The 57,489-nt window shown below is 73.0% G+C and carries 45 protein-coding genes; 30 read left to right on the forward strand and 15 right to left on the reverse strand.

The window, feature by feature from the left end; genetic code table 11:
* Positions 1 to 36 precede the first annotated feature (36 nt).
* The 3 genes from ACH4E8_RS18295 (at position 37) to ACH4E8_RS18305 (ending at position 4,327) form a co-directional block, all read left to right on the forward strand.
* Entirely contained in the window at positions 37 to 1,638 is a 1,602-nt protein-coding gene (locus ACH4E8_RS18295; RefSeq protein WP_398449319.1) for an FAD-dependent monooxygenase, read from the forward strand.
* The gene (locus tag ACH4E8_RS18300; protein ID WP_398449321.1) at positions 1,635 to 2,564 is read left to right on the forward strand and encodes an LLM class flavin-dependent oxidoreductase; all 930 of its coding nucleotides are present in this window, start codon (positions 1,635 to 1,637) and stop codon (positions 2,562 to 2,564) included. Before ACH4E8_RS18295 ends, ACH4E8_RS18300 begins: the two co-directional genes overlap by 4 nt.
* A 134-nt stretch (positions 2,565 to 2,698) precedes the next feature.
* Positions 2,699 to 4,327 carry a carboxylesterase family protein gene (locus tag ACH4E8_RS18305; protein WP_398449323.1) on the forward strand — a complete coding sequence of 543 codons (1,629 nt, stop codon included), beginning with the start codon at positions 2,699 to 2,701 and terminating at the stop codon, positions 4,325 to 4,327.
* 83 nt (positions 4,328 to 4,410) lie between these two features.
* On the opposite strand, the gene ACH4E8_RS18310 is transcribed toward ACH4E8_RS18305, so the two are convergent.
* The 5 genes from ACH4E8_RS18310 to ACH4E8_RS18330 form a co-directional block, all read right to left on the reverse strand.
* The gene (locus tag ACH4E8_RS18310) at positions 4,411 to 5,181 is read right to left on the reverse strand and encodes a 2,3-dihydro-2,3-dihydroxybenzoate dehydrogenase (protein ID WP_398449325.1); all 771 of its coding nucleotides are present in this window, start codon (positions 5,179 to 5,181) and stop codon (positions 4,411 to 4,413) included.
* Positions 5,182 to 5,236: 55 nt separating this feature from the next.
* Positions 5,237 to 6,418 carry a 3-deoxy-7-phosphoheptulonate synthase gene (locus ACH4E8_RS18315; RefSeq protein WP_398449327.1) on the reverse strand — a complete coding sequence of 394 codons (1,182 nt, stop codon included), beginning with the start codon at positions 6,416 to 6,418 and terminating at the stop codon, positions 5,237 to 5,239.
* Between the two features lie 345 nt (positions 6,419 to 6,763).
* Positions 6,764 to 8,677, reverse strand: coding sequence for a helix-turn-helix domain-containing protein (locus tag ACH4E8_RS18320; protein WP_398449329.1), 1,914 nt, complete (start codon positions 8,675 to 8,677; stop codon positions 6,764 to 6,766).
* Between the two features lie 87 nt (positions 8,678 to 8,764).
* A complete protein-coding gene (locus ACH4E8_RS18325; RefSeq protein ID WP_398449331.1) occupies positions 8,765 to 9,583 on the reverse strand; it encodes a BTAD domain-containing putative transcriptional regulator in 819 nt (272 codons plus the stop codon).
* 347 nt (positions 9,584 to 9,930) lie between these two features.
* The gene (locus ACH4E8_RS18330; protein WP_398449333.1) at positions 9,931 to 10,593 is read right to left on the reverse strand and encodes a ScbR family autoregulator-binding transcription factor; all 663 of its coding nucleotides are present in this window, start codon (positions 10,591 to 10,593) and stop codon (positions 9,931 to 9,933) included.
* A 109-nt stretch (positions 10,594 to 10,702) separates the two neighbouring features.
* On the opposite strand from ACH4E8_RS18330, the gene ACH4E8_RS18335 reads away from it, so the two are divergent.
* The 3 genes from ACH4E8_RS18335 (at position 10,703) to ACH4E8_RS18345 (ending at position 13,336) form a co-directional block, all read left to right on the forward strand.
* Positions 10,703 to 11,662 carry a ScbA/BarX family gamma-butyrolactone biosynthesis protein gene (locus ACH4E8_RS18335; RefSeq protein WP_398449335.1) on the forward strand — a complete coding sequence of 320 codons (960 nt, stop codon included), beginning with the start codon at positions 10,703 to 10,705 and terminating at the stop codon, positions 11,660 to 11,662.
* A gap of 187 nt (positions 11,663 to 11,849) precedes the next feature.
* On the forward strand, positions 11,850 to 12,548 hold the full coding sequence (locus ACH4E8_RS18340) for an HAD family phosphatase (protein ID WP_398449337.1): 699 nt from the start codon (positions 11,850 to 11,852) through the stop codon (positions 12,546 to 12,548).
* Positions 12,530 to 13,336, forward strand: coding sequence for an SDR family NAD(P)-dependent oxidoreductase (locus ACH4E8_RS18345; protein WP_398449339.1), 807 nt, complete (start codon positions 12,530 to 12,532; stop codon positions 13,334 to 13,336). The genes ACH4E8_RS18340 and ACH4E8_RS18345 overlap by 19 nt, the downstream gene beginning before the upstream one ends.
* A gap of 172 nt (positions 13,337 to 13,508) precedes the next feature.
* Here ACH4E8_RS18345 and ACH4E8_RS18350 read toward each other — a convergent pair whose 3' ends face one another.
* On the reverse strand, positions 13,509 to 14,117 hold the full coding sequence (locus ACH4E8_RS18350; protein ID WP_398449341.1) for a TetR family transcriptional regulator: 609 nt from the start codon (positions 14,115 to 14,117) through the stop codon (positions 13,509 to 13,511).
* Between the two features lie 364 nt (positions 14,118 to 14,481).
* On the opposite strand from ACH4E8_RS18350, the gene ACH4E8_RS18355 reads away from it, so the two are divergent.
* Entirely contained in the window at positions 14,482 to 15,546 is a 1,065-nt protein-coding gene (locus tag ACH4E8_RS18355; protein WP_398449343.1) for an IS701 family transposase, read from the forward strand.
* Between the two features lie 154 nt (positions 15,547 to 15,700).
* Positions 15,701 to 16,726 carry a Gfo/Idh/MocA family protein gene (locus ACH4E8_RS18360; protein WP_398449345.1) on the forward strand — a complete coding sequence of 342 codons (1,026 nt, stop codon included), beginning with the start codon at positions 15,701 to 15,703 and terminating at the stop codon, positions 16,724 to 16,726.
* Positions 16,727 to 16,954: 228 nt separating this feature from the next.
* On the opposite strand, the gene ACH4E8_RS18365 is transcribed toward ACH4E8_RS18360, so the two are convergent.
* From ACH4E8_RS18365 to ACH4E8_RS18375, 3 genes are all read right to left on the reverse strand, one after another.
* Positions 16,955 to 17,500: an SRPBCC family protein gene (locus tag ACH4E8_RS18365; protein WP_398449346.1), complete on the reverse strand. Its 546-nt coding sequence runs from the start codon at positions 17,498 to 17,500 to the stop codon at positions 16,955 to 16,957.
* Between the two features lie 64 nt (positions 17,501 to 17,564).
* The gene (locus ACH4E8_RS18370; protein WP_398449347.1) at positions 17,565 to 18,770 is read right to left on the reverse strand and encodes an FAD-dependent oxidoreductase; all 1,206 of its coding nucleotides are present in this window, start codon (positions 18,768 to 18,770) and stop codon (positions 17,565 to 17,567) included.
* 10 nt (positions 18,771 to 18,780) lie between these two features.
* Entirely contained in the window at positions 18,781 to 19,767 is a 987-nt protein-coding gene (locus ACH4E8_RS18375) for an NADPH:quinone reductase (RefSeq protein WP_398449348.1), read from the reverse strand.
* A 237-nt stretch (positions 19,768 to 20,004) separates the two neighbouring features.
* On the opposite strand from ACH4E8_RS18375, the gene ACH4E8_RS18380 reads away from it, so the two are divergent.
* The 6 genes from ACH4E8_RS18380 to ACH4E8_RS18405 all read left to right on the forward strand — a co-directional run bounded on the left by ACH4E8_RS18380 (position 20,005) and on the right by ACH4E8_RS18405 (position 28,758).
* A complete protein-coding gene (locus ACH4E8_RS18380; RefSeq protein WP_398449350.1) occupies positions 20,005 to 21,990 on the forward strand; it encodes an FAD/NAD(P)-binding protein in 1,986 nt (661 codons plus the stop codon).
* Entirely contained in the window at positions 21,987 to 23,384 is a 1,398-nt protein-coding gene (locus ACH4E8_RS18385) for an adenylosuccinate lyase family protein (protein ID WP_398449352.1), read from the forward strand. Before ACH4E8_RS18380 ends, ACH4E8_RS18385 begins: the two co-directional genes overlap by 4 nt.
* Before the next feature lie 75 nt (positions 23,385 to 23,459).
* Positions 23,460 to 24,101, forward strand: coding sequence for an isochorismatase family protein (locus tag ACH4E8_RS18390; protein ID WP_398449354.1), 642 nt, complete (start codon positions 23,460 to 23,462; stop codon positions 24,099 to 24,101).
* The gene (locus ACH4E8_RS18395) at positions 24,098 to 26,104 is read left to right on the forward strand and encodes an anthranilate synthase family protein (RefSeq protein ID WP_398449356.1); all 2,007 of its coding nucleotides are present in this window, start codon (positions 24,098 to 24,100) and stop codon (positions 26,102 to 26,104) included. The genes ACH4E8_RS18390 and ACH4E8_RS18395 overlap by 4 nt, the downstream gene beginning before the upstream one ends.
* 98 nt (positions 26,105 to 26,202) lie before the next feature.
* The gene (gene miaB / locus ACH4E8_RS18400) at positions 26,203 to 27,735 is read left to right on the forward strand and encodes a tRNA (N6-isopentenyl adenosine(37)-C2)-methylthiotransferase MiaB (protein ID WP_398449358.1); all 1,533 of its coding nucleotides are present in this window, start codon (positions 26,203 to 26,205) and stop codon (positions 27,733 to 27,735) included.
* 306 nt (positions 27,736 to 28,041) lie between these two features.
* Positions 28,042 to 28,758, forward strand: a complete 717-nt coding sequence (locus ACH4E8_RS18405) for a class III extradiol dioxygenase subunit B-like domain-containing protein (RefSeq protein WP_398449360.1) — start codon at positions 28,042 to 28,044, stop codon at positions 28,756 to 28,758.
* Between the two features lie 90 nt (positions 28,759 to 28,848).
* Here ACH4E8_RS18405 and ACH4E8_RS18410 read toward each other — a convergent pair whose 3' ends face one another.
* A complete protein-coding gene (locus ACH4E8_RS18410; RefSeq protein WP_398449362.1) occupies positions 28,849 to 29,112 on the reverse strand; it encodes an antitoxin in 264 nt (87 codons plus the stop codon).
* Positions 29,113 to 29,194: 82 nt separating this feature from the next.
* A complete protein-coding gene (locus ACH4E8_RS18415; protein WP_398449364.1) occupies positions 29,195 to 29,485 on the reverse strand; it encodes a hypothetical protein in 291 nt (96 codons plus the stop codon).
* A gap of 210 nt (positions 29,486 to 29,695) precedes the next feature.
* Between ACH4E8_RS18415 and miaA the strand changes: the two genes are divergently transcribed.
* The 6 genes from miaA (at position 29,696) to hflX (ending at position 37,828) form a co-directional block, all read left to right on the forward strand.
* Complete coding sequence (miaA, locus tag ACH4E8_RS18420; RefSeq protein WP_398449366.1) at positions 29,696 to 30,634, forward strand: tRNA (adenosine(37)-N6)-dimethylallyltransferase MiaA; 939 nt, start codon at positions 29,696 to 29,698, stop codon at positions 30,632 to 30,634.
* A 105-nt stretch (positions 30,635 to 30,739) separates the two neighbouring features.
* The gene (locus ACH4E8_RS18425; protein WP_398449750.1) at positions 30,740 to 31,183 is read left to right on the forward strand and encodes a hypothetical protein; all 444 of its coding nucleotides are present in this window, start codon (positions 30,740 to 30,742) and stop codon (positions 31,181 to 31,183) included.
* A gap of 60 nt (positions 31,184 to 31,243) precedes the next feature.
* The gene (gene dapF / locus ACH4E8_RS18430) at positions 31,244 to 32,215 is read left to right on the forward strand and encodes a diaminopimelate epimerase (protein WP_398449368.1); all 972 of its coding nucleotides are present in this window, start codon (positions 31,244 to 31,246) and stop codon (positions 32,213 to 32,215) included.
* 195 nt (positions 32,216 to 32,410) lie between these two features.
* Positions 32,411 to 34,594, forward strand: a complete 2,184-nt coding sequence (locus tag ACH4E8_RS18435; RefSeq protein WP_398449370.1) for a RelA/SpoT family protein — start codon at positions 32,411 to 32,413, stop codon at positions 34,592 to 34,594.
* A 65-nt stretch (positions 34,595 to 34,659) separates the two neighbouring features.
* A complete protein-coding gene (locus ACH4E8_RS18440) occupies positions 34,660 to 36,135 on the forward strand; it encodes a M1 family metallopeptidase (protein WP_398449372.1) in 1,476 nt (491 codons plus the stop codon).
* Positions 36,136 to 36,328: 193 nt separating this feature from the next.
* Positions 36,329 to 37,828 carry a GTPase HflX gene (gene hflX, locus ACH4E8_RS18445; RefSeq protein WP_398449374.1) on the forward strand — a complete coding sequence of 500 codons (1,500 nt, stop codon included), beginning with the start codon at positions 36,329 to 36,331 and terminating at the stop codon, positions 37,826 to 37,828.
* A gap of 95 nt (positions 37,829 to 37,923) precedes the next feature.
* Here the strand turns inward: hflX and ACH4E8_RS18450 are convergent, their stop codons facing one another.
* Both ACH4E8_RS18450 and ACH4E8_RS18455 read right to left on the reverse strand, forming a co-directional pair.
* Positions 37,924 to 39,219 (reverse strand): trypsin-like serine peptidase, encoded by a 1,296-nt coding sequence (locus tag ACH4E8_RS18450; RefSeq protein ID WP_398449376.1) that lies wholly within the window; start codon positions 39,217 to 39,219, stop codon positions 37,924 to 37,926.
* Between the two features lie 175 nt (positions 39,220 to 39,394).
* Positions 39,395 to 40,567 (reverse strand): trypsin-like serine peptidase, encoded by a 1,173-nt coding sequence (locus ACH4E8_RS18455; protein ID WP_398449378.1) that lies wholly within the window; start codon positions 40,565 to 40,567, stop codon positions 39,395 to 39,397.
* 362 nt (positions 40,568 to 40,929) lie between these two features.
* On the opposite strand from ACH4E8_RS18455, the gene ACH4E8_RS18460 reads away from it, so the two are divergent.
* The 4 genes from ACH4E8_RS18460 to ACH4E8_RS18475 all read left to right on the forward strand — a co-directional run bounded on the left by ACH4E8_RS18460 (position 40,930) and on the right by ACH4E8_RS18475 (position 47,208).
* Positions 40,930 to 42,339, forward strand: coding sequence for a diaminobutyrate--2-oxoglutarate transaminase family protein (locus ACH4E8_RS18460; protein ID WP_398449380.1), 1,410 nt, complete (start codon positions 40,930 to 40,932; stop codon positions 42,337 to 42,339).
* 91 nt (positions 42,340 to 42,430) lie between these two features.
* Positions 42,431 to 44,296, forward strand: a complete 1,866-nt coding sequence (locus ACH4E8_RS18465) for an IucA/IucC family protein (RefSeq protein WP_398449382.1) — start codon at positions 42,431 to 42,433, stop codon at positions 44,294 to 44,296.
* A 78-nt stretch (positions 44,297 to 44,374) separates the two neighbouring features.
* Positions 44,375 to 45,109, forward strand: a complete 735-nt coding sequence (locus tag ACH4E8_RS18470) for a GNAT family N-acetyltransferase (RefSeq protein ID WP_398449384.1) — start codon at positions 44,375 to 44,377, stop codon at positions 45,107 to 45,109.
* 131 nt (positions 45,110 to 45,240) lie between these two features.
* Positions 45,241 to 47,208 (forward strand): ATP-dependent DNA helicase, encoded by a 1,968-nt coding sequence (locus ACH4E8_RS18475; RefSeq protein ID WP_398449386.1) that lies wholly within the window; start codon positions 45,241 to 45,243, stop codon positions 47,206 to 47,208.
* Between the two features lie 88 nt (positions 47,209 to 47,296).
* Here ACH4E8_RS18475 and lexA read toward each other — a convergent pair whose 3' ends face one another.
* Positions 47,297 to 48,100: a transcriptional repressor LexA gene (lexA, locus tag ACH4E8_RS18480; RefSeq protein ID WP_398449388.1), complete on the reverse strand. Its 804-nt coding sequence runs from the start codon at positions 48,098 to 48,100 to the stop codon at positions 47,297 to 47,299.
* A 647-nt stretch (positions 48,101 to 48,747) separates the two neighbouring features.
* Between lexA and nrdR the strand changes: the two genes are divergently transcribed.
* Positions 48,748 to 49,260: a transcriptional regulator NrdR gene (gene nrdR, locus ACH4E8_RS18485; protein ID WP_398449391.1), complete on the forward strand. Its 513-nt coding sequence runs from the start codon at positions 48,748 to 48,750 to the stop codon at positions 49,258 to 49,260.
* 170 nt (positions 49,261 to 49,430) lie between these two features.
* Positions 49,431 to 52,319, forward strand: coding sequence for a vitamin B12-dependent ribonucleotide reductase (locus tag ACH4E8_RS18490; RefSeq protein WP_398449393.1), 2,889 nt, complete (start codon positions 49,431 to 49,433; stop codon positions 52,317 to 52,319).
* Between the two features lie 173 nt (positions 52,320 to 52,492).
* Here the strand turns inward: ACH4E8_RS18490 and ACH4E8_RS18495 are convergent, their stop codons facing one another.
* On the reverse strand, positions 52,493 to 53,122 hold the full coding sequence (locus ACH4E8_RS18495; protein ID WP_398449395.1) for a TerD family protein: 630 nt from the start codon (positions 53,120 to 53,122) through the stop codon (positions 52,493 to 52,495).
* A 74-nt stretch (positions 53,123 to 53,196) separates the two neighbouring features.
* Here ACH4E8_RS18495 and ACH4E8_RS18500 point away from each other — a divergent pair, with 74 nt between their 5' ends.
* The 4 genes from ACH4E8_RS18500 to ACH4E8_RS18515 all read left to right on the forward strand — a co-directional run bounded on the left by ACH4E8_RS18500 (position 53,197) and on the right by ACH4E8_RS18515 (position 57,310).
* Entirely contained in the window at positions 53,197 to 53,808 is a 612-nt protein-coding gene (locus ACH4E8_RS18500) for a YdbC family protein (protein ID WP_398449397.1), read from the forward strand.
* Between the two features lie 45 nt (positions 53,809 to 53,853).
* A complete protein-coding gene (locus ACH4E8_RS18505) occupies positions 53,854 to 54,513 on the forward strand; it encodes a histidine phosphatase family protein (RefSeq protein ID WP_398449399.1) in 660 nt (219 codons plus the stop codon).
* Between the two features lie 40 nt (positions 54,514 to 54,553).
* Entirely contained in the window at positions 54,554 to 55,462 is a 909-nt protein-coding gene (locus ACH4E8_RS18510; RefSeq protein WP_398449401.1) for an ADP-ribosylglycohydrolase family protein, read from the forward strand.
* Between the two features lie 114 nt (positions 55,463 to 55,576).
* Positions 55,577 to 57,310 carry a DUF4173 domain-containing protein gene (locus ACH4E8_RS18515; protein ID WP_398449403.1) on the forward strand — a complete coding sequence of 578 codons (1,734 nt, stop codon included), beginning with the start codon at positions 55,577 to 55,579 and terminating at the stop codon, positions 57,308 to 57,310.
* Positions 57,311 to 57,489: the final 179 nt, after the last annotated feature.

Consider the following 57,489-nt stretch of genomic DNA (forward strand, 5'->3'; position numbering starts at 1 on the left):
GAACCCCGTGAGCCCCCCAGCAGAAAGCGGAAGGCGATGAAGAGCGGCACACACTCCGAAACGGCAGTCGACGTCCTCGTGGTCGGGGCCGGGCCCTCCGGTCTGCTGCTCGCCTGCGAGCTGTTGAGCCGCAAGGTCCGGGTCCGGATCGTCGACCGGGCGCCCCGGCCCGCGGACGTCCCCAAGGCGCTGTCCATCTACCCGCGGGCCCTGGACATCATGACGGACCAGGGGATGCGGGACGCGGTCTTCGACGTGTCGAGCACCATACGCACCCTCAGCTACTTCTCGGACCGCAACCACCTCGCGTCCATCCACATCCCCGACGAGCACGCCGCCCGGGTCCTGCCCCAGTACGAGACCGAGCGGATCCTCACCGAACGGCTGGAGACCCTCGGCGGCAAGGTCGAGCGCGGCGTGCGACTGCTGTGCCTGGAGAACGTCGACCACAGCGGCCGGATCGACGCGACCGCCGACGTCACCGCCTTGCTGGAGGGACCCGACGGCACCGTCGAACGGGCCACCGCCTCCTACGTCGTCGGCGCGGACGGCGCCGGCAGCGCGGTGCGCGGACAACTCGGCATCGGATTCCAGGGCTCCACCTACGGGCTGGAGTTCGCCCTCGTCGACGCCAAGGTGGACGGCGCGCTGTCCCCGGAGGAGATCCTCTACTACCAGGACCCGAACGGCACCCTGGCCATCGTCCCCCAGCCGAACGACGTCTACCGCTTCCTCTCCGTGCTGCCGCCCGGCGGCTCCCGCGCCCCGGGCGTCGAACTGATGCAGGACATCCTGGACTCGCGCGGCCCCCGGGGCGTGCGCATCGCCGAACCGGTGTGGGTCACCGTCTTCAAGGTGCACGCCCGACTGGCGTCCGACTTCCAACTCGGCCGGGTCTTCCTGATCGGCGACGCCGCCCACGTCCACAGCCCGGCCGGCGGCCAAGGCATGAACAACGGCCTCCAGGACGCGCACAACCTCGGTTGGAAGCTGGCCTCGGTCATCCACGGCGTCTCGCCCCTGTCCCTGCTGTCCACCTACGGAACCGAGCGGGCCGAGGCCACCCGGCGCAGCGTCCGCGACACCGACCTGCACACCAAGGCGTGGATGGTCCGCGGGCGGGCGAAGACCTGGGCCCGCGACGCCGGCTTCCGGCTCGCCGACCGCACCGGCGCCGGGGCCCGCCTCTACGCCCCCGTGCTCGCCGGCCGCCGCCAGACCTACACCCCGCAACGGGACTCCCAACTGCCGTCCGGCTGGTCGCCGTGCCGGGCGCTGGGCAAGCTGCCGGAGGGCATCGGCGTGGGCGGGCTCTTCCCGCGCGAACAGGCCGTCGCCCACGAACTCGCCGGCCCCGGCGTCGACCGGATGGCGTGGACGCTGGCGCTCACCGACGCGCCCCGCGGAACGGCGCGCTGGCGCACCGAGGTCGGCCACGTCGTCGCCCGGTGGCCGCAGGTGCGGGTCGTCACCCTGCCCCAGGGCGCCGCGGCATCGGCCACCGGCTGCCGCCGCCTCGGCTACCACCTGCTGCGCCCCGACGGGCACATCGCCGCCCACGGCCACGAGGGCGACCTCAACCGGCTGGAGCGGGAGCTCGACACCGTCCTGGTGCGGGGCGCGGGGAGCGCGGCATGACCGTCCACGTGGGCGCCCAGCTCCCGGTGAACTCCACCCCTGGCTACCGCGACGGGCTCGACCTGGCCCAAGTGGCCCGGCACGCCGAGGCGCTGGGGCTGGACTCGGTCTGGGTCGGCGACCGACTGAGCGCGCGCTTCCCCGTACTGGACTCCTCCCTGGTGCTCGCGACCGCAGCGGCCGGCACCGAGCGCATCACCGTCGGCTACGGCGTGCTGCTGCTCGGGCTGCGCCCCGCCGTGTGGGCCGCCAAGCAGATCGCGACCCTGCAACACCTCTCCCGGGGCCGGCTCGCCCTCGGCGTGGGCGTCGGCTCGGGCGATCCGCAGGAGTGGGCCGCCGTCGGCGCATCCCCGGGCGACCGGGGACGGCGCACCGAGGAGGCGCTGCGCCTGCTGCCCGGTCTGCTGGCCGGGGAGCCCACGGAGTTGACCGAGCTGCCGGACCGGCCGTTGGTGACGCTGAGCCCGGCCGCACCGATGCCGGAGGTCTGGATCGGCGGGGGCGCCGATGCGGCCCTGCGCCGCGCGGTCGCCCACGGCCAGGGCTGGCAGGCGGCCATGAAGACCCCGGAGCAACTGGCCTCGGCCGGCGCCCGGCTGGCGGACCTCGCCGCCGAACGGGGCGTTCCCACCCCGCGCATCGGGGTCAACGTGCTGCTGCGGATGACCGGGCACCCCGACGAAGCGACCGCGGCGGCCGAGGTCGTGGCCGCGCGGATGAACGCCACGTACGGAGTGGACCGCACCGCCGCGCTGGAGATCGGCGTCGCGGGAAGCCCGGCGCAGGTGGCCGAGCGCCTGCGGGCCTACGCCGACGCGGGCGCCGAGAAGTTCGTCCTGGTGCCCTGCGGTGCCGAGGACGACGACCCCTTCCGGCAGTACGAACTCTTCGCCCAGGTGCGCGAATTGCTCTCGGCCGAGTGAGACGCGGCCCCCGGCCGACGACGGACGGCGCGGGCCCCGGTGACCACCGGGGCCCGCGCCGTCCGCGGCTGGTCGCACCCCCTTTTCCTTCCGTTCCGTCCGTTCCTTCCTCCGACCCGAAGGAGTGCTCGACCATGACCGCCGGACCCCCTTCCCAGACGGCAGCGCCACGGACCCCCGACGCGACGGACTCCGCGGCCGCGAGCCGGCCCGGACCCGTGGTGCGGGTCCGGGCCGGACGCATCCGCGGCACCGAGGAGACGCACCGACAGCGACCGCTGTACGTGTTCCGGGGCATCCCCTACGCCGAACCGTGCGTCGGCCCGCTGCGCTTCGCCTCGCCCCGACCCGTGCGTCCCTGGTCCGACGTCCGGGACGCCACCACCTTCGCTCCGGCGTTCCTCCAGTCCGGCGCCCCCGACAGCAGCGAGGACGCGCTGTACGCCAACGTGTGGACCCCGGACCCCGGCGGGCGCCGGCCGGTGCTGGTGTACGTCCACGGCGGCGGCTGGCAGGTCGGCGCCGGCAGCGTGCCCACCTTCGACGGGGCCAAGCCGGCCGCCGTCGGCGGACTCGTCGTCGTCACCTTCAACTACCGGCTCGGCGCCTTCGGCTGGGGTCTGCACCCGGACCTCGCCGACCCCGACACCGGACGCGCGGCCAACTGGGGCCTCCAGGACCAGGCCGCACTGCTGGCGTGGGTACGGGACAACGCACCGGTCTTCGGCGGCGACCCCGACAACATCACCCTCTGCGGCACCTCCGCCGGAGCCGTCACCGCCCGGCTGCTGACCGCCGCCGAGCCGACCCGGGGCATCGCCCGCAGGCTCATCGCCATCAGCGCCAGCCGCCCCTGGGCGCCCGCCCTGTCCCTGACCCCCGAGGACGCCGCCGCCGCGTACGAACGGCTCGCCGCGGAGTTGGGCACCACGGTGCCGGGGCTGCGGACCGTACCGGCCCGGGCCCTGCACGATGCGTGGCTCCGGCTGTTCGACGGGCCCCCGGCCCGACGCCTCCTCGGCAGCGGCCGGGAGTACCGCGGCCCGGTGCCGGACGCCGCCACTTGGGTGGGGGAGGAGCCGGTGCTGCCGGACGTCCCCGTGATGTCGATCCACAACCGCACCGAGGGCTCCTTCTTCACCGATCCGCACAGCGTTTCGCTGCCCGCGGCGCCGCCCGCGCCCGGCGACCTCACGGAGTTGCGCGCGGCGGTCCGCGACGTACTGCTCAAGTGCACGGCGGAGGTCGGCGACGACGTGGTGGACGGCGCCCTGGACGCGTACCGGAAGTCCGCGGCGGCCGACGGCCGGCCCGTCGACCCGTACTCCCTGTGGACCGAGGTGTGGGGCGACGTCGTCTTCCGGTACCAGATCGTGCGGTTGGCGGAGCGGCACGCGCTGCGGGGCGGCACGCCCCAGTACGTGATGGAGTTCGCCCACCCGGTCCGGCCGCCGCACGCGGGGACCCCGCACGACGCCACGTCGAAGTTCCTCTTCGGCTCGCACGCCCTGCCCGCCTTCGTCGACCAGTTCGGCGACGGGCCCGTGGAGCGGCGGATCTCGGACGTCTTCGTCGACCTCGTGGCCTCCTTCGCCCGGGACGGGGTGCCGAGCAGTCCGGACGCACCCGCGTGGCCCGAGTACCGGCCCGACGGCCCCAGCGCCCTGGTCCTGGGCGGCCCCGGCGTGGCCCGGGTCGACTTCCCCGCCAAGCTCGACCAACTGCGGTACTGGGACGCCTTCGACTGGCTCCCCGGCGCCTGAGGCGGACGCCCGGAAGCCGGCGGCCGAATCGGCCGCCGGCTTCCGGGCGCTCGCGCGACCTGGAGGGGCTGTTGTCAAACGCCCTAGGCGCCCAACGAGGCTCCGCCGTCCACGGTCAGGGAGTGCAGCGTGATCTGCCGTGCCGCGTCGGACAGCAGGAAGACCACGGCCTCGGCCACGTCGTCGGGCTGGGCGACCCGGCCGAGCGGGATGCCGACGCGGAAGGCGTCGGGGTCGCCCTCCACGGTGGCCCGGGCCGAGCCGTCGTCTCCCCACATCGCGCGCAGCATCGGGGTGTCGGTGGAGCCCGGCATCAGTACGTTGCAGCGGATGTTGTGCCGCGCCACCTCCAGCCCCAACGACTTGGTGAACATGGTCGCGGCGGCCTTGGAGGCGGCGTAAGCGGCCATCCCGGCGCGCGGCGTCGCGGCGGCGTTCGACGCCACGGTGACGAGGGCGCCCGAGGCCCGGGGCACCATGCGCGCCACCACGGCGCGGGACACGTGGAAGACCCCGTCGACGTTGACCGCGAAGGTCTTGTGCCAGTCCGTGTCGGGGTAGCCGTACGCGGTGCCGAGCCGCAGCACGCCCGCCGCGTTGACCAGGTACTGGATCGGGCCTATCTGGCGCTCGATCCGGTCCACCGCCGCCTCCACCGCGCGGGCTTCGGTGACGTCCACCGCCACCGGCGTGGCGACGAGTCCGTCGGCGGCCAACTTCTCCACCTGCTCCTGCAGTCCTCGGGCGTTCTGGTCGACCGCGGCGACCGCGACGCCCTGTACGGCGAGCGCGCGGACCGTGGCGGCGCCGATGCCCCCCGCGGCACCGGTGACGAGTGCGACCTTGCCGTGCATGGTTCGACCTCCTGGGATACGGCCCCGACAGGGGCGGTGGACGGGGCGGGCGCGCTCAGCGCTGCCAGGCGGTGACGACCGAGACGGCCTGGCTCGGATTGAGCCGGGGGTCGCAGAACGTGGTGTACGACTCGCCGATCCGGTGCGCGCTCTCCACGGACCTGGTGCACTCGGTGACGTCGTCCGGGGTGGTCTCCAGGTGCAGTCCACCGGCGACGCCGCCGGACTCGGCCACCGCGAACCGGAAGGCCCGCACCTCCTGTTCGACCGTCTCCAGGTACCGGGTCTTGTGGCCCGTCGGCGCCTTGACGGTGTTGCCGTGCATCGGGTCGCACAGCCAGATCACCGGGTGCCCGGCGTCCCGGACCGCGGTCACCAGCGCCGGCAGCCGCTCGCTCACGGCCCGGGCGCCCATCCGGGAGATCAGCGTGAGCCGGCCGGGCTCCCGCGCCGGGTCGAGCCGCCGGCACAGCTCCAGCAACTCCCCGGGCGACATCGAGGGCCCCACCTTGCACGCGACGGGGTTCGCCACCTCGGCGAGCAGCGCCACGTGGGCGCCGTCCACCTGACGGGTGCGTTCGCCGATCCACGGGAAGTGGGTGGAGGTCAGCAGCGGACGTCCGTCGTAGCTCCGGCGCACCATGGGCAGTTCGTAGTCCAGCAGCAGCGCCTCGTGGCTGGTCCACACCTCGGGCTCGGCGCGCCGCGGGCAGTCCGGCGCCCAGCCGAGGTGCCGGGTGATCTCGCTGGCCGCCATGTAGCCGGTGAGCAGGCGCAGCGGGTCGGGCCGGCGCAGCTCCGGGTCGGGCTCGGGCGCGTTGACCATGTGCCCGCGGAAGACCGGGAGTTCCCGCCCGTCCACCACCTCGGTGTCCTGGGAGCGCGGCTTGCCGTACTGGCCCGCGATGCGCCCCACCCGGACCACCGGCTTGTGGGTGATCAGCTTCAGTGCGCCGGCCAGCAGGTCCAGCACCGCGGCCTTGCGGTGCACGTGGCCCGCGGTGCTCTCGTCCGGGTCCTCGGCGCAGTCGCCGGACTGGACGACGTGGGCCTCTCCCCGGGCCACCCGGGCCAGGTGCCCGCGCAAGGTGTGCACGTCCGCGGCGCTCACCAGCGCGGGGCGGCCGGCCAGTTCCTTGCGCACCAGTTGGATCGCCTCGCTGTCGTTCCAGCGCGGCTGCTGAAGTGCGGTTTCGTGGTCGAGTTCGAAGTCGAGGTCGAGTTGCGTGTTGTCCACTGAAGTCTCCCTGGCTGACGTCGCCGGCGCGCTGTCGCCGGGTTGGCCGGGCCCATGACGGTTCCGATGCGTCCCCGAGGGGGGAAGAGGGGGCGGCCCCGCCGCCTGCCTGGAGCGGGGCCGCCCGGGGACGGCGGCGGCGGACCCACCGCGTCGCCGCGATCCCGTGTGACGGTTCGATCGTCGACCGCACCGGCACCTTCACCAACGGCCGGATCGTGTTTGCGTCAAGTCGAACCCGTGTGCGTCAAGTCCGGCGGGGGCCGCGGCGCACCGGCCCGCGGGCAGGGCGCAGCCGCACTCCGGGCCGCGCGACCGGTCGGACTCGAAGGGGCAGCCGGAGCGTCAGCGCACCGGCCCGGTCTGTCGGACCAGGGCGGTACGGGCGCGGTGCAGCAGCAGCGCCAACTGGATCTGGAGGGCCTCGGCGGGCCGCTGCCAGTCGCCGCCGAGTAGTTGGGTCACCCGCTCCAGGCGCCTGGCCACGGTGTTCGGATGCACGTGCAGCATGTCGGCGGCCAGCCGTTGGTTGTTGCCGGAGTCGAAGTAGGCCCGCAAGGTCTTCAGCAACTCGCCCGAGCCGTCGGAGTCGTAGTCGATGATCCGGCCGATCGTGGAGGTCACGAAGCCTTCGACGTCGTGGTCGTCGGAGAGCAGCAGACCGAGGAAGCCCAGGTCGGCGGTGGCGGCGGAGGCCCCCGGGCCGTGCAGCAGGATCAGCGCCTCCAGGGTCCGCATGGCCTCCCGGTGCAGGCTGCGGATGCCGACCGTGCCCTCGCCCGGGCCGGCCGCCGACACCGACACCGGGCGGCCGAGCAGCGGCGACAGCTCCCGGGACACCTTGCGGGCGGCGCCCGACGGGTCGCCGCCGGGCAGCAGGAGCACCACGCAGCCGTCCCGCCGCGTGTGCAGCCCCGACAGCCGGTTGGCGTAGGAGGAGGCCCAGGCGGCGGCCCGCGCCATGTCCCCGTACTCCGGGCGGGCCACCACCAGCACGTGCGGGGCGCTGGGGTCCAGCGCGAGTCTGCGGGCCCGCTCCACGAACGCGTTCAGCCGTACCGGCTCGGACAGCACGTCGTTGAGCAGGTCGTCGCGCATCGGCCGGTCCACCGCGCCCCGTTGCAGCAACAGCGCGGCGGTCGTGGTCTGGGCCACCAGCCGCAGCAGCACGGCGTCCCCGTCCGCCAGGGGCAGTTCCGGCCGCACCAACAGGACGCCCAGGTTCTCCCCGGCGGCCAGCAGCGGCACCGCCCACGTGCCGTCGAGCCGGTGCACCGGCTCGCCCCGGGTGTGCGCCTCCAGCGCCGCCGCGTCCACGGCGGCCGGGAGGAGGTCGACGCCTTCACCGCTGGAGGCCATGGGGCGCCCTCCGGGGTCGCGCAGCACGACGGCGCCGTCGAGCGCGTGGGAGACGGCCGTCATCAGGGCCTGGAGGTCGCCCCCGTCGAGGGCCAGGTCGAAGGCGCGCTGGTGGACGTCGAGCATGTGGTGCACCGAGGTGAGCGCCGCGTTGAAGCGTGAGCGGTCCCGCTCCAGGTGCGTGACGTCGGCCCGGGCCCTGGCGAGTTGACCGGTCCGCTCGATGGGGCCGGCGGCCAGGTCGGCGAGCGAGAGCAGCAGGCTCACTTCCGTGGGGGTGAAGTGACGCACCCGGCGGTCCGCGCCGAACAGGACGCCGAAGACGGTGGAGCCGCGGCGCAGCGGCACCCCCAGCACGGCCCGCAGCCCCTCGGCGCGCACGAAGTCGTCGATGCCCTCGTCCCGGGCGAGGCGGTGGTCCTCCAGGTAGTCGGGGCTCCACATCGCCGTTTCCTTCTCGTAGATCTCGCCCGCGATGCCCAGGAAGTCCGGGGTCCGCCGCCCGACGTTGCGGGTGGTGGTCTCCCCGTCCGACGCGTGCACCGCCGAGACCCCGTCGTCCTCGCGCAGGCTCACGTAGGTGATGCTCAGCCCCAGCAGGATGCGGGCCTTCTTGGTGACGACGGCTAGCAGGCCGGCGAGGTCGTTCTGGATGGAGAGTTCGCGGGCGGCGTCGACCAGCGCCGTGAGGTCGGCCTCCCGCCGGCGCTGGTCTCCGATCAGTGACCTGACCCGGAGCGCGAGGTCTCCGAGCCGGTCGAGGTACCCCTCCCACGGCTGGACCGGGCCCTCCTGGCGGGCCCGTTGGAGCAGCTCCTCGAAGCGGGCGGGGGCCGCCTCTTCGGCCAGCAGGGCCAGGAGGCCGAGAACGTGGTCTGGTGTCCGAGCGCCGTCGCGCACTGAGCCCTCCCCCGATGAGGCCGAACCGTCTGGGTGTTCCGCGTCCGTGCCGTCCGTGCCGTCCGTGCTCGCCGTCCCCGCAGGTCGTCAGTTGGGCGGCACCGGTCCGGCCGGGCCCGAGGGCGCCAGCGCGTCGACGAAGTGGGCGGCCGGCCAGGCGGCAGTGGGCCCCCCGCCCGGCCGTTCGAAGACGTCGGCCGCCCCGGAGCCGGGGGCGGCCCGCACCGGACCGCCCGGGGCGCAGCGCAACTCCGCCTCCAACCAGTGCTCCGCGGCCTTCGCCCGGGCCGTCGACAACTGCTCGACCTCGCGGCGCAGCCGGGGGCCCAGCGGGACGTCCGAGAGGGCGTCGTCGGTCCACAGGCGCAGGGCGATGCCCAGCCGCCGCGCGGCGCAGTCCACGTCGTCCGCGGTCATGGCGCGGAAGCCGGCGCCGCAGTGCCGCCAGAACTGCCGTACGTCCACCGTCGCCTGCGAGCAGTCGAGCCGGTACCCCCCGGGCAGGGCCACCAGTCGCTCACCGGCGCCGCCGTGCCGCCCGGACGCGCCCTCCTCGTCGGGCGCGAGTTCACCGGCCCTGGCCAGTCGGGACTTCAGGTCCGCGATCCGCCGGTGCAACTCGGACAGGGCGCCGGGCGGGGTGACGCCGGGCCACAGCTCCTCCATCATCACGTGCAGGGGTACGACGTGGTCGGCGAAGACGGCGAACAGCGCGAGCAGTTGACGGGTCCGGACGTCCGGGGGGTCGACCACCACGCCGTGGACGCTGACCCGCAGCGGGCCGAGGAGCTTGATGTCCAGGGGGGAACGGGCCGTCGGCGTCCCGTCGGCGTTCACCGCGTACGGCGGGTAGGGCGCCCCCTTGGTGCCCGCACACTCCGTCCGTGCCCTCCCGGCTCGCCCCATCCCGGTCGTCCCGGTCGACGCGGGCCGTGCCGCTGCGTCCACCGGCGGGGGTGATCCCGTTCTGAGCAGAGACGTCTGACTGACCGCCATGGAACTCCCTCACCTGTCTGTGAACGCGAGTGACTGGATGGTCCGGGTCGTCGACGGCCGCTCCGTTGCACCGAGGAGCGGCCCGCTGGAGTCGGCGGCAGGCCGGGCAGCGCTGACCGAGACTCCCATGGCGAGAAGAATACAGAACGATCGATTTTTTTTCTTGAGTCGCGCTAGACCAGGGGTCTCTTCAAACCTCCCCCGGGGGGCGTTCCTCGCGGGTGAGCTGGGGGGAACTCCCGTCCCGGGGGAGTGCGCTACTCGTCCGGGCGCTCTCCGGGGGGCAGGCCGCCGTCGGCGAACGCGGCGGCCCGCTGCGGACTGATGTCGATCGCCCGGTGCGAGCCCTTGGCGCACAGGGCCGGCAGCAGGTGGCGCCACATGGCCACGGCCCGGTCCGTCAGGTCCCGGCGCCCGCAGACGATCTGGGAGTGCATCTGCATGCCGGTGCAGGCGCTCACCACGAAGTCCGCCAGGGACTCGATCTCGACGTGCTCGGCCAACTCGCCGGCCTCCCGCGCCTCGCGCAGGCACTCCGCCAGCACCTCGGTCCACTCCTCGTACGGAGTGGAGTCCTGGACGTCGAAGCTGTGCTGCTCGCCCGTCAGGCGCACGCCCGCGCGCAGCAGTACGTCCTGGCGCAGACGGTGGGACCAGACGAAGGTGACGTCGACCAGTCGTTGCAATCCCGTGGTGATGGTGTGCGGGACGACGGTGGTCGGCTGAGCCGTCATCACCGCGCGCGCCAGGGCCTCCTTCGACTTGAAATGGAAGTACATCGCGCCCTGGGTGATGCCGGCACGCTGGGTGATCTCCCGAATGTTGGCTCCCTTGAAGCCGAGTTCGTCGAAGGCTTCAGCCGCCGCCCTGAGGATGATCGCCCGGGTTCTGACGGCTCGTTCCTGCTTGGGTTCGCGCATCGTTCATCGTTTCCTTATCGACAAAAAAAAGGCCATCCTTTATATTTTCATATCCGCAGCTCAGAACGCCAGTGATCGTCAAACGTTGCCTTCCTCACCGGGGAGAGACATGAGCGTGACAGCTGTACGACGCCCTGATGTGACCGGCGCGACCAAGCTCACCACCACGGTGGCCAAGGAACACGTCCACCGGGCGGCGCTGGCCGAGGTGTTCCTCACCGGGGTGCTCCCGAACGGTCAGGACCGCTTCACCGTCACCGCCCAATGGCCGCGCGGACACAGCTTCTTCGTGACCGAGCACGGCCGCCACGACCCGTTGCTGCTGGCCGAGACCGTACGCCAGACGGTGCCGCTGCTGCTGCACAGCGAGTATGGCGTGCCGTACGGCCACCAGTTCGGCTGGGTCTCCTTCCAACTCCGGATGCGCCCCGACGCCATGCGGATCACCAGCGCACCCGCCGAGTTGGAACTGCACGTCACCTGCCGGGACGTCCGCCGCCGCGGGGGGTTACCCGTCGCCATGACGCAACGCACCGACGTGTGGCGCGGCCAGGAGTTCCTCGGCTGGGCCGAGACCCGCTTCTGGTGCCACTCCCCGTCGCTCTACCGACGGCTGCGCGGCAGGTTCGCCGACCGGGACGCGGTCTTCGCCGCCGTGCCGGAGCCGCCGCCCCCGGTGCCGGGGGAACTCGTCGGCCGGGACCGGGTCCAGGACGTCGTCCTGTGCCCCGGTGACGCACCGGACCGGTGGCGGCTCAGAGTGGACACCGCCCACCCCACCCTCTTCGACCACCCGCTGGACCACGTACCCGGAATGTTGAGTCTGGAGGCCGTTCGGCAGGCCGCGGTGGCGGCGCGGGCCGACGAGCCGGCCGCATTCCTGGCCGGTCTCGACATATCGTTTGACCGATACATCGAATTCGAGGCGCCGTGTTGGCTCGACGTGCGCCGCGTGCCGGCGTCCGGAGTGGACGCCGCCGACGGCACGGCCGTCGAGGTGCGCGCCGTCCAGAGCGGCCAGAGCGCTTTTCTGGCCACCGCCTTCTTTCAGGGGCTGGGCTCCGTCTGACCGCGGTCCGAGGGTTTCGGAATTGATCCCTCCACGCCAATTCGCAGGGTGAATCCTGCTGGAATGAATTCCTCCGCATGACCGCCGTCGGCGCCGTGCTTTCCGATCCCAGTCGCCCCCACTTCGCCGGCGCCCCACCGCCTCGCGATTCCTTCCTCGTCCCCGTCGACCCCAACCCGGGAGAACCATGGCAGAGAGATTCCGGCAGCTGCGCCTGGTGGCCGTGAACATCGATGGCGTACTGCTCAACGACACCTTCAGCCCCGTCATCCACGACTTCATCACCAGTCGCGGCGGCGCCTACACGGCCGAGATCGAGCGGCGCATCTTCTCCCAGCCGCGCGACGTCGCCGGCGTCGAGTTAGCGGCCGCGGCCGGCGTCGCGATGTCCGGGGCCGAGATCCTGCGGAGCTACTTCGAGGCCCGTGAGCAGTACCTGGAGAAGCATCCGGTCGAACTGGAGTGCGGCGCGGTGGAGTTGCTGGCGCGGCTGGTTGACCTCGGGGCGCGCGTAATCTGCTACGGGGGGCTGGACGAGGAGCACTTCGACGCCCATCTCGGCCCGCACGTCGAGTACTTCACCCCGCCGCACTACGTGTGCACCGACTCCTTCCGGCCGGGGATCGAAGAGATCACCACCGAGGTCTTCGGCCTCGCGCACGACCAGGTGCTGTTCATCGACGACGTGGCGCGCGTGGCCGAGGAGGCCAAGCGGCTGGACACCCCCTTCATCGGACGGCCCAGCCCCTTCCCCGGCTCGTTCCAGCGGCAGTTGATGCAAGAGGCGGGGGTGCGGCACGTCGTTGACTCGCTGTCCGCCGTCGACGGGGAACTGCTGGTGCGCATCGACGAGGAAGCTGCTGCGGGATGCTGCTGGAGGGCGTAGCCGCCACGGCGGACGACGGGGCGGCAGCGGCCTCCGGGCTGCTGCGCGGGAAGGTCATCATGATCACCGGTGCCTCCAGCGGCATCGGAGCCGCCGCGGCCAGGCTGTTCGCCGCCGAGGGCGCCGCCGTCGTGCTGGTGGCGCGGCGCCGCGCGCGACTGGTCGACATCGCCGACGACATCCGGGCGCGGGGCGGGCGGGCCTGGGCGGTGCCGTGCGACGTGGTGGCCGGCGCGGAGGTGGAGCGGGCGGTCCGCTTGACGCTGGACCACTGCGGGCGGCTGGACGGCGTCTTCAACAACGCCGGCTGGACCCCCGCCGGCACACGGGTGCACGAGACGGACGACGCGGTCTTCGACGAGGTCGTCAACGTCAACCTGCGGGGCATCTGGAACTGTCTCAAGCACCAGATCCCGGCCATGTTGGAGTCCGGGGGCTCGATCGTGAACACGGCCAGCACCGCCGGGGTCATCGCGACCAGCGCGATCGCCCCGTACGTCGCGGCCAAGCACGCGGTCATCGGGCTCACCAAGTCGGTGGCGAAGGAGTACGCGGACCGCGGCATCCGGGCCAACGCCCTGGTGGTGGGCGCCACCCGGACGGAGTTGCTGGACGCGGCCGTGGCGCTGGACCCCCGGGCGGAGGCGGCGTTCGTGGGCCGTTCGCCCCAGCGGCGGATCGCCGACCCCTGGGAGGTCGCGGAGGCGGCGGCCTGGCTGTGCAGCGAGCGCTCGTCCTTCGTCACGGGCGCTGCGGTACCGGTCGACGGGGGCCGGACGGCCGTCTGAGCGGGGCCGTGCGACGACGTGTGTCGGCCATGTCAACGGGTGCTGACTGACGTCCGCGCGTGCTGACTGACGTCCGCGCGTGCGGGCGGACGGCAGGGCGGGTGCGGCGGTTTGCGGGGCGTGCCGGGCGGTGACGCCGGCGTCGAGCCGGCCGCCGCAGCCGCGCGGCGCCTCACGGCAGCCCGGCGAGGTCCCCGTCCTGCCGCAGCCCGGCGAGGACCAGCCGCCAGAGCCGGGTCAACTCGCCCACGGCGTCGACGCGGGCGACGGGGGACGCTCCGCTGCGGCGCAGCGCCGCGTCCATGCCGTCGACCAGACAGGACGCCAGGGCCGTCATCAGGTCCGGCGGCGCCGTGGCGGGCAGCCCGCCCTCCTTGTCGAGCCGGTTCAAGATGCGCCGCAACTCCGGGAGCCAGGCCGAGGACCACTCGGGGCGCCCCGGCCGCTCCCGGGTCAGCCGCGCCGCCGCGCGCACCACCTCCTGCTCCTGGAGGAGCCGGGTCAGCTCCAAGGTCAGCTCCATGGCCAGGCCCAGACTCGGGGGGTGTCGGGCGCCGATCCGTTCCACCGCGTCGAGCACCATCGCCCGGCCGGCCTCCTCGACGGCGTCGGCCAGGTCGGCCTTGGTCGAGAAGTGGAACGTCAGCGCCCCCATCGAGATCTGCGCGGCCTCGCTGATGCGCGCCAGGGACGCTCCGTTGTAGCCGTCGCGGTCGAACTGCGTTGCGGCCGACCGGAGGAGACCCTCACGTGTCTTCTGTGCCCTCTCCTGCTTCGCCATGTTCCTCTCCAGAGCGTGACAGGGTGCGACTTGGTGACATCCGGCCCGCTGGAATCGCGGTGAGGTGATCAACCGCGTCTCGCCACCGTGTCGCGCTACGCATCCGTTTCGCAACAAGGAGTTGTGAAAGTGGTGTCGAGGATCGGGGCGTCGGGCGACGGCTCGGAGGTCCGCCCGGTGGCGGCAATGAGACGTTTCTCGACGCTCGGGGAGCAAACATAGCGGTCGCCCTTTATTCTTCCGCGCAATGGCGGGTCCGACAACACCGCCGCACCGCACCGCCCGCCACGCCGCTCACGGCGCCGCTCGACGCCGTCGCCCCGAGATCACCGCCCCAGCGGGGCCGCTCCGGAAGGAATGTCCCATGCCGCTCCCCGTCCTCGACATCGGCGCGCAGGAGTCCCTGACCCGCTTCGCCGAGCGGATCTTCAGCTCCATGCCCCGTTCCGACCAACGGCGGCGGGCCGGCGCCTACCTCCACGGGCTGCTCGCCACCCCCGGCCGCAAGTCGGTGAACAAGATCGCGGCCCAGACGGCGGACGGACCCGTCGCGCCGCACTCCATGCGGCAGTTCGTCAACGACAGCTCCTGGGAGTGGAGCCCGGTCCGCCGCGAGCTCGCCCACTGGGTCGCGGAGCGGACGGCCGCCCGGGCCTGGACCCTGGGCATCGCGGTGCTGGCCAAACGCGGCGTGCACTCCGCGGGCGTGCACCGGCGCTTCGTGCCCTCCGTCGGCCGCTCGGTCAACTGTCAGGTGGCCGTCGGCCTCTTCCTCACCGGCGACACGGACGCGGTGCCCGTCGACTGGAGCCTGCTGCTGCCGGACAGTTGGGCCAGCGATCCGCACCGCCGCTCACGGGCCCGGATACCCCCGGAAGCCGTCCGCCCCCTGGAGCACGAAGCCGTCGCCCTCCTCGACGCCCAGCCCGACGCCTGGGGCTTCAACTCGCTGCCCGTGGTGGCGGACCTGAGCGCCTGCGGCCACGCGCTCCACCTCGTACGGGGCCTGGTGCGACGGCGGCGCGAGTACGTGGTGGGGCTCGCACACCCGCCCGCCGCCCCGCCCGACGGGCCGCGGCCGCCCGGCGCCGCGGCCGAGGGCCACCTCCCGGACGTGCTGCCCGGCCGCCAACGGCACTTCACCGCCCCGGAGACGGCGCGCTCCCTCTCCGCGCCGACCTGGACGTCCAACATGACCCGGCTGCGCACCGCTGACCTGCGCGCCCTCGCCGGCCTTGACCGGCACACCAGGCGCGCCGTGCGACGGCTGGAGGAGGGTTTCGGGCTGCTCGACTTCGAGGGTCGCTCCTACCCCGGCTGGCACCACCACATGACGATGGTCTCCGCCGCCTTCGCCTTCAGCCGGCTCGGACTGCGGGCGGGCCGGCCGCCGACCGCGGTCCGCGACGGCTGTACCGCCGGTACTTGACGCACTGTGGCGCCCGGCCTTCCCGGGCGCGGTGCGATCCCCGACGTTGGGAGCGACGGACCGGAGGACGACGCCCCCGCGGGCTGCGCGACCCCTCGCCCCGGTACGTCCTGTGGCGGTCTACGGGCCCTTGGGGCCGGAAGGGATCACGGACATGAGGAAGGTGCGCTGGGGGCTGTTGGTCACCGGTGGGTACGCCGACGTGGCCATGAAGGCGAAGGCGACCTCCCGCACGACCGAGTTCGTCGCGGTCGCGCAGGACGACGCGGCGGCGGCCGCGGCCTACGCCGAGACGTTCGACGTCCCGCGGTCCTACGGGAGCCGTGCGGAACTGCTCGCCGACGAGGAGGTGGAGGCGGTCTTCGTCGCCCTCGACCCCGTCGACCACGCCGAGTGGGCCGTGCGGGCGCTGGAGGCCGGCAAGCACGTGCTGGTCGAGAAGCCGTTGGCGCTCAGCGCCGCGGACACCGAGCGGGTCTTCGACGCCGCCGAAGCGGCCGGCCGGATCTGCGCCGAAGGCGTGATGTTCCGCCACCACCCGCAGCACCTCATGGCGAAGCGGCTCGTCGACGAAGGGCTGATCGGTGAACTGCGGTACGTCTACGCCGCCTGCACCGCCACCCTCCCGGACGACTACTTCCGCCGCTTCCCGGAGCGCGGCGGCGGCGGCATGCTGGACCTCGGCGTCTTCACCCTGGCCGCGATCCGGATGTACGCCGGGACCCCCGAGCGGGTGTACGCCGAGGAAGTGCGCAGGGCCGGAGCGGCCGACCACAACTTCGCCGCCTCGCTGCGGCTGCCCGGAGACGTCCTCGCCCAGTTCGAGGTGGGGCAGGAGGTGTGCCGGGGTGACGCGCTGCACCTGGTGGGGACCACCGGCCGGCTGGTCCTGGACGACCCGTGGTTCTGCCGCGACGTCAAGAGCGTCGAACTCCAGCGGCAGGGGCCGCCGCCGCACGCGGACCCGGTGAGCGAGTACCTTCCGGTGGACGAGGAGGGGGCGTACCGCTGCGACGAGCCCTACGCCGTCTCCCGCCTCCAGTTCGACGCGGTGTCGACCGCGATCGCCACCGGGCAGGCCCCGCCGTACGGACGCCGCGACGCGGTGGAGCAGGCCCGCGTCATCGAGGCGCTGTTCGAGTCCGGGGCCAAGTCCGTTCCGGTGCACCCCCTGTCGTGACCCCGTCCCAGACGCCCGGCCGGACCTCCCCGGCCGGGCGTTTCGCCGTACCCCGGTCGACGGAGGGCCGGTGAGGCCGTGCACGGTCGAGCGCCGCGGCGACGGCCGCATCGACGGACCGTGTGCCGGAACGCGTCGAACCGCCCTCCGCGCCGGGCGGGGAGGGCGGTTCGACGCGGTGGCGCCGCCGTGCGGCGGGCCCGGAGGAGTGCGGCCGGTGCCGGGTCGTCACCCCTGCTCGATGACGACCTTGATGCGCCGCACGGTCTGCTCCACGTCCTTCTGCAGCTTCGCGTTCCACTCCTGCACGAACCGGGCGCGCCCCGCTTCGTCCAGGCCGGACCGGAAGATCTTCGCCAGGCCCTCGGTCAGCTTCCCGAGCCGGTAGTGGTGCACCAGCACGCTTCCGCCGTCGGCCGGCTCGATCTCGAAGGACCAAGTGCTCTCCTGCCGGTCGCCCGCACCGGTGAGGATCACCCAGCGAAAGGCCCGGCCCGGCACCGCGTCGACGACCTCCGCCCGGGTGGTCCACTCGCCGCGGATCACCGGCGCCCACGCCACCGCCTCCGGGCCGCGCAGGTTCTTCCCCTCGAAGACGGCGCCCACGGCGGACGGCTCCCCGCTGATCCAGGTGCCGCCGCGGCATTCGACGCTCCATTCGCCGCTGCGCGCCAGATCGCTCACCGTCTCGTACACCGCTGCCGGTGCAGCCGCGACGAAGGTCTTGGCGCGTACCTCGAACGTGGTGACGCCGTCCCTTTCGTAGTCGACCATCGCACTTCCTCGATTCCCCCACGGCTCGAAGTCCGCGGGACGCAGTTTCCAAAAGGCCACCGAGTCACGCCGCACGACGAAACCCCCGGTCCCCGTGGAGCCATTCGACCTTCTCGTGCAGTTCGTCGGCGGACAGCGCGGAGAGCGCCGCATTGCGTTCCTTCGCCGCGACCCCGGAAGGGTGGTAGACCTGCCGGCCCATTTCCCGGGCCACCAGTTGGGCCCGGGCGGCCCGGGTGCGCCGCAGCGCGCCGTACGCGGCCAGCCGCAGCGGTATCGGGTCCCCGGCCGCCCCGTTCGCGCCGTCCGCCCGGCCGATCAGCTCGCCGAGCAGCACCGCGTCCTCCAGCGCCTGACAGGCGCCCTGGGCGGCGTACTGCAACATGGGGTGGGCGGCGTCGCCGAGCAGCGCCACCCGGCCGTCGACCCAGGTGTCCACCGGGTCCCGGTCGCACAGCACCCAGCGCCGCCAGCGGTCCCCGAGCGCCAACAGCCGACCGGCGACGTCCCCCAGATCGGGGAACTCGCCGAGCACCGCCGCACTGGACACGGGCTCGCCGGAGACCGCCTCGACGGCGCCGTCGTCCTTGGTGGCGGCGAGGTTGAGGTGCCGGCCGCCGCTGATCGGATAGTGGACGAAGTGCCAGCGCGGACCCGCCCACAGGCTCACGGCGTTCGCCCGCAACTCCTCGGGCACCACCTCCATCGGCACCACCGACCGGTAGATCGTGTGCCCCGACACCCTCGGCTCCCCGTCGCCCACCAGTTGGCCGCGGATCGCGGAACGGATGCCGTCCGCGCCGATCAGGGCGTCCCCGCGCACCCGCGAGCCGTCGGCCAGCAGCGCCACCGCGGCCGCCGTCTCCTGCGCGTATCCGGTCACCGGCGCCCCGGTCACCAACTCGACCTCGGGCTGTGCGCGAGCGGCCGCCAGCAGCGGCTGGTAGAGGTCGGTGCGGTGCACCACCGCGTACGGATTGCCGAAGCGCCTGCGGTAGTGCTCGGTCAGCGGCATGGAGCTGATCAGCTCGTCCGTGGTGCCGTCGTACAACCGCAGCGCGTCCACGAACACCGAGCGGGCCCGCACCGCGTCACCCACCCCGATCCGGTCCAGGGCGTGGTACGCGTTCGGGGCGAGTTGGATGCCGGCGCCCAGCTCCGTCAGCTCCGGGCGCTGCTCCAGCACCGTGACGCGGTGCCCTTGCCGGGCGAGGCTCACCGCGGTGGCCAGCCCGCCGATGCCACCGCCGACAACCACGAAGTCAGCCATGTGCGCTCTCCTAACGATCCAGGTCGGGACGGACGACGAGGCGGCTGCCGTGCAGTTCGCCCTTCTCCATGCGCAGATGCGCGTCGGCCAGCCAGCTCAGCGGGATCCGCTCGGTGCGGCGCGGGGCGAGCCTGCCGGCGGCCAGCAGCCGGTTGACGGTCCCTGCCGCCGCGGCGAGCTGGTCGGTGGTGGCGTGCGAGATGACGAAGCCGAGGATCGACGCGTCCTTCATGTAGAAGGGGCCGACGGGCAGTTGGGGGCGGGCCGCGACCCCGGCGAGCAGCACGATCCGCCCCCGGGGCGCCAGCAGCTCCACGGCCTGCGTCAGGTCGTTGGTGCCGAAGGAGTCCACGTGCACGTCGACGCCGCGGGGGCAGGCCGCACGCAGCGCCGCGTCCAGGTCCGGGTCCCGGTAGTCGAGGACCCGGGCGGCCCCCAGCCCCGTGACGTACTCCGCGTCGGCGGCGGACGCCGTGGCCACCACGTGCGCGCCCGCTTCGACGGCCAGGGTCACCAGGGCGCTGCCGACGTTGCCCGCGCCACCGGCCACGAGCACGGTCTCGCCGGGCCGCACCCGGGCGTGGGCGAACAGCGCCAGATGGGCGGTGGCCGCGGGGTGGAACACGGCGACCGCCCGCTCCGGGTCGACCCCGGGCGGCAGGTGGTAGAGCCGGTCCACGGGCACGACCGCGTACTCGGCGGCGGCGCCCTGCCGTCCGCCGTGCCCGATGCTGTTGCACCACACGCGGTCGCCGGGGCGGAACCCGGGGGCGCCCGGGCCGGCCTCCAGGACCGTGCCGACGAGGTCGCGGCTGACGATCAGCGGAAGCGGCATCGGGGTGCGGAACACCCCCGAACGGACGAACGTGTCCACCGGGTTGACGGTGGTGCACTCGACCTCGACCAACACGTCGGTCGGCCCCGGGCGCGGCCGGGGCAGCTCGCCGTAGCGGATCTCCTCCGCCGGTCCGAGTTCTGTGATGTAGGCGGCACGCATGGATGCAGCCTCGCCCCGGGCGCCCGCAACGGGCAGGCCCTGCCGTGAAATGCGTCAAGTCACCGCCCGCCCATTCCCGGCCGGAATCCGAAAGCGGAGCTCCACCTCCCGGAGTTCGGGCCCGAACTTGAGTGGTGTCCCGCGCTGACTTGACATAACGCGGCGCCCGGCGTTGACCCTCCCGGCCGATCCCCGGAGATTCTCTGGGGAATTCGTGGTCTGTTGAGGAGATTCGACATGAGCAGAAGGTGCGTGGAAATCTGCGTCGTCGGCGCGGGTCCGCGGGGACTTTCCGTATTGGAGCGCCTGTGCGCCAACGAGAGGCGCTCGCCGTCTGGCTCCGAGGTGGTGGTCCACCTCGTCGATCCGCAGCCGCCCGGCGCGGGCAACGTCTGGCGCACGGGACAGTCCCGCCACCTCTTGATGAACACCGTCGCATCGCAGGTGACCGTCTTCACGGACGACAGCGTGCGCATCGACGGCCCCATCGAACCGGGCCCCAGCCTGCACGAGTGGGCCCGCCAACTGGCGCTGCTGGGCGTGGAGGGCCACGACTACGACGAGGAGACGCTGGCGGAGGCCCGCCGGATGGGCCCCGACACGTACCCCAGTCGGGCCTTCTACGGGCACTACCTCCGCGACTGCTACCAGCGGATCCTCGCGAAGGCCCCCGCACACGTGAAGGTGCACGTCCACCGCTCCGCGGCCGTCGTCATGTCCGACGTGCACGGCGTCCCCGGCGGCCCGCAGGGCGTACGGCTGGCCGACGGCACCCGGCTGAACGACCTGGACGCGGTGGTGCTCGCCCAGGGGCACGTGCCCGCCCGGCTCACCCCGCGACAGGAGCGGACCGCGGCGCTCGCCCGCATCCACTACCTCACCTACGTCACCCCGACCAACCCCGCCGACGCCGACCTGAGCAGCATCCGGCCCGGCGAGCCGGTGCTGCTGCGCGGTCTCGGGCTCAACTTCTTCGACCACATGGCTCTGCTCACGCTCGGCCGCGGCGGCGCGTTCGTCCGCGGCGACGACGGGCAGCTCACCTACCGGCCCAGCGGCCGGGAGCCCCTGATGTACGCCAGTTCCCGCCGCGGGGTGCCGTACCACGCCCGCGGCGCGAACCAGAAGGGCGCCCACGGCCGCTACTTCCCGCGGCTGCTGACGGTCGAGCACATCGAACGGCTGCGCACGGAGGCCGCCGAGGGCAAGCGGGACCGGCCCTACTTCGGCGAGGACCTCTGGCCGCTGATCCGCCGCGAGGTGGAGAGCGTCTACTACGCCGCCCTGCTCACCGCCCGGGGGCAGGACGCGGACGCCTTCACCGACGCCTATCTGGCGCTCGGCGTCGACGGCGACCCCACCGAACTGCTGGACCGGGCCGGAATCGAGTCGGCGGACCGCTTCGACTGGGAGCGCCTGACCTCGCCGCTGGGCGCCCGGGAGTTCGCCGACCGCGCCGAGTTCCAGGGCTGGCTGCGCGAGTACCTGGTGCGGGACGTCCGAGAAGGACTGGCGGGGAACGTCGACGGGCCGCTGAAGGCCGCCCTCGACGTCCTGCGGGACCTGCGCAACGAGATCCGGCTCGCGGTCGACCACGGCGGCATCGACGGCAACTCCTACCGGGACGACGTCGAGGGCTGGTACACCCCGCTGAACGCGTTCCTCTCCATCGGCCCGCCGGTCTCCCGCATCGAGGAGATGATCGCCCTGATGGACGCCGGTCTGCTCACCCTGACCGGCCCCGGCACCCAGATCCGCTTCGACGCGGCCAACCCGTCGTTCGTCGCGCACTCCTCGGTCGTCCCCGGCCCGCCGATCCGGGCCCGCGCCCTGATCGAGGCCCGGCTGCCGGAGTCCGACGTGCGCCGCACCGAGGACCCGCTGCTGCGGCACCTGCTCGCCACCGAACAGGCCGGCCCGTACCGCATCGCCGGGACGTGCGGAACGACGTACGAGACCGGCGGGCTCGCCGTCAGCGAGCGTCCGTACCACCTGCTGGACGCCGGCGGGCGACGCCACCCGAGGCGCTTCGCCTTCGGCGTGCCGACCGAGGCCGTCCACTGGGTGACGGCCGCGGGCATCCGCCCCGGCGTGGACTCGGTCACCCTCGGGGACTCCGACGCGATAGCCCGGGCCGCGCTGGCGCTGCCGCCGCTGTCCCGGGTGCCCCAGGACGTCGTGCCCGTACGGGAGGACGTCGACGTGACCGGAGTGGTGGTGTGAGCACCCCGGGTCGAGCGGCGCCCGACACCGGGCTGCTGTCCCCGGTGCGGGCGGGCACCCCGGTGGAGCAGCAGGTCGACGACGACGCCTGGATGCGGGCGATGCTGGACGCCGAGGCGGCCCTGGCCCGGGCGCAGGCCCGGCTCGGCGCCGTCCCGGCGGGCGCCGCCGACACCATCGGCGCCACCGCCGCCGCGCTCGCCCCGGACACCAGGGCCATCGCCCTCGCGTCCCGGGAGACCGCGAACCCGGTGGTCGCCCTGGTCCGGCAGCTCACCGAAGCCGTCGCCGCCGTCGACCCGGCCGCCGCCGAGTACGTGCACCGCGGCTCCACCAGTCAGGACGTCTTCGACACCGGCGCCATGCTGGTGGCCCGGCGCGCGCTGCACACGGTGATCGCGGACCTGGACGACTCGATCAGTGCCCTGGGCGAACTGGCCCGTGCCCACCGCGCCACCCCGGTGGCCGGTCGGACCCTCGCCCTGCACGCCGTCCCCACCACCTTCGGCCTCAAGGCCGCCGGCTGGCGGGAGTTGCTGCGGGACGCCCGGGGACGGCTCGCCCTGGTCGCCGCCGAGGGGCTGCCGGTCTCCCTCGGCGGCGCCGCGGGCACCCTCGCCGGCTATCTGGAGTACGCCGCGATCGACGGCGCGGCCGACGGCCCGGAGACCTACGCGACCCGGCTGGTCGAGGTCTTCGCCGCCGAAACGGGGCTCGCGGTGCCGGTGCTGCCGTGGCACGCGCTGCGCACCCCGCTGGCGGACCTGGCCGGGGCCCTCGCCCACGCGTCGGGTGCGCTCGGGAAGTTGGCCGTCGACGTGCAGCACCTGACGCGGACCGAGGTCGGCGAGGTGGCGGAGCCCGCGGTCAGCGGCCGCGGCGGCTCCTCCGCCATGCCCCACAAGCGCAACCCGGTGCTCGCGACCATGGTGCGCGCCGCCGCCCTCCAAGTGCCGGCGCTCGCCGGCGCGCTGACCCAGTGCCTGGTGACGGAGGACGAGCGCTCCGCCGGCACCTGGCACGCGGAGTGGCTGCTGCTGCGCGAGTGCCTGCGCCTGGTGGGCGGCGCGGCGCACACCGCGGCGGAGCTGACGGCCGGCCTGCGCGCCCACCCCGTACGGATGCGCGAGAACCTCGACCTGACCAACAGCCAGATCGTCTCGGAGCGGATCGCGGCCCGACTCGCGCCCCGCCTCGGCAAGGTCCGCGCCAAGGACCTGCTCGGCCGGGCCTCGGCCGAGTCCGCAGCGACGGGCCGGCCGCTCGCCGACGTACTGGCCCGCCTCCTGAGCGGGGCGGACCAGCTCGCCCCCGCGGAGCTGGCCGAGCTGTGCGACCCGACGAACTACCTGGGCGCCGCCCCGACGCTGGTCGACCGCGCCCTGGACGCCTGAACCCACCGCCCGCGCCCCGGCGCGGCACCGCAGTCCCACCCCGACCGAACTCGTGAGGAAGACAAGAGGACGACCATGGCAGGCATACCCACCATCGAGCCCTACCCGATGCCCCGGGCCGGCGAGCTGCCCGTCAACACGGCCCCGTGGGAGCCCGACCCCGACCGCGCGGTCCTCCTGGTCCACGACATGCAGCGGTACTTCCTGCGGAAGTTCCCGGTCGACGAGGCACCCGGCGCCGACCTCGTGCGCAACGCCGCCCGGCTGCGCGACGCCGCGGTCGCCGTCGGCGTGCCCGTGGCGTACACCGCGCAGCCCGGCGGCATGACCGACGAACAGCGCGGCCTGCTCAAGGACTTCTGGGGTCCGGGGATGCGCGTCGACCCGGTGGACCGGGAGGTGGTGGCCCCGCTCGCGCCGGCGCCGGACGACTGGATGCTGCCCAAGTGGCGCTACAGCGCGTTCTTCCGGACCGACCTCCTCCAGCGGATGCGCGCCGAGGGACGGGACCAACTCGTCGTCTGCGGGGTGTACGCGCACATCGGCGTGCTCACCACCGCCCTGGAGTCCTTCACCCACGACATCGAGACCTTCCTGGTCGCGGACGCGGTCGCCGACTTCACCGCGGCGTACCACCGGATGGCGCTGTCCCACGCCGCCGAGCGGTGCGCCGTCGTCACGACCACCGAAGCCGTCGTCACGGGGCTCGCCCGATGACGGCCGGCCCGCCCCCGCGCACCGAGGAGGAGACCCCCGTGGCACCCGATCTCCTCGACCGCGTCCTGCGGTCGACCCCGCCCGCCTTCGCACTGCTGCACCGCCCCGACGCGAACTCCGCGGGGCCGGACGTGCTGGACGTGCTGACCGGCACCGCCGCCGCCGTGGACCAACTCGCCGACGTCCCCATCGACGGGACCGGCGATCCGGCGACAAACGCCCCGGACCGCGGCGCGCACCACCAGGCGCTGGTGATGATCCCCTACCGCCAGCTCGCCGAGCGCGGCTACACCTGCACCGACGACGGCGAGCCCCTGCTCGTCATCTCCGTACGGGAACAGGCCACCGTCGCCGTCGACGGGGCGCTGCGCCGGCTGCCCGACGTCCCGGTCCAACTGCGCGGCGGCGCCTTCGACCTGGACGACGACGAGTACGCCGGGATCGTCCGCAAGGTGATCGCCGAGGAGATCGGTACCGGCGAGGGCGCGAACTTCGTCATCAAGCGGTCCTTCGTCGCCGACATCACCGACCACTCGATCAGCGGTGCGCTCGCCTTCTTCCGCCGGCTGCTGGAGCGCGAGCGCGGCGCGTACTGGACCTTCCTCGTGCACGTGGACGGCCGCACCTTCGTCGGGGCCAGCCCCGAGCGGCACGTGAGCCTGCAGGCGGGCCGGGCCGTGATGAACCCCATCAGCGGCACGTACCGGTACCCGCCGTCCGGCCCCGAACTGTCGCAGGTGATGGACTTCCTCGCCGACCGCAAGGAGGCCGACGAGCTGTACATGGTCGTCGACGAGGAACTGAAGATGATGGCCCGGATCTGCGACCCGGCGCCACGGGTGGTGGGGCCCTACCTGAAGGAGATGGCCCGGCTCGCGCACACCGAGTACTTCATCGAGGGCGACACCGACCGCGACCCGCGCACGATCCTGCGCGAGACCCTGTTCGCCCCCACCGTGACCGGCAGCCCCCTGGAGAGCGCCTGCCGGGTGATCAACCGGTACGAACCGCGCGGCCGCGGCTACTACAGCGGGGTCGTCGCCCTCGTCGGCCGGGACGAGCGGGGCCGTCGCGCCCTCGACTCGGCCATCCTCATCCGGACCGCCGACATCGACCGCACGGGCCGGCTGTCCATCGGCGTGGGCGCCACCCTGGTCCGCCACTCCGACCCCGCATCGGAGGTCGCCGAGACCCACGCCAAGGCGGCCGGCCTGCTCGCCGCCCTCGGCACCACCGGGGTCACGCGCTTCGCGGACCACCCCCGGGTGCGCCGGGCGCTGGCCCGGCGCAACCGCGGCATCGCCGACTTCTGGCTGGACGGGCGCGAGACCGCCGCGTCCGCCCTGTCCAGCCCGACGGACGACCCGGCTGCCGACCCGGAGTCCGGCTCCGCGTACGGCCCGGTGCCCGAACTCGTCGGCCGCTCGGTGCTGGTCGTGGACGCCGAGGACACCTTCACGTCGATGATCGACCACCAGTTGCGGGCCATGGGCCTGGTGCCGACCGTCCGCCGCTTCGACGAACCGTACGACTTCGACCAGTACGACCTGGTGGTCATGGGCCCCGGCCCCGGCGATCCGCGGCTGGCCCAGACCCCCAAGATCGCGCACCTGCGCTCGGCCATCGCCACCCTGCTGGCCGAGCGGCGCCCCTTCCTCGCCGTCTGCCTGAGCCACCAGGTGCTCAGCGTCCTGCTCGGCCTGGAACTGGTCCGCCGGCCGGTGCCGAACCAAGGCGTCCAACGGGAGATCGACCTCTTCGGGACCCGCGAGCGGGTCGGCTTCTACAACACCTTCGCCGCCCGCAGCACCCGCAACGCCTTCACCGTCCCCGACCTCGGCGTCGTCCGCACGAGCCGGGAACGGACCACCGGCGAGGTGCACGCCCTGCGCGGCCCGGGATTTGCCTCCGTGCAGTTCCACGCCGAGTCCGTGCTCACCCGGGACGGGGTGCGGATCGTCGGCGACGCCCTGGCGGAAGCGTTGCGCTCGGCCCCCCGGTGACCGGTCCGGGCGCCGCCCGCCCGCCCGGGCGGCGCCCGGGCCCGCGGCCGCTGCGAACGCGTGCCCGGGCACCTCCGACGACCGCCTACCCTTGTGGGATGACCAGCAGCAGTGACCGGGTTGGAGCGGTGGACGAAGTGGGCGTTACCCGAAGCTATGAGATCCGTACCTACGGGTGTCAGATGAACGTCCACGACTCCGAACGCCTCTCGGGCCTGCTGGAGGACGCCGGCTACGTCCGGGCCGCCGAGGGCTCCGACGGCGACGCCGACGTCGTCGTCTTCAACACCTGCGCGGTCCGCGAGAACGCCGACAACAAGCTGTACGGGAACCTCGGTCGGCTCGCCCCGAAGAAGGCCCAGCGCCCCGGCATGCAGATCGCCGTGGGCGGCTGCCTCGCGCAGAAGGACCGCGAGACGATCGTCGGCCGCGCGCCCTGGGTCGACGTCGTCTTCGGCACCCACAACATCGGCAAGCTGCCGGTCCTGCTGGAGCGCGCCCGCGTCCAGGAGGAGGCGCAGGTCGAGATCGCCGAGTCCCTGGAGGCGTTCCCCTCGACCCTGCCGACCCGCCGCGAGTCCGCGTACGCGGCCTGGGTCTCCATCTCCGTCGGCTGCAACAACACCTGCACCTTCTGCATCGTGCCCGCGCTGCGCGGCAAGGAGAAGGACCGCAGGCCCGGCGACATCCTCGCGGAGATCGAGGCGCTGGTCGGCGAGGGCGTCAGCGAGATCACCCTGCTCGGCCAGAACGTGAACGCCTACGGCTCCGACATCGGCGACCGCGAGGCGTTCAGCAAGCTGCTGCGGGCCTGCGGCAGGATCGAGGGCCTGGAGCGGGTCCGCTTCACCTCGCCGCACCCGCGCGACTTCACGGACGACGTGATCGCCGCCATGGCCGAGACGCCGAACGTGATGCCGCAGCTCCACATGCCGCTCCAGTCCGGCTCGGACACGGTCCTCAAGGCGATGCGCCGCTCGTACCGGCAGGAGCGTTTCCTCGGGATCATCGCCAAGGTGCGCGAGGCCATCCCGCACGCGGCCATCTCCACCGACATCATCGTGGGCTTCCCCGGCGAGACCGAGGAGGACTTCGAGCAGACGCTGCACGCCGTCCGCGAGGCCCGCTTCGCGAACGCCTTCACCTTCCAGTACTCCAAGCGCCCCGGCACCCCCGCCGCCACCATGGACGGCCAGGTCCCCAAGGCGGTCGTGCAGGCGCGCTACGAGCGGCTGGTCGCCCTTCAGGAGGAGATCTCCTGGGCGGAGAACAAGAAGCAGGTCGGCCGGACCCTGGACGTCATGGTCGCCGAGGGCGAGGGCCGCAAGGACGACGCCACCCGGCGGCTGTCCGGCCGCGCCCCGGACAACCGGCTCGTCCACTTCACCAAGCCGGACCAGGAGGTCCGCCCCGGCGACGTGGTCACGGTCGAGATCACCTACGCGGCCCCGCACCACCTCCTCGCCGAGGGCGAGGTGTCCGCCGTGCGCCGCACGCGCGCCGGCGACGCCTGGCAGAAGCGGAACGAGACCCAGGCGGCGAAGCCCGCGGGCGTCATGCTGGGCCTCCCCACGATCGGCACCCCGCCGCCGCTCCCGGCCGCCCCGACCCCGGGCTGCGCCACCCACTGACCCCGGGCTCTTCGTGTGGTCCCGCCCCCTGTGCCCGCGGGCACAGGGGGCAAATTCCCCGCGCCCCAGCCCACGGACAAGTGACGGGGGCAGCGAAACAGGGGCGCCGCGGTCCCGCAGGCCCCTGCACGAGCTGCCCACCGCCGGGCCGCAGAGACCAACGCTCCCGCAGACAGACGGCGGCTTCGCCCAGAGGCACGGGGGAGTGCGCCCTGACGGCCGCGTCAGGGCGACCGGACCGGCGGCCCGGGTGGCGTCGGCCACCGCGGCGCATGAGGGCCGCGCCGCCGCATTAGGCTGCCGATCATGCTTGTCGCCGCCGCCGTGTGCCCCTGTCCGCCGCTGCTGGTGCCCGAGGTCGCCTCGGGCGCCGCGCCCGAACTCGACGCGGCCAGGGACGCCTGCGCACGGGCCGTCTCGGCGCTCGCGGCGGCCCGGCCCGACCTGCTGGTGGTGGTCGGACCGACGACCGCGGATGCGGCCGGAACGTACCCCTCCGGGACCGCCGGGTCCTTCCGCGGCTTCGGCGTCGACCTCGACGTGCGCCTGGGCCCCGAAGCGCGGGTCGCCGAGCGGCCCCCGCTGCCCCCGACGTTGGCCGTCGGCGCCTGGCTGCTCCAGCAGGGCGAGTGGGCCACCCCGGTGGAGGGCATCGGCGTCGACGAGCGGGCCACACCCGAGCGCTGCTTCGAGGACGGCAGGAAGATCGCCGACCGGGCCGAGCGCGTGGCCCTGCTGGCGATGGGCGACGCCAGCGCCTGCCGCAGCCTCAAGGCACCCGGCTACCTGGACGAACGCGCCGCCGACCACGACGCCGCCGTGGCCCGCGCCCTCGCCGGAGCCGACCCGGGCGCGCTACGGGCGTTGGACGCCTCGCTCGCCCACGAGCTGAAGGCCGCGGGCCGCCCCGCCTGGCAGGTCCTCGCCGGCGCCGCCGATGCCACCGCCCTCACCGGCCGCCTGCTCTACGACGACGCCCCCTACGGCGTCGGCTACCTCGTCGCGTCCTGGACGACGCCCTAGGCGACGGTCAGCCCGGACGTGTTCGAGGGCCGCGCCGCACCGTGTGCTGCGCGGCCCTCGAAAGGCCGTCGTTACGTCAGACGTCTCGGCTCAGGCGGCCGGCGGAGGCGAGGACGGGGGCTGGGAGGGCGGGGTGCCGCCGTCGTCCTTGTGGGCGATCCGGCCCAAGGCTTCCTTCGCCTTGCCCGTGCCCGTCTCGATCTTGCCGCTGTACTTGCCCTTGGTCCGTGAGTCGACCGCCTTCGCGGCCTTGTCCAGACCGTGCTCGATCTTGTCCCCATGCTGGTGCGCGAGGTCGGAGACCTTTTCCTTGGCCGGGGCGAGCTTGGCCTTCAGCGTGTCCATCAGACCCATGGGCCACCTTCCCTCGTGAGCGACTGCTGATGTCCAGTGTGACAAACCACTGCCCGTTTTGCGCCGGGACACGTCCGCACGGCTACTTGCGGGCGCCTTCCCCGGCCTCGCTGTCCGCGGCGTCCTCCGCCGACTGCTGACGGGGGATGTCCACGCCCGAGGCGTCCGGCGCCTTGGCGTCCGGCGCCGTCCCGGTCGGCGCGGTCTCGACCCCGGCCGGCTGCGGCTCCGACTCCGACTCCGCCGGGGGCTTCGCCCCGGGGCACTCCCCGCCGGCGGGCGGGGTCTCCGCCTCGGCGGAGGCCCCGGGCGTCGCCGTCGCCTCGTCGGAAGACCCCTTCGGCTTGCGGCTGAACCATGAAAAAACACCCATTGAAAACTCCATCAGGTACTCGTGCGGCAGCTGCTCGTACGGCGAGGACCGCCGGTGCCCGGGGCGCCCCGTCGCGCCGCCCGGGGACGAACCGGGTCGTAGGCGTCCGCCGACCGGCGTTCGCCACCTCGCAACAGGCAACGAAGCCGCCGCACGGGCCGTCACCTCGCTCGTTCGGGGACACCGCCGCGGGTTTGGGAGACTGGGGCGGTGAGTAGCGCAGCCCCCGCACCGCGGGTCATCGCCGTCGTCGGTCCCACCGCGGCCGGAAAGTCCGATCTCGGGGTCTTCCTCGCCCGCCACCTGGGCGGGGAGGTCGTCAACGCGGACTCCATGCAGCTCTACCGGGGGATGGACATCGGCACCGCCAAGCTGACGGTCGACGAACGCGGCGGCGTGCCGCACCGCCTCCTGGACGTCTGGGACGTCACCGAGACCGCGAGCGTCGCCGAGTACCAGCGGCTGGCCAGGTCCGAGATCGACCGCCTGCTGGCCGAGGGCCGCACCCCGGTCCTCGTCGGCGGTTCGGGGCTGTACGTGCGCGGCGCCATCGACGCGCTGGAGTTCCCCGGCACCGACCCGGCCGTCCGGGCCCGGCTGGAAGCGGAACTGGACGCCCAGGGGCCGGGCGCGCTGCACGCCAGGCTGGCCGCCGCCGACCCGGAGGCCGCCCGCGCCATCCTCCCCGGCAACGGCCGCCGCATCGTCCGGGCGCTGGAGGTGATCGAGATCACGGGCCGGCCCTTCACCGCCAACCTGCCCGGGCACGACGCCGTGTACGACACCGTCCAGATCGGCGTCGACGTGGCCCGCCCCGAACTCGACGAGCGCATCGCGCGCCGCGTGGACCTCATGTGGGACGCGGGCTTCGTCGACGAGGTCCGCGCGTTGGAGGCGCAGGGGCTCAGAGAGGGGCGTACGGCCGCCCGGGCGTTGGGCTACCAGCAGATCCTCGCGGCGCTCGCGGGGGAGTGCACCGAGCAGGAGGCGCGCGCCGAGACCGTGCGCGCCACCAAGCGCTTCGCGCGCCGTCAGGATTCGTGGTTCAGGAGGGACCCGAGGGTGCATTGGCTCAGTGGAGCAGTCGAGGACCGCGGGGAACTTCCGCGACGGGCCCTGGCGTTGATCGAACGAGCGGTTACAGCCTGATCACGTGATGGCATCGGGACGCCACGCCCGTCATCCAGGTATCTCCGACCGTGCCATCATCGAGCGACGATCGACGTGGAGTCCGAGTGGGGAGGGCGCGTGGCGATGGAGGCCGGCCCTCACGGCACCGAGCAGCAGCCACGGACGGTTGAGGGCGTGCCCGGATTGAGCCCCGACGGTCCCGACGAGCAGGAACTGGTCGCCGACGAGGCCGAGGTCGAGGTCGAGTTGCGCCCCGTGCGCCGGCTGCGGATCTGGCAGCTCGCGCCCATCGTGATGCTCGCCGCGGTCGGTTCCCTGATGTTCGCCTTCCCGCTGGCCTTCGGCTCCGGCGACGGCGGTCCGGTCGTCGCCATGCTCGGCCTGCTGATCAGTTGCTGCGCCGCGGGGTGGGGCGTGATGGCGGCCCGTCGGGTCGGGCACACCTGGCCCGGGCTGCCCCAGCGCGGCTCGGGCGAGCGGCCGGACTGGCGGATCCTCGCGCTCTACGTCGGCTTCGGCCTCCTGCTGGTCGCGCTCGCCGTCTGGCGCGTCGCCCGGCTGCGCTGAGCCCCGGGCCGGGTACCGAGCCGCCGGCGCGTACGACGGCGCCGCCGGGGCACTCGTACGATGGACGGCGTGACCACCGCACAGCCTTCGCAGCCCCCGCAGGACCCGACCGGCCCCCGACCGGCCGCCGAGCCGCAGCCGGTCGCCTTCCTCAAGGGCCACGGCACCGAGAACGACTTCGTGATCGTTCCGGACCCGGACAACGCCGTCGACCTGCCCGCCGCCGTCGTGGCCCGGCTGTGCGACCGTCGGGCCGGCATCGGCGGCGACGGCGTCCTGCACGTCGTGCGGTCCGCGGCGCACCCCGAGGCGCGCGCCATGGCGGACGAGGCCGAGTGGTTCATGGACTACCGCAACGCCGACGGCTCGATCGCTGAGATGTGCGGCAACGGCGTCCGCGTCTTCGCCCGCTACCTCCAGCACGCCGGCCACGTCGGCGCCGGCGACCTGGCCGTGGCCACCCGCGGCGGGGTCAAGCGCGTCCACGTCGCCAAGGGCCCGGCGCACGATCCCGAAGCCGGTGACATCACGGTCCGGATGGGTCGGGCGACGCTGCCCGAGGGCTCCGTCACCGTCACGGTGGACGGCCGCAGCTGGCCCACCCGCAACGTGAACATGGGAAACCCCCACGCCGTCGCCTTCGTCGACGACCTCGACCACGCAGGCGACCTCCATTCCGCGCCGGCCTTCGCGCCCGCCGCCGTGTACCCCGACGGGGTCAACGTGGAGTTCGTCGTCGACCGCGGCGAGCGGCACGTGGCCCTGCGGGTCCACGAACGCGGCTCCGGCGAGACCCGCTCCTGCGGCACCGGCGCCTGCGCCGTCGCCGTCGCCGCGGCCCGCCGGGACGGCGTCGACCCCGCGCGGACCGGTGCCCCCGTCACGTACCGCGTCGACCTGCCCGGAGGCCGGTTGGTGATCACCGAGCGACCGGACGGAGAGGTCGAGATGACGGGCCCCGCGGTGATCGTCGCCACCGGCGAGCTGGCGGCTGCCCTGCTCCGACCCGTCGAACCGGTCGAGGTCGGCTGACCCGGCTGAACCGGTGCACCCGGCCGACCCGTCGAAACCACAGTCGGATAGAGCTTCGCTCGAACGGGTGATCCGGTTCACGCTCGGCGAGAGCCGGACTGCTCCACGTGGTGGGCTCGGTAGCATCAAGCACCGGCCCGGAGGGCACGCCTGCACCTCCAACCGCCGGTCGATTGCCGCCCGGAGGTACCCCCCATGAGTGCAGAGGCCGCCAACCCCGGTGCCCACAGCCGCCGTCGCGGCCGACCCAGGATCGACCTCCGCAGACTGGGGCGCGCCGCGCTCCTCGGCCCGGCCGGCCGCGATCGACTGCCCGACGCCATCGGCCACGTCGCCGACGTCCACCGTGCCCACCACCCCGACGCCGACCTGACGCTGCTGCACCGGGCGTACGTCCTTGCCGAATCGTCCCACCGGGGCCAGTTCCGCAAGAGCGGTGAGCCGTACATCACGCACCCGCTCGCGGTGACCCTGATCCTCGCCGAACTCGGCGCGGAGACCACGACCTTGACCGCCTCGCTCCTGCACGACACCGTGGAGGACACGGAAGTGACGCTCGACCAGGTCAGACGGGAGTTCGGCACCGAGGTCGGCTATCTGGTCGACGGCGTCACCAAACTGGAGAAGGTGGACTACGGCGCCGCGGCCGAGCCCGAGACCTTCCGCAAGATGCTCGTCGCCACCGGCAACGACGTCCGGGTGATGTCGATCAAGCTCGCCGACCGGCTGCACAACATGCGCACGCTCGGCGTGATGCGCCCCGAGAAACAGGTCCGGATCGCCAAGGTCACCCAGGACGTCCTCATCCCGCTGGCCGAGCGCCTCGGCGTCCAGGCGCTCAAGACCGAGTTGGAAGACCTCGTCTTCGCGATCCTCGAACCCGAGGAGTACGAGCGCACCCGCGCGCTGATCGCCGAGAACGCCGCGGCCGGCGTCGACCTCGACACCACGGCCGACCGCATCTCGGCCGTCCTCAAGGACGCCGGCATCACCGCCGAGGTGCAGATCCGACCGCGCCACTTCGTCTCCGTGCACCGGGTCAGCACCAAGCGCGGCCGGCTGCGCGGCACCGACTTCGGCCGGCTGCTGATCCTGGTCGCCGAGGACGCCGACTGCTACGCGGTCCTCGGCGAGCTGCACACCTGCTTCACCCCGGTGGTCTCCGAGTTCAAGGACTTCATCGCCGCCCCCAAGTTCAACCTGTACCAGTCGCTGCACACGGCCGTCACCGGCCCGCACGGCGCGGTCGCCGAAGTCCTCATCCGCACGCACCAGATGCACCGGGTCGCCGAGGCCGGCGTGATCGCGCTGGGCAACCCCTACGCGTCCGCCGAACCGACCGGCACCGAGCAGACCGCGACGGCCACCGCCGCCGAGCCGTACGACGTCGACGGCGAACGCGTCGACCCCACCCGCCCCGGCTGGCTCTCCCGCCTCCTCCAGTGGCAGCAGGCCACCCCCGACCCCGACGCCTTCTGGACCTCGCTCCGCGCCGACCTGGCCCAGGACCGCGAGATCACCGTCTTCCGCGCCGACGGGCGGATGCTCGGCCTGCCCGCCGGCGCGACCTGCGTGGACGCCGCGTACGCCCAGTACGGCGAACGCGCCCACTCCTGCATCGGCGCGCGCGTCAACGGACGCCTCGCGGCGCTCGGCACCGTCCTGAAGGACGGGGACACGGTCCACCTGCTGCGCGCCGACGACGACCCCAGGGCCGCGGGCGGGCCCCCCAAGGGCACCCAGGAGGCCGTCTCCGGCCCCGCGCCCGACTGGCTGGACCACGCCCGCACCCCGGCCGCCCGCATCGCCATCACGGCCTGGCTCCAAGCCCACCCCGACCTGGCCCAGCCGCCCGCCGCCGCGCCCCGCAGGGCCGCCCTCACGCCCGTCGCCGCCGACCGCTCCACCACCGTGAGCGCCGTGGTCGACCTGCCCGACGCGGACGCCGACGCCGACGTGACCGTACGGCTCGCCGGCTGCTGCACCCCGGTCCCGCCGGACGCCGTCACCGGCTTCTCCGTGCGCGGGGGAGTGGTGACCGTGCACCGCGACCAGTGCCCGGCCGTCTCCCGGATGAGGTCCCTCGACCGCGCCCCCGTCCCCGTGCGGTGGGGCGACGCGGCCGGCTGCCGGGTCACCCTCGTCGCCGAGTCCTTCGGCCGCCCGCGGCTGCTGGCCGACCTCACCGAGGCCATCGCCACCGAGGGCGCCGCGATCGTCGCCGCCACCGTGGAGCCGCCGAGCCAGCAGCGCGTACGGCACACGTACACCCTTCAACTGCCGGACGCCGCGGGGCTTCCCGCGCTGATGCGCGCCATGCGGGACGTGCCCGGCGTGTACGACGTCAGCCGCACCCAGCATCCGGCCGTCACCGGCTGATCTCGTTCGGGTGGCGCCGGGCGCGCCGACGCACCTCCACGGCGCGCCGCGGGTAGCGGTTGCACATGCCGCCCACCACCCGTCGCCCCGCCCGCAGGACGCTGCGCACCGGGGCGTTCGTCGCCCTCTCAGCAGCCCTCGTCGCCGCGGCCCTGCCACCGCCCGAGCCGGTCGCGCTCGGCATCGGCGACACGCTCTTCGCCCGACTGGGCAACCCCGGCTACGACGTCGTCGCGTACGACCTCGCCTTCACCTACGGCGGCAGCAACACCGAACCGCTCGACGCGGTCACCACCGTCGACGCCCGCGTCACGGACCGACTGGAGCGGGTCAACCTGGACTTCGCCCACGGCACGGTGCACTCCGTGGAGGTCAACGGGCGGCCCGCCGACTTCGCCACCGTGCAGGAGGACCTGGTCGTCCAGCCCGAGCGGACCCTCGAACGCGGCACCCGGATGCGCGTGACGGTCCGGCACACCAGCGACCCCGGGGGCCGGGCCAGCGCCGGCGGCTGGGTGCGCACCGCCGACGGGCTGGCGATGGCGAACCAGGCCGACGCCGGCCACCGCGTCTTCCCGTCCAACGACCACCCGTCGGACAAGGCGTACTTCACCTTCCGCATCACCGCGCCCAACGAGCTGACCGCGGTCGCCAACGGCCTGCGGAAGGAGCGCCGCACCGAAGGCGCCAACACCACCTGGACCTACCGCACCCGTCACCCCATGGCCACCGAACTCGCGCAGGTCTCCATCGGCCGCTCCGCCGTCCCGACCCGCGAGGGCCCGAACGGGCTCCCGCTGCGCGACGTGGTGCCCGCCGCGGACCGCGACGAACTGGAGCGCTGGCTCGCCAAGACCCCCGACCACGTGGCGTGGATGCAGGAACGGGTCGGCCGCTACCCCTTCGAGACGTACGGGGTGCTCATCGCGGAGGCGAACACCGGCTACGAACTGGAGACGCAGACCCTCTCGCTCTTCGAGCGGGCCCTGTTCACCAGCGACTCCTACCCCGAGTGGTACGTGGACTCGATCATGGTCCACGAACTGGCCCACCAGTGGTTCGGCGACAGCGTCACCCCGCGCACCTGGTCCGACCTGTGGCTGAACGAAGGGCACGCCACCTGGTACGAGGCGCTGTACGCGCAGGAGAACGGCGGCGGCACCCTGGAACAGCGGATGCGTGACGCGTACCGCCGCTCCGACCAGTGGCGCGCCTCCGGCGGCCCGCCCGCGGCCCCCAAGCCCCCGTCGTCCGACCAGAAGATCAGCATCTTCCGGCCGGTGGTGTACGACGGCAGCGCCCTGGTCCTGTACGCCCTGCGGCAGGAGATCGGGCGGGCGGGCTTCGAGCGGCTGGAGCGCGCCTGGGTGCGCGACCACCGCGACGGGAACGCCTCCACCGCCGACTTCGTCCGCCTCGCGTCGAAGATCGCTGGGCGTGACCTCACGGCGTTCTTCGACGGGTGGGTGTACGGGCAGCGCACGCCGCCCATGCCGGGGCACCCGGACTGGCAGAGCACCCCTCCGGCCGCCTCCGGCTGACGACCCCGGAACCCCGGTGTAAACCGGGGTGACGGGCGTGCGGGCCGCATGGGACCATCGAGGTGTCGGCGCCGCTGCCGGAGCCGGGTGCCCGGCGTGGATCGCGCCCCGATCCACCGACCGGGAATCATCCGGGACCGTCACGCGTTGTGACTGGCACAGCGGATTTCCACCCCATCGACGTAAGGATCAAATGACCTCCTCTTCATCCCCTTCCCAGGACGAGCAGACCTTCGCTCGGACGCGCACCGACAAGCCCGAGAGGCTGCGGGCGGACGCCCTGATGGAAGAGGACGTCGCCTGGAGCCACGAGATCGACGGAGACCGGGACGGCGACCAGTTCGACCGCTCCGACCGCGCGGCGCTGCGGCGCGTGGCGGGCCTCTCCACCGAGCTTGAGGACGTCACCGAGGTCGAGTACCGGCAGCTGCGCCTGGAGCGCGTGGTGCTGGTCGGCGTCTGGACCTCGGGGACCGTGCAGGACGCGGAGAACTCCCTCGCGGAGCTCGCCGCCCTCGCGGAGACGGCGGGCGCGGTCGTGCTCGACGGCGTCGTCCAGCGTCGGGACAAGCCGGACCCGGCGACCTACATCGGTTCGGGCAAGGCCCAGGAGCTGCGGGACATCGTCCTCGACTCCGGTGCCGACACCGTCGTCTGCGACGGCGAGCTCAGCCCCGGCCAGCTCATCCACCTCGAAGACGTCGTCAAGGTCAAGGTCGTCGACCGCACGGCCTTGATCCTCGACATCTTCGCCCAGCACGCCAAGTCCCGCGAGGGCAAGGCCCAGGTCGCGCTGGCGCAGATGCAGTACATGCTGCCGCGGCTGCGCGGCTGGGGTCAGTCGCTCTCCCGGCAGATGGGCGGCGGCGGTGGCGGCGGCATGGCCACCCGCGGCCCCGGTGAGACCAAGATCGAGACGGACCGGCGACGGATCCGCGAGAAGATGGCGAAGATGCGCCGGGAGATCGCGGAGATGAAGACCGGCCGCGAGATCAAGCGGCAGGAGCGCCGGCGTCACAAGGTGCCCTCGGTCGCCATCGCCGGATACACCAACGCCGGCAAGTCCTCCCTGCTCAACCGCCTCACCGGCGCCGGCGTCCTGGTGGAGAACGCGCTGTTCGCCACCCTGGACCCGACGGTGCGCCGGGCCGAGACCCCGAGCGGCCGGCTGTACACCCTGGCGGACACGGTCGGCTTCGTCCGCCATCTGCCGCACCACCTCGTCGAGGCGTTCCGCTCCACGATGGAGGAGGTCGGCGACTCCGACCTCATCCTGCACGTCGTGGACGGCTCCCACCCCGCGCCGGAGGAGCAGTTGGCTGCCGTGCGCGAGGTGATCCGCGACGTGGGCGCGCTGGACGTGCCCGAGATCGTGGTGATCAACAAGGCGGACGCGGCGGACCCGCTGGTGCTCCAGAGGCTGATGCACAACGAGCGCAGTGCCATCGCGGTGTCGGCGCGTACGGGCGAGGGCATCGAAGAGTTGCTGGCGCTCATCGACCTCCAGCTCCCGCGGCCCGAGGTCGAGATCGAGGTGCTCGTGCCGTACACCCAGGGCGGACTGGTCTCCCGGGTGCACGCCGAGGGCGAGGTCATCACCGAGGAGCACACCTCCGACGGCACCCTGCTCAAGGCCCGGGTGCACGAGGAGCTGGCCGCGGCCCTCGCGCCGTACGCCCTGGTGACGAGCTGAGCGAAGCGGCTCACCGCAGCGCAGTGAGTTGAGAACGGCCGGGTCCGACCCCCTTCGGGAGGTCGGACCCGGCCGTCGTCACATCGGGCCCGGCGCTACGGCGCGTACTTCGCGCTCACCCCGGTGAAGACCTTCTCGGCGTCCGCACCCAGGCTCGGCCCGGCGAGCCAGATCGGGTCGAGCGGGCCGATCGAGGTGTTGGAGACCAGGGCCGGCGCGCCGTCGGCCCCCTGGACGATCCACCCGCCGCCGGAGGAGCCGCCGGTCATCGAGCAGCCGGCCCGCCACATCACCGGCGCCCCGGGGGTGAAGTCGAACGGTCCCGGCCGGTCGGTGCACTTGTACATGGTCGCGCCGTTGTACGGCCAGCCGGCCGGGTAGCCCCAGAGGGTGACGGAGGACGCGTCCTGCGGACGGGGCGCGTCGAAGTCGACGGCGACCGCCGAACCCACGGTCTCCTCCAGCGACTTGCCGCCTGCCTCGGGCCGTACGTGCAGCACCGCGAAGTCGAAGGGCGCGCCCGATCCGTCGTCGGGATCGCCACCCTTGATCCACTGGTTCGAAGTGGCGACCCAGTCGGCCCAGTAGGTGCCGAACGGCGCGATCTCCTGGGCCGTCGCGTCGGCCAGCGCCCGCTTCGACAGGCCCTTGTCGTTGTACGCCGGGACGAAGGCGACGTTGCGGTACCAGCCGCCCTTCTTGCCCGCGTGGACGCAGTGGCCGGCGGTCCACACCAGGTTCGACCTGCCCGGGTTCTTCGGGTCCTGCACGACCGTCGCGGAGCACACCATCGCGCCCTCGGGGGCGTCGAAGAAGACCTTGCCGGACGTCGGCGCGTACTGCCGGTACGGCACCTTCTCCGCCTGCGCCTCGACGACCTCGGGCTCGTCGGGCCCCTGGCCGTTCGGGTCCTCGCCCTTGGGGTCCTCGCCCTTCGGCGGCTTCGGGTCCTTCGGCTTCTCGGCCGGGGGCTTGTCGTCCGGCGTGGGCTTGCCGTCGGGCGTCGGCTTGATCACCGGCTTCGGCGGTTTGGCCGTCGACATGCGCTCGGGCTTCCAGTGGTCGTCGATCACCGGGTTGACGAAGTCGCCCGCGTCACGGCGCCAGGTGCTGCGGTCCCAGTTCCGCCACCCGCCCTCGCGCCACTCCTTCTCGTCGACCCCGCTGCTGCCGGAGCCGTCGGACGGCTCCTTCGAGGGCCGCGTCGACTCCTGCGGCGCGGCGTCGACGGGCCGGTCCTGCGTCGGCACCGGGCTGGAACTGCCGGCGGCGGGACCGGACGCGGTCGGCCCGTCCGACGCGCGGTCCTCGCTGCCGCCCCCGCAGGCCGCCGTCAGCGTCAGCGCCGAGACGACCCCGACGGCGGTCAGCAGCGGGCGTATGGATCTCATGGAACGGAACTCCCTGGGCAGTGCTGTTGGTGCGTGTGCTGAGGCGCGGTGGCGCCGTGGTGGGTGCGCGGTGATGCCGTCTGCGACCAGCCGCAGACGGCCCGCAGAGACCGACGCACCCGCAGGGAACCCGCGGGTGCGTCCACACGCACGAGGGAAAGCGTCGGCTACTGGCTCACCGGCCTGCGAACTTCCCGCTGACCGCTTCGTAGATGCCCTTGGCCTCGGGGCCCAGGCGGGGGCCGGCGAGCCAGCCCGCCGACGCCGGGCCGATGGAGGTGTTGGACACCAGCGCGGGAGCGCCGTCCGCGCCCCGGGCCACCCACCCGCCGCCGGAAGAGCCGGCGGTCATGGTGCAGCCGATGCGGTACATCGTGGGCTGCTCGGCCTTCACCGACAGCCGCCCCGGCTTGTCGGCGCACTGGAACATCCGCTGGCCGTCGAAGGGCGGGCCGGCCGGGTAGCCGGTCGCCGTCAGATCGGCGATCTTGGGCGCGGCGGGCGCGGCGAAGTCGACGGGGAGCGCCGAACCGACGGTCTCCTCAAGGGACTTGCCGGTGCCGCCCTTCTCGGGGGTCACGTGGATCACCGCGAAGTCGTACGGCGCCCCCCGCCCTCCGGTCGTGGCGCCCTCGCCGATCCACCGGTCCGACGTCTGGGCCCAGTCGCCCCACCACACGCCGTGCGGAGCGACTTCCTCCTTCGGCGCGGCCTCCAACTGCGCGGAGGGCCGGGCGCGGTCGTTGTACGAGGGGACGAAGGCGATGTTCCGGTACCAGCCGCCGTTCTTGCCCGCGTGGACGCAGTGGCCGGCGGTCCACACCAGGTTCGACTTGCCCGGGTTCTTCGGGTCCTTCACCACGGTCGCCGAGCACACCATCGAGCCCTTGGGGCCGTCGAAGAAGACCTTCCCGGCCGCCGGCGCAGTGCTGCGGTACGGCGCCTGCACCGGCCGGGCCTGCACGCGCGCCGGCGTCGGGTCGGTGACGCCCTGGTCACCGGAGATGTCGTTGTCGCTGGGCTGCTCGGGCTTCTCCGCGTCCCGCATCCGGTCCGGGTCCCACAGGCCCTCGATGATGGGGTTGATGTAGTCCTTGGCCTCGCGCAGCCAGGCGTCCCGGTCCCAGTTCTTCCACTCGCCGTCGCGCCACTTGTCCAGGTCGACGCCGTGTTCCTTGAGCCGGTCCTTGATGTCGTCCGGGATGGTGATCTTCCCGTCGTTCGGCAGGCTCGTCGGCAGGTTCGGCTTGTCCCCCGCGGAGTTCTCGCCCTCCCCGCACGCGGTGGCCGTCAGAGCGAGGACGGCGGCGAAGGTGACGGCTGCCAGCTTCGGACGGATGGGTCGCATGTCGTGATCCCCCTGGAACTTCGGTGCTACTGGACTACTGCGTCTGGACCGGCGCGCTCCGGCCGGTGGACCGGCGGTGTCCGGACCGTCGGACCGGTGCGTCGCCGGCTCGAACGGGCGGGCCGGACGCGCTACCGGACCGCCCGGGAACCTTACAAGGTGCCCGGGCGCCACCGCTGACGGGGACGGCGCACGGATCTTCCCCCGGGCCCGTGATCCCCGGCGCCCGCCGTCGTTGGTACGGAGGGGACACGGGAACCGCAGGGACAGTGTTCAGTCCGGGCCGGCCGCGTGGGGGAGCCGTGCCCGACGTGCGACGCACCTGTTACAGCGCAACAGTCACCGCCGGAGGTCCAACAGCCGTGGCCCTGACCGAACCCGCTCCGGCCCGCCCGGCCGCAGCAGCCGACCCGGCCGCCCCGGCCGACGCGTACGAAGGGATCCTGCGCCGGCAGTCCCTGCGCGAGTCCGCGGCCCGCACCTACGCCCGTTCGCTGCCCGTCGTGCCGGTGCGGGCCAAGGGGCTGACGATCGAGGGCGCCGACGGACGGCGCTATCTGGACTGCCTCTCGGGCGCCGGCACCCTCGCGCTGGGGCACAACCACCCGGTCGTCCTGGAGGCCGTGCGGAAGGTCCTCGACTCCGGCGCCCCGCTGCACGTGCTCGACCTCGCGACCCCCGTGAAGGACGCGTTCGTCACCGAGCTGTACGCCACGCTGCCGCGGGAGTTGGCGAAGGACGCCCGGATCCAGTTCTGCGGGCCCGCCGGCACGGACGCCGTCGAGGCGGCCCTCACGCTGGTCCGCACCGCGACCGGCCGCAGCGGGCTGTTCGCGTTCACCGGCGCGTACCACGGCATGACCGCGGGGGCGCTGGACGCCTCCGGGGGCGCGACCGCCGCCCGGGTGACCCGGCTGCCGTTCCCGCAGGACCTGCGGTGCCCGTTCGGGGTCGGCGGGGAGCGCGGCGCCGAGTTGGGCGCCCGCTGGACCGAGACCCTGCTCGACGACCCCAAGAGCGGCGTCCCCACCCCCGGCGGCATGATCGTCGAACCGGTCCAGGGCGAGGGCGGGGTCCTCCCCGCCCCCGACGGCTGGCTGCGCCGGATGCGGCAGTTGACCGCCGAACGGTCGATCCCGCTGGTCGTGGACGAGGTGCAGACGGGCGTCGGACGCACCGGCACCTTCTGGGCGGTGGAACGCAGCGGCATCGTCCCCGACGTGATGGTCCTGTCCAAGGCCATCGGCGGCTCCCTCCCGCTCGCCGTGATCGTCTACCGCGCCGAGTTGGACGTCTGGCAACCGGGCGCCCACGCCGGCACCTTCCGCGGCAACCAACTCGCCATGGCCGCGGGCGCCGCCACCCTCGCCTTCGTACGGGAGAACGGGCTCGCCGCCCGGGCGGCCACCCTCGGCGCCCGGATGCTCGGCCAACTCCAGGGCCTCGCCGCCGAACACCCCTGCATCGGGGACGTCCGCGGCCGCGGCCTCATGATCGGCGTCGAACTCGTCGACCCGACCGCGGACACCGGCGTCGGGCCGGACGGGCGGCCGAGCGGTGCCGCGGTGCCGCCGCCCGCTCCGACGCTCGCGGTCGCGGTGCAGCGGGCGTGCCTGGAGCGCGGGCTGATCGTGGAACTCGGCGGCCGGCACTCGGCCGTCGTGCGCCTCCTGCCCCCGCTGACGATCAGCGACGAGCAGGCAGCGGCCGTCCTCGACCGCTTCGCCGACGCGCTGGCCGCGGCGGAGCGGGCGGTGCCGCGGCGCCGGTGAGCCGGGCCCGTACTCCTCGCGCACGCACCACTGTCCGGCCCCCTGCCGGCGCCTCACGAGACGCACGGCACCATCTGAAGGAACCCTGCTGGTGAACGTCACCCCCGCACTCGACGCCGCCGTCCCCGCGCCGCGCACCGCCGTGGCGCACGAAGGGCCGACGGCCCGCCGCACCGTCCCCGACGAGGTCCTCCTCGACCCGCTGGACGACCCCGACCCCCACCGCGCGGCCGACGCCGCCGGCGCCGAGAACCTGTTGCGCTGCTGGGTGCGCGAGAACGACCTGCCGCGGCCGGCCGCCACCACCCTGCGCATCCCGCTGCACGCCAGCGGCACCGCCCTCCTCGTCCCGGTCGACCACTGGTCGCCGTGCGGATGGCACAGGTTCGGCACGCCCGTGCTGGAGAGCGCGCCGCACGACGCCCCCGGACTCGACGCGGTGGCCCTCGCGGCGCTCCTGGTCCGGGAGGCCGGGGCCCCGGTGCACCGCGGCGACCTGGTCGGCCGGGTCGCCGACTCCGTACGGCACACCGCCCGCTTCCTGGCCGAGCGCCGCGCGGACCTCGACCGGGCCGACTGCTCCGACGTCCGGGACCGCCCCGAAACCTGCCACACCTTCCTCACCGCCGAGCAGTCCTTGCTCCTCGGCCACCCGCTCCACCCCACGCCCAAGAGCCGCGAAGGACTCACCGAGTTCGAGGCCCGCCGCTACTCGCCCGAGTCCCACGGTCGCTTCCCGCTGCACTGGACGGCCGTCGACCGCTCCGTCCTCGCCAGCGACTCGGCCTGGACCGAAGGCGGCCGGGTGCTGCCCGCCGAAGTGCTCGCCGCACGGCTGTTGGGCGGCGCGCCGCTGCCGGAACAGGCGGTGCCGCTCCCGCTGCACCCCTGGCAGGCCCGCGAGTTGGCGCACCGCCCGGACGTCGCGGCCCTGTACGACGCCGGGCTGCTGCACGACCTCGGCCCGCTGGGCGCCCCGTGGCACCCCACGTCGTCCGTGCGCACCGTGTACCGCCCGGACGCCCCCGCGATGCTCAAGCTCTCGCTCGGCGTGCGCATCACCAACTCCCGCCGCGAGAACCTGCGCAAGGAACTGCACCGGGGCGTCGAGGTGCACCGGCTCCTGCAACGGGGCCTCGCCGAGCAGTGGCGGGCCGTGCACCCCGGCTTCGACGTCGTGCGCGACCCGGCCTGGCTCGCCGTCGACACCGCGGCCATCGACCCGGAACACGGCGGTCCGGTCATCGGGTTCGACGTCGTCGTGCGCCACAACCCCTTCAGGGCCGCTGCCGCCGTCGACGCGGTCTGCGTCGCCGCGCTCACCGCGGCGCGCCCCGGCGGCCCCGGGGCGCGCTGTCGGCTCGCGGCCCTGGTGACCGGGCTCGCCGCCCGCGCCGGCCGGCCCCTCGCGGACGTCGCCGTCGAGTGGTTCCGCCGCTACCTCGACGAGGTCGTACGGCCCGTGCTGTGGCTGGACGCGACGGCCGGCGTCGCCCTGGAGGCGCACCAGCAGAACACCTTGGTCGTCCTCGACCCCGACGGCTGGCCCGCGGGCGGCCGCTACCGCGACAACCAGGGCTACTACTTCCGCGAGTCGCACCGGGCCGCGCTGACGGCGAGGCTGCCCGGCATCGGCCGGCTCAGCGACACCTTCGTCGCCGACGCGGTCGCCGACGAGCGCTTCGCGTACTACCTCGGCATCAACAACGTGTTCGGCCTGATCGGGGCCTTCGGCGCGTACGGGCTCGCGGACGAAGAGCGGCTGATCGCGGCCTGCCGACGCTTCCTCGCGGACGTCGCCCACCTGGGCTCGCCGCTGCCCGCGCACCTGCTCGACGCCGCCGCGCTGCGCTGCAAGGCGAACCTGCTGACCCGGCTGCACGGCCTGGACGAACTGGTGGGTCCGGTCGACACGCAGTCCGTGTACGTGACGATCGCCAACCCGCTCCACGCCTGACCGCTCTCCGCCGCCCGGCCGCCGGCGCCGGTCCGTCGTGCTCGGGCCCGATTAGAACCGCGAGAGGAGAGCGCCACCGTGCCTCCCACCGACCACCCCGCAGGAGACCGTGCGAACCGCCCCGTCGACGAGGCCGAAGACACCCTGGAGCTGCCGTTGCGGATCCAGGACGGCGTCCTCGCGCAGCAGTGGGCCCCCGAGGCGCCGGACGCCCCGGCGCACCCGGACGACGCCGCCCCCGGAGAGCTGCTGGACGACCCCGAGCGGTGGGGGCCGACCACCACCCCCCGGGGCGCGCTCCGGCTCGTGCCCGTACGCGTGGGGCGGGACGCGGCCCTCATCAGCCGCTGGATGAACGACCCCGCCGTGGCCGCCTTCTGGCACCTCGCGGGACCCGAGTCGGTCACCGCCGACCACCTGCGCGCCCAACTCGACGGCGACGGCCGGAGCGTGCCGTGCCTCGGCGTCCTCGACGACGTCCCCGTCGGATACTTCGAGCTCTACCGGGCCGACCTCGACCCCCTGGCGCGCCACTATCCCGCGCGCCCCCACGACACCGGGATCCACCTGCTCATCGGCGGCGTCGCCGACCGCGGCCGCGGCATCGGCTCCACGCTGCTGAGGGCCGTCGCCGACCTCGTGCTCGACCGCAGACCGCACTGCACGCGCGTGGTCGCGGAACCGGACCTGCGCAACGCACCGTCCGTCGCCGCGTTCCTCAGCGGCGGATTCCGCTTCGCCGCCGAGGTGGATCTTCCGGACAAACGGGTCGCCCTGATGGTCCGCGACCGCGTGCTCCGCACCGTGCTGTGAGCGGGCCCGCCGCACGGGCCGCACCGGGCGACGGGCGTCCAGCAGCACGATCGACGGGCCGGGCGGGGTGGCCGGATCGAATGGCGGGATCGAGACCCCCTGTCAGTGGTGACACGTAGGGTGGGCGACCTATGACGAAGCCATCCCTCCCCGAACTCCTCCACGCCGCCGTGACCGCCGTCGGCGGGGTGGAGCGGCCCGGCCAGGTCAGCATGGCCGAAGCCGTGGCCGAGGCCGTCGACGACGGCACGCACCTGCTGGTCCAGGCGGGCACGGGCACCGGAAAGTCCCTCGGCTATCTGGTCCCCGCGTTGGCCCACGGGGAGCGGGTCGTCATCGCCACGGCGACCCTGGCGCTCCAGCGCCAGCTCGTCGAGCGCGACCTGCCGCGCACGGTCGATTCGCTGCACCCGCTGCTGCGCCGCCGCCCCGAGTTCGCGATGCTCAAGGGCCGGTCGAACTACCTCTGTCTGCACCGGCTGCACGAGGGCGTGCCGCAGGACGAGGAGGAGGGGCTCTTCGACCCCTTCGAGGCCGCCGCACCCACCAGCAAGCTGGGGCAGGACCTGCTGCGGATGCGGGACTGGGCCGACGAGACGGAGACGGGCGACCGGGACGCGCTGACGCCGGGCGTCTCCGACCGCGCCTGGGGCCAGGTCTCCGTCTCCTCCCGGGAGTGCCTGGGGGCGAGCAAGTGCGCGTACGGCGCCGAGTGCTTCGCCGAGATGGCGCGGGAGCGGGCGAAGCTCGCCGACGTCGTCGTCACCAACCACGCGCTGCTCGCGATCGACGCCATCGAGGGCGCCCCGGTGCTGCCCCCGCACGAGGTCCTGGTCATCGACGAGGCCCATGAGCTGGTCTCCCGGGTCACCGGCGCGGCGACCGGCGAACTCACCCCCGGCCAGGTCAACCGCGCCGTGCGCCGCTCCGCCAAGCTCGTCAACGAGAAGGCCGCGGACGCCCTGCAGACCGCGGCCGAGACCTTCGAGCGCGTCATGGAGCTGGCCCTGCCGGGACGGCTGGAGGAGATCCCCGAGGACCTCGGCTACGCCCTGCTGGCGCTGCGGGACGCCGCCCGCACCGTGATCTCGGCCATCGGCGCCACCCGGGACAAGTCCGTCCAGGACGAGGACGCCGTGCGCAAGCAGGCCCTCGCCTCCGTGGAGAGCGTCCACGACGTGGCCGAGCGGATCACCCAGGGCTCGGAGTACGACGTCGTCTGGTACGAGCGCCACGACCGCTTCGGCGCTTCGCTGCGGGTCGCGCCGATGTCGGTGTCGGGGCTGCTGCGGGAGAAGCTCTTCACGGACCGCTCGGTGGTGCTGACGTCCGCCACGCTCAAGCTGGGCGGGGACTTCAACGGGGTCGGGGCTTCGCTCGGCCTGTCGCCGGAGGGCACCGAGGGCGACGACGTCCCGCAGTGGAAGGGGCTGGACGTCGGCTCCCCGTTCGACTACCCGAAGCAGGGGATCCTGTACGTGGCGCGCCATCTGGCGACCCCGGGGCGCGAGGGCTCCCGGGGGGACATGCTGGACGAGCTGGCGGAGCTGGTGGAGGCCGCCGGCGGTCGCACGCTCGGGCTGTTCTCCTCGATGCGGGCGGCGCAGGCCGCGGCCGAGGAGCTGCGCGGCCGACTGGACAACAAGATCCTGCTCCAGGGCGAGGAGACGCTGGGCGAGCTGATCAAGTCCTTCGCGGCCGACCCGGCGACGTGTCTGTTCGGCACGTTGTCGCTGTGGCAGGGGGTGGACGTGCCGGGCCCGAGCTGCCAGTTGGTGGTGATGGACCGGATCCCCTTCCCCCGGCCGGACGACCCGCTGATGAGCGCACGGCAGAAGGCGGTGGAGGAGGCCGGCGGCAACGGCTTCATGGCGGTCGCGGCGACCCACGCGGCGCTGCTGATGGCCCAGGGCGCGGGTCGGCTGGTGCGGGCGACGGGGGACCGCGGAGTCGTGGCGGTGCTGGACCCGCGGCTGGCCAACGCCCGCTACGGAAGCTATCTGCGGGCTTCCCTGCCGGACTTCTGGTACACCACGGACCGCAACCAGGCGCGGCGCTCGCTCGCGGCGATCGACGCGGCGGCGAAGGCCGGCGCTTAGAGCGCCGGGCCCGCGGCTCCGGGGGCGGACAGAACGGGGCCCCGGGACCGGCGCAGTGGATCCCGGGGCCGATTGGGGCGGCGGATGGTCACACCCGCCGCAGCACGGCGACGACCTTGCCGAGGATGGTCGCCTCGTCGCCGGGGATGGGCTGGTACGCGGCGTTGTGGGGGAGCAGCCACACGTGGCCGTTCTCCCGCTTGAAGCGCTTCACGGTGGCCTCGCCGTCCAGCATGGCCGCGACGATGTCGCCGTTCTCCGCGACGGGCTGGCGACGGACGGTGACCCAGTCGCCGTCACAGATCGCGGCCTCGATCATCGAGTCGCCGACGACCTTCAGGACGAACAGCTCGCCGTCGCCGACGAGCTGCCGCGGCAGCGGGAAGACGTCCTCGACGGACTCCTCGGCGAGGATCGGGCCACCGGCCGCGATCCGGCCGACCAGGGGCACGTACGACGCGGCGGGCTTGCCGGTGGTGTCCGTGGGCTGGGTGCTGGGCTGGTCCGAGCCGCGGACCTCGTACGCCCGGGGGCGGTGCGGGTCGCGGCGGAGGAAGCCCTTGCGCTCCAGTGCCATCAGCTGATGGGCGACGGAAGAGGTGCTGGAGAGCCCGACGGCCTGGCCGATCTCCCGCATCGACGGGGGGTATCCCCGACGTTGCACGGAGTCACGGATCACCTCGATGACGCGTCGCTGTCGATCGGTGAGCCCGGTGCTGTCCGCTCGGATGCCTGGAGGTCGGCCGGGCAGCGAGCGCGTGGGGCGGGAGGGCTCGGCCCCTTCCGGTGTCACGGTGGTCGCCGCTGCGTCGTTCATGCCGCGCACCGGGTCGAATCGGCCCTGGGAGCGGTCCTGGGCAGTGATGGTGGCACTGTCTGCGGTGGTGGTCACGTCGGCCCCTCTCGAATGGTCTCCCTGGCTGGACAACGGTAGTTGGTTTCGAAAGGTTGCGCCAAACACACGTTCGAGTGAAAAATCGAGGATCGTCTTACGTGGACATGCGTTTGGGTGTATGCGTGGCAGGCTGACCGGCGCGTCGGGCGCTTCGTGGCGCTCTTGTTGGTGCTTCGAACGCTTCGAATCGCGGCCCCCGCCGGGGCTCGTCTTCGCATCACGGGGCATCTCGGTCCATCCCGGGCGGACACCCGGTCGGCGTGCCGCGACGCGTGAACGTCTCCTCTGGTCCATCTTGGCACCCGGCGGACCGGAATCCGAGCAGTCGCGCGCGTCCCGTAGGCTCGTGCCTGCCCCACGCGCGCCGCCCGGCCCGGTGGTCATTCGCGCACCGCATTCACCGCGATGCCGCGCTGTCACCGGTCGTACGCCGAGCGCGTTCGACGGCTCCCCGTGCGACACGCGCTAGGGGGCGAAAGTGCGGGCAAACCCCAGATCTAGTGGTTGGATGGGGAGCGCAGCCCAGAAGTTGTGGTCCCCGGTGCTTCAAAGCCAAGGCCATCGCCTATGCTTGGGCTAGCTTCGAAGGGCTTCGGCAGGCATGCCGGGGCTATTCAGTCGTGCCGTGAGGGAGGGTTGGGAACATGCACTGCCCCTTCTGCAGGCACCCCGACAGCCGAGTCGTCGACAGTCGCACCACCGACGACGGGACCTCGATCCGGCGTCGTCGGCAGTGTCCCGACTGCTCCCGTCGCTTCACGACGGTGGAGACCGCGTCGCTGATGGTGATCAAGCGCAGTGGCGTCACCGAGCCCTTCAGTCGCACCAAGGTCATCTCCGGCGTCCGCAAGGCGTGCCAGGGCAGGCCGGTCACCGAGGACGCGCTCGCCAAGCTCGGCCAGCGGGTCGAGGAGGCGGTGCGCGCCACCGGAAGTGCCGAGCTGACCACCCACGACGTGGGGCTGGCCATACTCGGCCCCCTGCAGGAACTCGACCTCGTCGCGTACCTGCGGTTCGCGTCCGTCTACCGGGCGTTCGACTCACTTGAAGACTTCGAGGCGGCCATCGCGGAACTCCGCGTGCAACGGCCGCCCACCTCGGAAGGCGGGACGGGCGTGACCCACGAGGTCCCCGTGCCCGCCGCTGCCGTCGACTGAGCGACCGGACGGGACGACTCGGCCCGGCCCGCCGGACACCGGTGTGCCGCGGGGCGGCGAACAACCATCAGCCGTGCGCGCGTGGGGCGCGCGCGGCCATCACACACAAGACAGTGCCACGGGAAGATCTGGGCACTTCGGGGCGTTTTTGCCCGTATATGGGAGGCGGCATGACAGAGACGACGAGCGGTCCGGCGCGGGGGTCCCGAACCAAGGGAGCCAAGGCGACCAAGGGCCTGCGCATCGAGCGCGTCCACACCACCCCCGGCGTGCATCCGTACGACGAGGTGGTCTGGGAGCGCCGTGACGTCGTCATGACCAACTGGCGCGACGGCTCGGTCAACTTCGAGCAGCGTGGCGTCGAGTTCCCCGACTTCTGGTCGGTGAACGCGGTCAACATCGTCACCAGCAAGTACTTCCGCGGGGCCGTCGGCACGCCCCAGCGCGAGACCGGTCTCAAGCAGCTCATCGACCGGATCGTGAAGACGTACCGGAAGGCCGGCGAGGAGTACAAGTACTTCGCCTCGCCCGCCGACGCCGAGATCTTCGAGCACGAGTTGGCGTACGCCCTCCTCCACCAGATCTTCAGCTTCAACTCGCCGGTGTGGTTCAACGTCGGCACGCCCCAGCCCCAGCAGGTCTCCGCCTGCTTCATCCTCTCCGTCGACGACTCCATGGAGTCGATCCTCGACTGGTACAAGGAAGAGGGCATGATCTTCAAGGGCGGCTCGGGCGCCGGCCTGAACCTCTCCCGGATCCGTTCCTCCAAGGAACTGCTCTCCTCCGGCGGCAACGCCTCCGGTCCCGTCTCCTTCATGCGGGGCGCCGACGCCTCCGCCGGAACGATCAAGTCCGGCGGCGCCACCCGGCGCGCGGCCAAGATGGTCATCCTCGACGTCGACCACCCCGACATCGAGGGCTTCATCGAGACCAAGGTCAAGGAAGAGGAGAAGATCCGCGCCCTGCGCGACGCGGGCTTCGACATGGACCTGGGCGGCGACGACATCACGTCCGTCCAGTACCAGAACGCCAACAACTCGGTCCGGGTGAACGACGAGTTCATGAAGGCCGTGGAGGCCGGCGGCAAGTTCGGGCTGCGCGCCCGGATGACCGGCGACGTCATCGAGGAGGTCGACGCCAAGTCGCTCTTCCGCAAGATGGCCGAGGCCGCGTGGGCGTGTGCCGACCCGGGCATCCAGTACGACGACACCATCAACCACTGGCACACCTGCCCCGAGTCCGGCCGGATCAACGGCTCGAACCCGTGCAGCGAGTACATGCACCTGGACAACACGTCCTGCAACCTCGCCTCGCTGAACCTGATGAAGTTCCTCAAGGACGACGGCGAGGGCCACCAGTCCTTCGACGTCGAGCGCTTCTCCAAGGTCGTCGAGCTGGTCATCACCGCGATGGACATCTCCATCTGCTTCGCGGACTTCCCGACCCAGAAGATCGGCGAGAACACCCGCGCCTTCCGCCAGCTGGGCATCGGCTACGCCAACCTCGGCGCCCTGCTGATGGCCACCGGCCACGCCTACGACAGCGACGGCGGCCGCGCCCTCGCCGGGGCGATCACCTCGCTGATGACCGGCACCTCCTACCGCCGCTCGGCCGAGCTGGCCGCGGTCGTCGGCCCGTACGACGGCTACGCCCGCAACGCCGAGCCGCACAACCGCGTCATGCGGCAGCACTCGGACGCCAACGCCACCGCCCCCCGCATGGACGACCTGGACACGCCGATCTGGGCCGCGGCCACGGAGGCGTGGCAGGACGTGCTGCGCCTCGGTGCGAAGAACGGTTTCCGCAATGCCCAGGCGTCCGTGATCGCCCCCACCGGCACCATCGGTCTGGCGATGTCCTGCGACACCACCGGCCTGGAGCCCGACCTCGCCCTGGTCAAGTTCAAGAAGCTGGTCGGCGGCGGCTCGATGCAGATCGTCAACGGCACCGTGCCGCAGGCGCTGCGTCGGCTGGGTTACCAGCAGGAGCAGATCGAGGCGATCGTCGCCCACATCGCCGACCACGGCAACGTGATCGACGCGCCCGGCCTGAAGACCGAGCACTACGAGGTCTTCGACTGCGCCATGGGCGAGCGCTCCATCTCCGCGATGGGCCACGTCCGGATGATGGCCGCGATCCAGCCGTGGATCTCCGGCGCGCTCTCCAAGACGGTCAACATGCCGGAGTCGGCGACCGTCGAAGAGGTCGAGGAGATCTACTTCGAGGCGTGGAAGATGGGCGTCAAGGCGCTCGCCATCTACCGCGACAACTGCAAGGTCGGCCAGCCCCTCTCCGCCAAGACCAAGGAGAAGGAGACGGCGGAGATCACCGAGAAGTCCGAGGAGACCATCCGGGCCGCCGTGGAGAAGGTCGTCGAGTACCGACCGGTCCGCAAGCGCCTGCCCAAGGGTCGCCCGGGGATCACCACCTCCTTCACGGTCGGCGGCGCCGAGGGCTACATGACCGCGAACTCCTACCCGGACGACGGCCTCGGCGAGGTCTTCCTGAAGATGTCCAAGCAGGGCTCCACCCTCGCGGGCATGATGGACGCCTTCTCCATCGCCGTCTCCGTCGGCCTCCAGTACGGCGTGCCACTGGAGACGTACGTCTCCAAGTTCACCAACATGCGCTTCGAGCCGGCCGGCATGACGGACGACCCGGACGTGCGGATGGCGCAGTCGATCGTCGACTACATCTTCCGCCGCCTGGCGCTGGACTTCCTGCCCTTCGAGACCCGCTCGGCGCTCGGCATCCACTCCGCCGAGGAGCGCCAGCGCCACCTGGAGACCGGCTCCTACGAGCCGGCGATGGACGAGGCCGAGATGGACGTCGAGGGGCTGGCCCAGTCCGCCCCGCGCCGCCAGGAGACCCCCGAGATCGCCGCTCCGCAGGCGGCCGTCCCCGCGCCGAAGCAGGCCCACACCTCGGCCGAACTGGTCGAGATGCAGCTCGGCATCAGCGCGGACGCCCCGCTCTGCTTCTCCTGCGGAACGAAGATGCAGCGCGCCGGCTCCTGCTACATCTGCGAGGGCTGCGGCTCGACCAGCGGATGCAGCTGACCTGACCGGCCGCCCCTGAGGGGGCCGACCAGCCGCTGACGAAGGGGATCGACCGAGGACGGTCGGTCCCCTTCGTGCGCTGCGCTCGCCTGGTGCGTGCCGCACCGGCCCGGCACGACCTGAGCGTCGCATCTGCCCGGCGTGCTCCGCCTGCTCGCGGTGGCGGCAGCGGGTCAGGCGCCGCCCATCCGGCCGATGAACTCCTGCGGATCGGCGTCGAAGCCGCGCAGCACCTCGCCGTACGTCCAGCCGCCCGACTCCGTCCGCACGAACTCGGCTATCACCGCGGACCTGGCCGCCGGGACTCCGGTGAAGTCCTCGCTGCTGAGCTCGGTGTGGCCCTCGGAGACGGTCACCTTGGTGTTCGCCACGTCGGCGAACGCGCGCTCGCGATCGCGCTGTTGAATGACGACTCCGACCACCACCCGCCCGTACACCGGCGCCAGGCGTTCCAGCTCCAGCTTCATGACCTCGTCGGAGCCGAAGCCCTGGCCGGTGCGGCTGTCCCGGGTCAGTGTGATGGTGCCGTCGGGCGAGCGGGAGTCGAAGTGGACGACGTAGGCCGGATCGCCGGAGGGGGCGTCGCTCCGGTACGTCGCGGCGACGATGTCGAGGTCATGGGGCGGCTCCCCCATGGGACTCGGATCCCAACGCAGGGCCACCTCGACCGTGCGGACGCCCTTGTTCAGGCTGCTCACCACTGATCCCTTCCCCGTAACCAACCGTGTTTCTCCGTACGTTGACCGTATCTTCTCCGGCGGTGCGAGGCGAGGAGTCGGCGAGTGTACGCCAGTGCTCCGCATCGGTACGACCGGCCGTCGGCGGTGGACTGAACGAGGGGGATCCGGGTCGCAGCCCCGCGCCGTACGATGGCGCGGTGCTGGTCAAGTGGATTCGCTGCACCGTGACCGACCGACATGGGTTCGAACGGGGGCAGCGGAAATGGGCGGGGCTGCTGGGTGAGCCGGGATTCCGGGGGCAGGGCGGCGGGTGGAGCAGAGCGCTTCCGCACGTCGCGCACGTCTTCGCCTTCTGGGAGAGCCGGTCCTTCTACGACTCGTTCATGGCCCGCTCGCACGACCGACTGGCGTCCGGCCAGACAGGAACGTTCCGGGACGCGCAAGTCAAGCTCTTCGACCACCGGTTCGACGTGAAGACCGGCTTCGAGCCGCTGTTCACCGGCGTGGACGTGGTCCGGGTCGCGCACTGCAAGGTCCGTGCGGAGCGAGTCGAGCACTACGCCCAGATGCAGGAGAAGGTGTGGAACCCGGCGATGGCCGGATCCCCCGGCATGGTGCGCGGCCTGTTCGGCGAGGCGCCGGGGAACGAGTTCCTCGTCATGTCGATGTGGCAGTCCGAAGCCGAGCGCGGGAAGTACCGCACGGAGCGGGTGGAGCGGCTGCTGCTGCGCGCCCAGACCGAGGACGACGTCGCAGCCCTCGCCGGCGACGTCGTCCACCTCGAACCGTCCTGGACGGTCTCGGACTGACCCCTTCGCCGTGGCCGAAACGCGTCCAGGGCCTACTGTCGAGTCATGGCACGACCACGACGCATCGTCCTCGTCCGGCACGGCGAGTCGGAGGGGAACGTCGACGACACCGTGTACGAGCGGGAGCCCGACCACGCGCTCAGACTCACCCGTCGCGGGCTCGCCCAGGCCGAGGAGACCGGCGGCCGCCTGCGGGACCTGTTCGGGCAGGAGCGCGTGAGCGTCTACGTATCGCCCTATCGACGCACCCACGAGACCTACCGCGCCTTCTCCTTCGCCCCCGGGCAGGCGCGCGTGCGCGAGGAGCCCAGGCTGCGGGAGCAGGACTGGGGGAACTGGCAGGACCGTGACGACGTACGGCTCCAGAAGGCGTACCGCGACGCCTACGGACACTTCTTCTACCGCTTCGCCCAAGGCGAGTCGGGGGCGGACGTGTACGACCGCGTCGGCGCCTTCCTGGAGAGCCTGCACCGCAGCTTCGAGTCGCCGGACCATCCGCCGAACGTCCTCCTGGTCACCCACGGGCTCACCATGCGGCTCTTTTGCATGCGGTGGTTCCACTGGACCGTGGCCGAGTTCGAGTCGCTGTCCAACCCGGGCAACGGCGAGACGCGGATACTGGAGCTCGGTGACGACGGGCGCTACACCCTCGACCGGCCCTTCGCGCGCTGGCGGACGCCCGAGCCGTACGGCGTCACCGGATAGCCGGATGCCGTACGGCGTCACCGGATAGAGTGGCAGGACGATGACCGCTGACTCCACCCCCGACCAGCGATTCCAGCGGGCGCTGGCCAGCTTGCGCGGACTGTCCGTGGGAGACGCCCTGGGCTCCCAGTTCTTCGTGCCGTCCCACTATCCCCTCCTCAAGCAGCGCGCCCTGCCGACGGGCACCTGGCAGTGGACCGACGACACCGAGATGGCCTGCTCGGTCCTGGCCGTACTGTCGCAGCACGGCCGGGTCGACCAGGATGCGCTGGCGCGCTCCTTCGCCGAGCACCACGACTTCGACCGCGGCTACGGCCCCGCCGTCAACCGTATGCTCCGACTCATCAGGGAGGGCGGGGACTGGCGAGAACTCGCCGCCGCCCTCTTCAACGGCCAGGGGTCCTGGGGCAACGGTTCCGCCATGCGCATCGCCCCGCTCGGCGCCTGGTACGCGGACGACCCGGAGCAGGCCACGCACCAGGCCGAGATCTCCTCGTACACCACCCACCAGCACCGCGAGGCCGTCACGGGGGCGATGGCGGTGGCGGCGGCCGCGGCGCTCGCCGCCGCGCCCTCGGGGCCGCCGGGCCCCGAGGAACTGCTGGACGGAGTGATCGCCCTCGTGCCCCGCAGCGCGGTGGGGGCCGGTCTGCGCCGGGCGCGCGACATGCTCGACTACGGCGACGCCGGCACGGTCGCCGCGGTGCTCGGCCGCGGACGTCGGACGAGCGCCCACGACACCGTGCCCTTCGCGCTCTGGTCGGCCGCGCGCTCCCTCGACGACTTCGAGCGGGCGTTCTGGACGACGGCGCAGGTGGGCGGGGACGTGGACACGACCTGCGCCATCGTGTGCGGAGTGGTGGCCGCGGGTCAGGCGGGCCGCCCCGGCGCGCACTGGCTGGAGCGCACGGAGGAACTGCCCTCCTGGCTACCCGCGGCACCGCGCTAGCTGCCCTCCGCCGGGCGCGCGAATGTTCGGAAACTGTCACGGTCGTGAACCAGCCGCGTCGCCGTCGGCCGTGATGCCCCGGCCCGTGGCTAGCGTGTCGGGGCCCAGAGCCCGATGATCACCGGGGTGATCACGGGGCGGGTACACACAACGCTCCGGATCGCCGTCGCGCAGCCACTCCTGCCCGCGCGATCCGTCGGGGGAGGGGACCCAGTGCCCGATACACCTGCCGTGCCGCAGCCGTCCGCGCCCGAGTCTGACGGCGGAAGGCCCCCGGGGACCGCTTCGGTGCCGCGGACCCGCGCCGCCACCGAGCACACCCCGCCGGCGTCGAAGGACGGAGCGCGGCCACGACCCGCCACCGTCACCGGCGTCACCCTCGGGGCCGCGCTCGGGACCGGAGTGCTCAGCGCCCTGTTGTTGGGCCCGGGGCTGGGTACGAACCTCCTGCTCGTCGCCGCCGTCGGCACCCTCGCCGCGTACGCCGCAGCCCGCCGGGCCGGCCGCCGCTTCCGCCCCTGGACGTGCGCGTGGGCGGTGTGCGGGCTCGCGCTGCTGCTCGTACCGGCGCTCCGGGACGCAGGCTGGCCGGCCTTCTTGGCCGTCGTCGCCGCTCTGATGGCCGGATCGCTCGCCCTGCACGGCGGGCGGACGTGGCACGGGGTGTTCCTGGGAGCCGTGGGGCTGCTGGGCTCCATCGTCACCGGCCCGACCTGGGGCATCGAAGGGCTGCGGCAGCGGATGACGGCCTCGCAGGGCCGCTGGGGGCCCGCGGCGCGCTCCCTGGGCGTCGCCGCGCTCCTCCTTCTCGTGTTCGGCGCGCTCTTCTCCGCCGCCGACGCCGCCTTCGCCGACCTCTTGGGCGCTCTGGTCCCCGAGGTCCCCGTCGAGGAAGGGCCCTGGCGCTTCCTGCTCTTCCTCCTCGGCGTCGCCGGCGCGCTCGCTGCGGCGCACGTCGCTGCCGCACCCACGCACTGGGACCGGTTGGCGGTACGGCGGGGCCGCCCCCGGGGCCGCTGGGAGTGGGCGCTCCCGCTGATCGTCCTCGACCTCCTCTTCGCCGCCTTCAACGCCGTCCAGTTGACGGTGCTCTTCGGCGGCTACGACAAGGTGCTGGCCGAAACCGGACTCACCTACGCCGAGTACGCCCGCCAAGGCTTTTGGCAACTGGTGCTGGCCACCCTGCTCACCCTGGGCGTCATCGCGCTCGCCCTGCGCTGGGCCCCGCGCGCCGACGACCGCGACCGCCTCCTCGTGCGCTCCGTCCTCGGCGCGCTCTGCCTGCTCACCCTGGTCGTGGTGGCGTCCGCGCTGCGTCGGATGGACCTCTACGTCGATGCGTACGGGCTGACGCAGCTACGGCTGACCGTGGCGGCGATGGAGCTGTGGCTCGGGCTGGTGCTCGTCCTGATCACGGCGGCGGGCGTCTACGGTGCGGCCTGGCTGCCGCGCACGGTCGCGGCGAGCGCCGCGGTCGGCGTCCTCGCCTTCGGGCTGGCGTCCCCCGACGCCCTCGTCGCCGAACGGAACGCGGACCGCCACCAGCGGACCGGGAAGCTCGACGTGGAGTACCTCCAGGGGCTGTCGGCGGACGCGGTGCCCGCCCTCGACCGGCTCGCCGAGCCCCTGCGCTCCTGCGCGCTGAAGGGCATCGCCGAGGACCTGGAGGAGGACGCGGGGAAGCCGTGGTACGCCACGAGTTGGGGCGAGTCCCGGGCACGGAAGATCCTGGCGGAACGCCCCGTTCAGCCGCCGGCGAACTGCATGGGCCTGGTGAACCCCGCCTACGGGACCGACGACTTCGGCGGCCGTGATGACTTGCCGGGCCTGGAGCGGCCGGTGCCGTAGCCCCCGGGAGCTCAGCCGTCGCGGCTTGCGTCCTTCGCGGTTGCGATCGCACCTGGAAGGTCCGCCTCTGGTTGCGGTGGGCCGAACTCGGCCTTCAGGGAAGGTCATCAGCGACCTTCGAACCCTTCGGCGTACGCTGGTGCTGTGCGGGAGCGAATAGCGGAGCGGCGGAAGTCCGG

This window comes from Streptomyces sp. NPDC017979 (assembly GCF_044328175.1).
Classification (GTDB): domain Bacteria; phylum Actinomycetota; class Actinomycetes; order Streptomycetales; family Streptomycetaceae; genus Streptomyces.

Excerpts from the sequence above, each read along its gene's own strand:
- ACH4E8_RS18295 (WP_398449319.1), top strand. The coding sequence starts at position 37 with ATGAAGAGCGGCACACACTCCGAAACGGCAGTCGACGTCCTCGTGGTC.
- ACH4E8_RS18300 (WP_398449321.1), top strand. The coding sequence starts at position 1,635 with ATGACCGTCCACGTGGGCGCCCAGCTCCCGGTGAACTCCACCCCTGGC.
- ACH4E8_RS18305 (WP_398449323.1), top strand. The coding sequence starts at position 2,699 with ATGACCGCCGGACCCCCTTCCCAGACGGCAGCGCCACGGACCCCCGAC.
- ACH4E8_RS18310 (WP_398449325.1), bottom strand. The coding sequence starts at position 5,181 with ATGCACGGCAAGGTCGCACTCGTCACCGGTGCCGCGGGGGGCATCGGC.
- ACH4E8_RS18325 (WP_398449331.1), bottom strand. The coding sequence starts at position 9,583 with ATGGGGCGAGCCGGGAGGGCACGGACGGAGTGTGCGGGCACCAAGGGG.
- ACH4E8_RS18330 (WP_398449333.1), bottom strand. The coding sequence starts at position 10,593 with ATGCGCGAACCCAAGCAGGAACGAGCCGTCAGAACCCGGGCGATCATC.
- ACH4E8_RS18335 (WP_398449335.1), top strand. The coding sequence starts at position 10,703 with ATGAGCGTGACAGCTGTACGACGCCCTGATGTGACCGGCGCGACCAAG.
- ACH4E8_RS18340 (WP_398449337.1), top strand. The coding sequence starts at position 11,850 with ATGGCAGAGAGATTCCGGCAGCTGCGCCTGGTGGCCGTGAACATCGAT.
- ACH4E8_RS18345 (WP_398449339.1), top strand. The coding sequence starts at position 12,530 with ATGCTGCTGGAGGGCGTAGCCGCCACGGCGGACGACGGGGCGGCAGCG.
- ACH4E8_RS18350 (WP_398449341.1), bottom strand. The coding sequence starts at position 14,117 with ATGGCGAAGCAGGAGAGGGCACAGAAGACACGTGAGGGTCTCCTCCGG.
- ACH4E8_RS18355 (WP_398449343.1), top strand. The coding sequence starts at position 14,482 with ATGCCGCTCCCCGTCCTCGACATCGGCGCGCAGGAGTCCCTGACCCGC.
- ACH4E8_RS18360 (WP_398449345.1), top strand. The coding sequence starts at position 15,701 with ATGAGGAAGGTGCGCTGGGGGCTGTTGGTCACCGGTGGGTACGCCGAC.
- ACH4E8_RS18365 (WP_398449346.1), bottom strand. The coding sequence starts at position 17,500 with ATGGTCGACTACGAAAGGGACGGCGTCACCACGTTCGAGGTACGCGCC.
- ACH4E8_RS18370 (WP_398449347.1), bottom strand. The coding sequence starts at position 18,770 with ATGGCTGACTTCGTGGTTGTCGGCGGTGGCATCGGCGGGCTGGCCACC.
- ACH4E8_RS18375 (WP_398449348.1), bottom strand. The coding sequence starts at position 19,767 with ATGCGTGCCGCCTACATCACAGAACTCGGACCGGCGGAGGAGATCCGC.
- ACH4E8_RS18380 (WP_398449350.1), top strand. The coding sequence starts at position 20,005 with ATGAGCAGAAGGTGCGTGGAAATCTGCGTCGTCGGCGCGGGTCCGCGG.
- ACH4E8_RS18390 (WP_398449354.1), top strand. The coding sequence starts at position 23,460 with ATGGCAGGCATACCCACCATCGAGCCCTACCCGATGCCCCGGGCCGGC.
- ACH4E8_RS18395 (WP_398449356.1), top strand. The coding sequence starts at position 24,098 with ATGACGGCCGGCCCGCCCCCGCGCACCGAGGAGGAGACCCCCGTGGCA.
- miaB (WP_398449358.1), top strand. The coding sequence starts at position 26,203 with ATGACCAGCAGCAGTGACCGGGTTGGAGCGGTGGACGAAGTGGGCGTT.
- ACH4E8_RS18405 (WP_398449360.1), top strand. The coding sequence starts at position 28,042 with ATGCTTGTCGCCGCCGCCGTGTGCCCCTGTCCGCCGCTGCTGGTGCCC.
- ACH4E8_RS18410 (WP_398449362.1), bottom strand. The coding sequence starts at position 29,112 with ATGGGTCTGATGGACACGCTGAAGGCCAAGCTCGCCCCGGCCAAGGAA.
- ACH4E8_RS18415 (WP_398449364.1), bottom strand. The coding sequence starts at position 29,485 with ATGGGTGTTTTTTCATGGTTCAGCCGCAAGCCGAAGGGGTCTTCCGAC.
- ACH4E8_RS18425 (WP_398449750.1), top strand. The coding sequence starts at position 30,740 with ATGGAGGCCGGCCCTCACGGCACCGAGCAGCAGCCACGGACGGTTGAG.
- dapF (WP_398449368.1), top strand. The coding sequence starts at position 31,244 with ATGGACGGCGTGACCACCGCACAGCCTTCGCAGCCCCCGCAGGACCCG.
- ACH4E8_RS18435 (WP_398449370.1), top strand. The coding sequence starts at position 32,411 with ATGAGTGCAGAGGCCGCCAACCCCGGTGCCCACAGCCGCCGTCGCGGC.
- ACH4E8_RS18440 (WP_398449372.1), top strand. The coding sequence starts at position 34,660 with ATGCCGCCCACCACCCGTCGCCCCGCCCGCAGGACGCTGCGCACCGGG.
- hflX (WP_398449374.1), top strand. The coding sequence starts at position 36,329 with ATGACCTCCTCTTCATCCCCTTCCCAGGACGAGCAGACCTTCGCTCGG.
- ACH4E8_RS18450 (WP_398449376.1), bottom strand. The coding sequence starts at position 39,219 with ATGAGATCCATACGCCCGCTGCTGACCGCCGTCGGGGTCGTCTCGGCG.
- ACH4E8_RS18455 (WP_398449378.1), bottom strand. The coding sequence starts at position 40,567 with ATGCGACCCATCCGTCCGAAGCTGGCAGCCGTCACCTTCGCCGCCGTC.
- ACH4E8_RS18475 (WP_398449386.1), top strand. The coding sequence starts at position 45,241 with ATGACGAAGCCATCCCTCCCCGAACTCCTCCACGCCGCCGTGACCGCC.
- nrdR (WP_398449391.1), top strand. The coding sequence starts at position 48,748 with ATGCACTGCCCCTTCTGCAGGCACCCCGACAGCCGAGTCGTCGACAGT.
- ACH4E8_RS18490 (WP_398449393.1), top strand. The coding sequence starts at position 49,431 with ATGACAGAGACGACGAGCGGTCCGGCGCGGGGGTCCCGAACCAAGGGA.
- ACH4E8_RS18495 (WP_398449395.1), bottom strand. The coding sequence starts at position 53,122 with ATGCGGAGCACTGGCGTACACTCGCCGACTCCTCGCCTCGCACCGCCG.
- ACH4E8_RS18505 (WP_398449399.1), top strand. The coding sequence starts at position 53,854 with ATGGCACGACCACGACGCATCGTCCTCGTCCGGCACGGCGAGTCGGAG.
- ACH4E8_RS18510 (WP_398449401.1), top strand. The coding sequence starts at position 54,554 with ATGACCGCTGACTCCACCCCCGACCAGCGATTCCAGCGGGCGCTGGCC.
- ACH4E8_RS18515 (WP_398449403.1), top strand. The coding sequence starts at position 55,577 with ATGATCACCGGGGTGATCACGGGGCGGGTACACACAACGCTCCGGATC.